This window comes from Paraconexibacter sp. (assembly GCF_059438195.1).
The window spans coordinates 1-44079 of the sequence record NZ_JBLKKY010000040.1; the positions used below are offsets into that span (position 1 = coordinate 1).

At 73.4% G+C, this 44079-nt stretch carries 41 protein-coding genes and 1 pseudogene; 23 read left to right on the top strand and 19 right to left on the bottom strand.

Going from position 1 to position 44079, the window contains the following annotated elements:
* The 4 genes and pseudogenes from ACME2J_RS14000 to ACME2J_RS14015 form a co-directional block, all read left to right on the top strand.
* Positions 1–251, top strand: a 251-nt coding sequence (locus ACME2J_RS14000; protein WP_495545544.1) for a hypothetical protein, incomplete at its 5' end; no start/stop codon positions are given.
* A gap of 151 nt (positions 252–402) precedes the next feature.
* Positions 403–600, top strand: a pseudogene (locus tag ACME2J_RS14005) (DUF4389 domain-containing protein); the annotation flags it as partial.
* An 81-nt stretch (positions 601–681) separates the two neighbouring features.
* The gene (locus ACME2J_RS14010; protein WP_495545583.1) at positions 682–1017 is read left to right on the top strand and encodes a DUF4389 domain-containing protein; all 336 of its coding nucleotides are present in this window, start codon (positions 682–684) and stop codon (positions 1015–1017) included.
* A gap of 10 nt (positions 1018–1027) precedes the next feature.
* Positions 1028–2989 carry an acetoacetate--CoA ligase gene (locus ACME2J_RS14015; protein ID WP_495545545.1) on the top strand — a complete coding sequence of 654 codons (1962 nt, stop codon included), beginning with the start codon at positions 1028–1030 and terminating at the stop codon, positions 2987–2989.
* Between the two features lie 77 nt (positions 2990–3066).
* Here the strand turns inward: ACME2J_RS14015 and ACME2J_RS14020 are convergent, their stop codons facing one another.
* Together ACME2J_RS14020 and ACME2J_RS14025 are read right to left on the bottom strand one after the other, a co-directional pair.
* A complete protein-coding gene (locus ACME2J_RS14020; RefSeq protein ID WP_495545546.1) occupies positions 3067–4017 on the bottom strand; it encodes a hypothetical protein in 951 nt (316 codons plus the stop codon).
* A gap of 20 nt (positions 4018–4037) precedes the next feature.
* Positions 4038–4964, bottom strand: coding sequence for a hydroxymethylglutaryl-CoA lyase (locus tag ACME2J_RS14025; RefSeq protein ID WP_495545547.1), 927 nt, complete (start codon positions 4962–4964; stop codon positions 4038–4040).
* 28 nt (positions 4965–4992) lie between these two features.
* Here ACME2J_RS14025 and npdG point away from each other — a divergent pair, with 28 nt between their 5' ends.
* The 4 genes from npdG to cofE are packed head-to-tail and all read left to right on the top strand — an operon-like array spanning position 4993 to position 7986.
* Entirely contained in the window at positions 4993–5664 is a 672-nt protein-coding gene (gene npdG, locus ACME2J_RS14030) for an NADPH-dependent F420 reductase (RefSeq protein WP_495545548.1), read from the top strand.
* The gene (cofD, locus tag ACME2J_RS14035) at positions 5661–6590 is read left to right on the top strand and encodes a 2-phospho-L-lactate transferase (protein WP_495545549.1); all 930 of its coding nucleotides are present in this window, start codon (positions 5661–5663) and stop codon (positions 6588–6590) included. Before npdG ends, cofD begins: the two co-directional genes overlap by 4 nt.
* Positions 6587–7243 (top strand): 2-phospho-L-lactate guanylyltransferase, encoded by a 657-nt coding sequence (gene cofC / locus ACME2J_RS14040; RefSeq protein WP_495545550.1) that lies wholly within the window; start codon positions 6587–6589, stop codon positions 7241–7243. Before cofD ends, cofC begins: the two co-directional genes overlap by 4 nt.
* A complete protein-coding gene (cofE, locus tag ACME2J_RS14045; RefSeq protein WP_495545551.1) occupies positions 7240–7986 on the top strand; it encodes a coenzyme F420-0:L-glutamate ligase in 747 nt (248 codons plus the stop codon). The genes cofC and cofE overlap by 4 nt, the downstream gene beginning before the upstream one ends.
* A 54-nt stretch (positions 7987–8040) precedes the next feature.
* Here cofE and greA read toward each other — a convergent pair whose 3' ends face one another.
* Together greA and cofH are read right to left on the bottom strand one after the other, a co-directional pair.
* Positions 8041–8514: a transcription elongation factor GreA gene (gene greA / locus ACME2J_RS14050; RefSeq protein WP_495545552.1), complete on the bottom strand. Its 474-nt coding sequence runs from the start codon at positions 8512–8514 to the stop codon at positions 8041–8043.
* Positions 8511–10784 (bottom strand): 5-amino-6-(D-ribitylamino)uracil--L-tyrosine 4-hydroxyphenyl transferase CofH, encoded by a 2274-nt coding sequence (gene cofH, locus ACME2J_RS14055; protein ID WP_495545553.1) that lies wholly within the window; start codon positions 10782–10784, stop codon positions 8511–8513. The genes greA and cofH overlap by 4 nt, the downstream gene beginning before the upstream one ends.
* A 25-nt stretch (positions 10785–10809) precedes the next feature.
* On the opposite strand from cofH, the gene ACME2J_RS14060 reads away from it, so the two are divergent.
* On the top strand, positions 10810–11769 hold the full coding sequence (locus tag ACME2J_RS14060) for an ABC transporter substrate-binding protein (RefSeq protein WP_495545554.1): 960 nt from the start codon (positions 10810–10812) through the stop codon (positions 11767–11769).
* Positions 11770–11863: 94 nt separating this feature from the next.
* Here ACME2J_RS14060 and ACME2J_RS14065 read toward each other — a convergent pair whose 3' ends face one another.
* The 4 genes from ACME2J_RS14065 to ACME2J_RS14080 all read right to left on the bottom strand — a co-directional run bounded on the left by ACME2J_RS14065 (position 11864) and on the right by ACME2J_RS14080 (position 15639).
* Positions 11864–12904 carry a hypothetical protein gene (locus tag ACME2J_RS14065; RefSeq protein WP_495545555.1) on the bottom strand — a complete coding sequence of 347 codons (1041 nt, stop codon included), beginning with the start codon at positions 12902–12904 and terminating at the stop codon, positions 11864–11866.
* A 200-nt stretch (positions 12905–13104) separates the two neighbouring features.
* Positions 13105–14055, bottom strand: a complete 951-nt coding sequence (locus ACME2J_RS14070) for a hypothetical protein (protein ID WP_495545556.1) — start codon at positions 14053–14055, stop codon at positions 13105–13107.
* Between the two features lie 188 nt (positions 14056–14243).
* A complete protein-coding gene (locus tag ACME2J_RS14075; protein WP_495545557.1) occupies positions 14244–15188 on the bottom strand; it encodes a hypothetical protein in 945 nt (314 codons plus the stop codon).
* Between the two features lie 88 nt (positions 15189–15276).
* A complete protein-coding gene (locus ACME2J_RS14080; RefSeq protein WP_495545558.1) occupies positions 15277–15639 on the bottom strand; it encodes a hypothetical protein in 363 nt (120 codons plus the stop codon).
* Positions 15640–15684: 45 nt separating this feature from the next.
* On the opposite strand from ACME2J_RS14080, the gene ygfZ reads away from it, so the two are divergent.
* On the top strand, positions 15685–16677 hold the full coding sequence (gene ygfZ / locus ACME2J_RS14085; protein ID WP_495545559.1) for a CAF17-like 4Fe-4S cluster assembly/insertion protein YgfZ: 993 nt from the start codon (positions 15685–15687) through the stop codon (positions 16675–16677).
* Here the strand turns inward: ygfZ and ACME2J_RS14090 are convergent.
* Positions 16661–18289, bottom strand: a complete 1629-nt coding sequence (locus ACME2J_RS14090) for a calcium-binding protein (RefSeq protein WP_495545560.1) — start codon at positions 18287–18289, stop codon at positions 16661–16663. The two genes, ygfZ and ACME2J_RS14090, sit on opposite strands and share 17 nt — an antisense overlap.
* 13 nt (positions 18290–18302) lie before the next feature.
* Positions 18303–20099, bottom strand: a complete 1797-nt coding sequence (locus tag ACME2J_RS14095; RefSeq protein ID WP_495545561.1) for an exonuclease domain-containing protein — start codon at positions 20097–20099, stop codon at positions 18303–18305.
* A 117-nt stretch (positions 20100–20216) separates the two neighbouring features.
* On the opposite strand from ACME2J_RS14095, the gene ACME2J_RS14100 reads away from it, so the two are divergent.
* The 5 genes from ACME2J_RS14100 to ACME2J_RS14120 all read left to right on the top strand — a co-directional run bounded on the left by ACME2J_RS14100 (position 20217) and on the right by ACME2J_RS14120 (position 23280).
* A complete protein-coding gene (locus tag ACME2J_RS14100) occupies positions 20217–20432 on the top strand; it encodes a hypothetical protein (RefSeq protein WP_495545562.1) in 216 nt (71 codons plus the stop codon).
* A gap of 99 nt (positions 20433–20531) precedes the next feature.
* Positions 20532–20960: a hypothetical protein gene (locus ACME2J_RS14105; protein WP_495545563.1), complete on the top strand. Its 429-nt coding sequence runs from the start codon at positions 20532–20534 to the stop codon at positions 20958–20960.
* A gap of 74 nt (positions 20961–21034) precedes the next feature.
* The gene (locus ACME2J_RS14110) at positions 21035–21577 is read left to right on the top strand and encodes a hypothetical protein (protein ID WP_495545564.1); all 543 of its coding nucleotides are present in this window, start codon (positions 21035–21037) and stop codon (positions 21575–21577) included.
* Between the two features lie 81 nt (positions 21578–21658).
* Entirely contained in the window at positions 21659–22915 is a 1257-nt protein-coding gene (gene ccrA / locus ACME2J_RS14115; protein WP_495545565.1) for a crotonyl-CoA carboxylase/reductase, read from the top strand.
* Complete coding sequence (locus ACME2J_RS14120; RefSeq protein WP_495545566.1) at positions 22915–23280, top strand: putative quinol monooxygenase; 366 nt, start codon at positions 22915–22917, stop codon at positions 23278–23280. Before ccrA ends, ACME2J_RS14120 begins: the two co-directional genes overlap by 1 nt.
* Before the next feature lie 73 nt (positions 23281–23353).
* Here the strand turns inward: ACME2J_RS14120 and ACME2J_RS14125 are convergent, their stop codons facing one another.
* From ACME2J_RS14125 to ACME2J_RS14140, 4 genes are all read right to left on the bottom strand, one after another.
* The gene (locus ACME2J_RS14125; protein ID WP_495545567.1) at positions 23354–23671 is read right to left on the bottom strand and encodes a hypothetical protein; all 318 of its coding nucleotides are present in this window, start codon (positions 23669–23671) and stop codon (positions 23354–23356) included.
* A 95-nt stretch (positions 23672–23766) separates the two neighbouring features.
* The gene (locus ACME2J_RS14130) at positions 23767–24054 is read right to left on the bottom strand and encodes an ATP-dependent Clp protease adaptor ClpS (protein WP_495545568.1); all 288 of its coding nucleotides are present in this window, start codon (positions 24052–24054) and stop codon (positions 23767–23769) included.
* A gap of 11 nt (positions 24055–24065) precedes the next feature.
* Entirely contained in the window at positions 24066–24908 is an 843-nt protein-coding gene (locus tag ACME2J_RS14135) for an MBL fold metallo-hydrolase (RefSeq protein ID WP_495545569.1), read from the bottom strand.
* A gap of 167 nt (positions 24909–25075) precedes the next feature.
* Positions 25076–25981, bottom strand: a complete 906-nt coding sequence (locus tag ACME2J_RS14140; protein WP_495545570.1) for a hypothetical protein — start codon at positions 25979–25981, stop codon at positions 25076–25078.
* A gap of 228 nt (positions 25982–26209) precedes the next feature.
* Here ACME2J_RS14140 and ACME2J_RS14145 point away from each other — a divergent pair, with 228 nt between their 5' ends.
* Genes ACME2J_RS14145 through ACME2J_RS14155 form a run of 3 tightly spaced genes read left to right on the top strand, consistent with a single transcriptional unit; the run spans position 26210 to position 29297 of the window.
* On the top strand, positions 26210–28189 hold the full coding sequence (locus ACME2J_RS14145) for a methylmalonyl-CoA mutase family protein (RefSeq protein ID WP_495545571.1): 1980 nt from the start codon (positions 26210–26212) through the stop codon (positions 28187–28189).
* Positions 28186–29148, top strand: a complete 963-nt coding sequence (locus ACME2J_RS14150; protein WP_495545572.1) for an ArgK/MeaB family GTPase — start codon at positions 28186–28188, stop codon at positions 29146–29148. The genes ACME2J_RS14145 and ACME2J_RS14150 overlap by 4 nt, the downstream gene beginning before the upstream one ends.
* On the top strand, positions 29145–29297 hold the full coding sequence (locus ACME2J_RS14155; protein ID WP_495545573.1) for a hypothetical protein: 153 nt from the start codon (positions 29145–29147) through the stop codon (positions 29295–29297). The genes ACME2J_RS14150 and ACME2J_RS14155 overlap by 4 nt, the downstream gene beginning before the upstream one ends.
* Before the next feature lie 148 nt (positions 29298–29445).
* Here ACME2J_RS14155 and ACME2J_RS14160 read toward each other — a convergent pair whose 3' ends face one another.
* A complete protein-coding gene (locus tag ACME2J_RS14160) occupies positions 29446–29937 on the bottom strand; it encodes an Rv0361 family membrane protein (RefSeq protein ID WP_495545574.1) in 492 nt (163 codons plus the stop codon).
* 23 nt (positions 29938–29960) lie between these two features.
* Between ACME2J_RS14160 and moaA the strand changes: the two genes are divergently transcribed.
* Positions 29961–30956 carry a GTP 3',8-cyclase MoaA gene (gene moaA, locus ACME2J_RS14165; RefSeq protein ID WP_495545575.1) on the top strand — a complete coding sequence of 332 codons (996 nt, stop codon included), beginning with the start codon at positions 29961–29963 and terminating at the stop codon, positions 30954–30956.
* A 54-nt stretch (positions 30957–31010) separates the two neighbouring features.
* A complete protein-coding gene (locus tag ACME2J_RS14170; protein ID WP_495545576.1) occupies positions 31011–32813 on the top strand; it encodes a cytochrome c biogenesis protein DipZ in 1803 nt (600 codons plus the stop codon).
* On the opposite strand, the gene mobA is transcribed toward ACME2J_RS14170, so the two are convergent.
* On the bottom strand, positions 32800–33429 hold the full coding sequence (gene mobA / locus ACME2J_RS14175; RefSeq protein ID WP_495545577.1) for a molybdenum cofactor guanylyltransferase: 630 nt from the start codon (positions 33427–33429) through the stop codon (positions 32800–32802). The genes ACME2J_RS14170 and mobA overlap by 14 nt on opposite strands.
* Positions 33430–33499: 70 nt before the next feature.
* Between mobA and ACME2J_RS14180 the strand changes: the two genes are divergently transcribed.
* Positions 33500–34069, top strand: coding sequence for a hypothetical protein (locus ACME2J_RS14180; protein WP_495545578.1), 570 nt, complete (start codon positions 33500–33502; stop codon positions 34067–34069).
* 75 nt (positions 34070–34144) lie between these two features.
* Here the strand turns inward: ACME2J_RS14180 and ACME2J_RS14185 are convergent, their stop codons facing one another.
* Both ACME2J_RS14185 and ACME2J_RS14190 read right to left on the bottom strand, forming a co-directional pair.
* Entirely contained in the window at positions 34145–38824 is a 4680-nt protein-coding gene (locus ACME2J_RS14185; protein ID WP_495545579.1) for an NAD-glutamate dehydrogenase domain-containing protein, read from the bottom strand.
* Positions 38825–38896: 72 nt separating this feature from the next.
* Entirely contained in the window at positions 38897–40690 is a 1794-nt protein-coding gene (locus ACME2J_RS14190; protein WP_495545584.1) for a phosphoenolpyruvate carboxykinase (GTP), read from the bottom strand.
* 174 nt (positions 40691–40864) lie between these two features.
* Here ACME2J_RS14190 and ACME2J_RS14195 point away from each other — a divergent pair, with 174 nt between their 5' ends.
* A complete protein-coding gene (locus ACME2J_RS14195; protein WP_495545580.1) occupies positions 40865–42463 on the top strand; it encodes a spermidine synthase in 1599 nt (532 codons plus the stop codon).
* A gap of 52 nt (positions 42464–42515) precedes the next feature.
* Here ACME2J_RS14195 and ACME2J_RS14200 read toward each other — a convergent pair whose 3' ends face one another.
* Positions 42516–43037: a MaoC family dehydratase gene (locus ACME2J_RS14200; protein WP_495545581.1), complete on the bottom strand. Its 522-nt coding sequence runs from the start codon at positions 43035–43037 to the stop codon at positions 42516–42518.
* Between the two features lie 69 nt (positions 43038–43106).
* On the opposite strand from ACME2J_RS14200, the gene ACME2J_RS14205 reads away from it, so the two are divergent.
* Positions 43107–44079, top strand: a 973-nt coding sequence (locus ACME2J_RS14205; protein WP_495545582.1) for an HpcH/HpaI aldolase/citrate lyase family protein, incomplete at its 3' end; no start/stop codon positions are given.

Here is a 44079-nt window from a genome sequence, read left to right on the forward strand (position 1 = left end):
TCGGGGCACGCGCGGTCGAGACCCGCCGCGGCTCGGCGGCGCGCGCGGCACGGCTGCGTCGCTGGCCGTCGATCACGATCGGCTGCGTCGACGAGCGCGGCGTCGTCCCGCGGCACAGGGGCGAGGACGACGTGGCAGAGGCCGTCGATCCCTCGTCGATGGACGCCGCGCTCGCGCTCGCCCTCGGGCTCGTCACCCGGCTCGACCGCGAGGTGGGCGCGGCGGCCGGCGCGCGCCGCGCCACCGCCTGACCCGCGCGTCGGAGCTGCGGGAAACCCCGGTGGCGCCCCGCCGTGGCGGCCGGTACAACTGCGCCCGACATCGCCCACCCCCGGAGGTTCCATGTCCTATCCGGTGTCGTACTCCGCCGCCTAGGTCGAAGATCGCAGCCGTCTCACGACGTTCTTCCGCCTCCTGCTCGCGATCCCGCACTTCGTCGTGCTCGCGATCCTCGCCATCGGCGCGTTCTTCGCCGTCGTCGCGGCCTGGTTCTCGATCGTGTTCACCGGGCGCTACCCCGAGGGGCTCTACGCCTTCGTCGCCGGCGTCCTGCAGTACAGCGCCCGCGTGAACGGCTACGTCAGCCTCCTCACCGACGCCTACCCGCCGTTCTCGGTCGGGGACGACGACGAGTACCCCGTCCGCCTCGCGATCGCTCCGCCGGCGGCCGAGTACGACCGCATGAAGACGCTCTTCCGGATCATCCTCATGATCCCGGTCTACCTCATCGCCTACGTGCTGCAGCTCGTCGGCCAGGTCGCGTCGTTCATCTCCTGGTTCTGGATCGTCATCACCGGCCGCCAGAACGAGGGACTGCAGGCGGCGATCGTCTTCACCCAGAGCTACATCACGAAGGCGTACACCTACTACTGCCTCCTCACGGAGACCTGGCCGCCGTTCAGCGACGAGGGGTCCGCGATCACCGCGACGCGCACGCACGGAGGCTCGCTCGACCGCCCCGAGTCGGCGGGGATGGCCGCGCCGATGTCCGACCACGTGAGCGACACGACGACATAGGGTGCGGGGCATGAGCGCCCCGCCCGTCCTCCTCTGGTCACCATCGTCCGAGCGCATCGAGCGGGCGGCGATCACGGCCTTCCACCGCTGGGTCGAGGAGACCCACGACGTCGAGCTCCCCGACTACGCCGCGCTGCAGCGCTGGTCCGTCGAGGAGCTCGACGCGTTCTGGGCCGCGATCTGGACGTACTACGACGTGCTCCACGACGGCTCGGCGGAGCCGGTCCTCGGCCGCCGCGAGATGCCGAACGCGGAGTGGTTCCCGAACGCGCGGGTGAGCTTCCCGGAGCACATCTTCCGCGACAAGGACGACGGCGCGGTCGCCTTCCACCACGCTTCCGAGCTGCGCGAGCTGTCGGAGACGACGTGGGGCGAGCTGCGCGAGGAGACCGCGCGCATCGCCGCGGGCCTGCGGCGTCTCGGCGTCGGAGAGGGCGACCGCGTCGTCGCCTACATGCCGAACATCGGCGAGACGATCGCCGCCTTCCTCGCCGTCTCCTCGCTCGGGGCGGTCTGGTCGTCGTGCTCGCCGGACTTCGGGGCGAAGACGGTCGTCGACCGCTTCGCGCAGATCGAGCCGAAGGTGCTCCTCGCCGTCGACGGCTACCGCTACGGGGGCCGCGACTTCGACCGCCGCGAGGTCGTCGAGGGCCTGCGGGAGTCGATGCCGAGCGTCGAGCACACGGTCCTCCTCCCCTACCTCGACTGCGGGCCGATCGAGGGGACGACGCCCTGGGAGGACCTGCGGGCCGAGCACGAGCCGCTGAGCTTCACCCGCGTCGCGTTCGACCATCCGCTCTGGGTCCTCTACAGCTCGGGCACGACCGGGCTGCCGAAGCCGATCGTCCAGGGCCACGGCGGGATCCTCATCGAGCAGCTGAAGATCAAGCACCTCCATCTCGACGCCCAGGCCGGGGATCGCTTCCTCTGGTTCACGACGACCGGCTGGATGATGTGGAACTTCCTCGTCGGCATCCTCCTCACGAAGGCCGAGATCGTCCTCTACGACGGCAACCCGGGACACCCGGACCTCGGCACGCTCTGGGGCCTCGCCGAGCGGACCCGCACGACCGTCTTCGGCTCGAGCGCGGCGTTCATCTCCGCGTGCATGAAGGCGGGGATCGAGCCGTCCGAGGGCCGCGACCTCTCGGCGATCACGTCCGTCGGGTCGACGGGCTCGCCCCTCGCTCCCGAGGGCTTCCAGTGGGTCTACGACCACGTCGGCGAGGACACGTGGCTCTTCTCGACGAGCGGCGGGACCGACGTCTGCACCGCGTTCGTCGGCGGGGTGCCGACGCTCCCCGTCTACCGCGGCGAGCTGCAGGCCCGCGCCCTCGGCTGCGCGGTCGAGAGCTGGGACGAGGAGGGCCGGCCGCTCACCGGCGAGGTCGGCGAGCTCGTCATCACGAAGCCGATGCCGTCGATGCCGATCGGGTTCTGGGGCGACGAGGACGGATCGCGCTACTTCGAGAGCTACTTCGACCACTACGACGTCGAGCCGCCGGTCTGGCGCCACGGCGACTGGATCGAGATCACCGAGCGCGGCACCGCGATCATCTCCGGCCGCTCGGACTCGACGATCAACCGCGGCGGCATCCGCATGGGGACGAGCGAGATCTACCGCGCGGTCCTCGCCCTCGACGAGATCGTCGACGCGCTCGTCGTCGACGTCCCGCGGCCGGGGACGGACGGCTGGATGCCCCTCTTCGTCGTCCTCCGCGAGGACGCGACGCTCGACGACGACCTCGTGAAGCGGATCGCGACGCGCATCCGGCAGGACTGCTCGCCGCGCCACGTCCCCGACGAGGTCCACGCGGTCTCCGAGGTCCCGCGCACGCTCAGCGGCAAGGTCCTCGAGGTCCCGGTGAAGAAGATCCTCACGGGCGTCGCGCCCGAGAAGGCCGCGAGCCGCGAGAGCCTCGCGAACCCCGCGACGCTCGACTGGTTCGTGGAGTTCGCCCAGCGCGTCTGAGCCCCCACAGCCGCCGAACCGGATTCCTCCGTTGGCGGGGCCACGGAGGAATCCGGTTCGGCGCTGGCGGCGGACGGCTACAGCTCGGGCTCGGTGGGGAGTCGGCTCACCGGTGCGGGTGGCGCGGTCTCCTCCGGCGGCGGCGGGAGCGGCGTCGTCGGGCGCAGGCCGACGACGAGGAGGAATCCCGCGCCGATCGCGAGGGCGAGCGGCCAGCCCACGAGGCCGCCGTCCGTCCCGACGACCGCGACCCACAGGACGAGGACGAGCACGCCGACGAGGACCGGCCCACGGTGCTTGTCCACCGCGCCGTAGCCGACGAGGCCGAACCCCACGGCGACGCCCACGAGCTCCCACCCCGCCCCGAGCTCGGCGCCGACGTCCGCCCCCGCCCCCGGCACGATCAGGGCGATCGCGCCGAGCGCCGCGTCGAGCAGCGCCGTCGCGAGGATCGCCGCCGTCGCGAGGCCGCCGGCGTTGGCGAGCTGCGCGGCGTGCGCCGGGCGGTGATCGCGCCGCGCGAGCGCCGCGAACCCGAGCACGGCGGCGCTCACAGCGAGGAGCCAGCGGTCCCCCTGGAGCTCGGGGTCGAACGTCCACTCGCCGAGCGCGACGGCCGCGACGACGCCCGAGAGGGCCGCGAGGAGCGTCATCGTGGAGGAGTCCCGCCCGCGCGCCCACCACGTCGCGTCGGCGCAGAGCGCGAGCGAGATCCACAGGACCGTCCGCGCCTTCCCGAGGTCGGCGTCGCCGAGGTCCGCGAGGGTGAGGAGCGAGAGCAGCGAGAGCACCCACGCGCAGACGAAGAGCGCGACGTGATAGCCGCGGGGGCCGTGGGGCTCGCGGACGGTGCGCGCCCCGAGCGTCGTGACGAACGCGCACGCGGCGAGCGACAGGGCGAAGCTTCCGCCCTCGCCGAGGTCCTCGCCGGACCGCACGAGGACGAGGGCGACGAGGACGGTGAGCGCGACGACCCCCGAGGCGACCTGATCGCCCCGGAACGGCCGGACGTCGAGGAAGCCGAGCACGATGCGCGCCCGGGTCGTCCTCAGCGGTGCCAGTCGATGGGGCCGGCGACGAGCGTGTGCGAGCCGAGCGGCCGGCCGAGGACCTCGCGGACGGCACGCGAGGCCTCGAGGAGCGCCTCGAGGTCGATGCCGGTCTCGACGCCCATCTCGTGGAGCATCGAGACGAGGTCCTCCGTCGCGATGTTGCCCGTCGCGCCCGCGGGCACGGGGCAGCCGCCGAGCTCGCCGAAGCTCGACTCGAAGTTCTCGCACCCCGCCTCGAGGGCGGCGAGCACGTTCGCGAGCCCCTGGCCGCGGGTGTTGTGGAAGTGCGCGGTCAGCTCGACGTCGTCGCCGAGCGCCTCGCGCGCCGCCTCGAAGAAGCGCCGCACCTGCACGGGGTTCGCCATGCCCGTCGTGTCACCGAAGCCGATCTCGGTCGCGCCCGCCTCCGCGAGGTCGCGGGCGATCGAGAGGACGCGCTCCTGCGGCACCTCCCCCTCGTACGGACACCCGAACGCGGTCGCGACGACCGCGACGCACTTGAACCCCTCGGACGCCGCGCGGGGCAGGACGCGCTGCGTGAGCGCCTCGAGCGACTCGGCGATCGAGCGGTTGACGTTCTTGCGGTTGTGGGTCTCCGAGGCGGAGAGGAAGACGCTCACGTCGTCGACGAGCCCGCGGAAGTCGAGCGCGCCCTCGAGACCGCGCTCGTTCGGGACGAGGACGCCGATCTCGATGCCGTCCGGCTTGTCGATCCCGGCGAGGACCTCGGGCCCGTCCGCGAGCTGCGGGATGACGTCGCGGCGCACGAAGGACGTCACCTCGATCCGCGGGACCCCCGTCCTCATGAGACGGTCGACGAGGGCGATCTTGTCCTCCGTCGAGATGATCTCGGGCTCGTTCTGGAAGCCGTCCCGGGGCCCGACCTCGCGGACCCGGACGCGTTGCGGGAGATCCGGTGTCATGGCCGTCGAAACCTATACTGCGCCGCTCATGAGCGAATCGATCTCCATCATCGGCGGCTCCGGAGCCCTTGGCTACGGGCTCGCGATCCGCCTCGCCCGCGCGGGCGTCCCCATCGTCATCGGCTCGCGCGACGCCGCGCGGGCTGCCGAGGCCGCCGAGAAGGCGTCGGCGGCCTCCGGAGCCGACGTCGAGGGGCTCGACAACGCCTCCGCCGCCGCCAAGAGCGAGATCGTCGTCCTCTCGGTCCCCTTCCGCAACCAGTCCGAGACGCTGACGAACCTCAAGGAGACGCTGCAGCCGGGCCAGCTGCTCGTCGACGCGACGGTCCCGCTCGCCGCCGCCGTGAGCGGCAAGGCGACCCGGATCCTCGGCGTGTGGCAGGGCTCGGCCGCCCAGCAGGCCCAGGAGATGGTGCCCGAGGGCGTCACGGTCGTGAGCGCTCTGCACACCGTGAGCGCGGCGCACCTCGGCGACCTCGACCACCAGCTCGACGAGGACGTCCTCGTCTGCGGCGACCGCAAGGCCGACAAGGCGCGCGTCATCGAGCTCATCGCCAAGATCGACGGCCTGCGCGGCGTCGACGCCGGCAAGCTCGAGATGAGCCGCATCGTCGAGTCGCTCACCCCCCTGCTCATCGGGATCAACGTCCGCCACAAGACCCACGCGGGGATCAAGATCACGGGGCTGCCGAGCGCGTGAGCGCCCCTGTCGTCGTCCTCGCCGGCGGGACCGGCGGCGCGAAGCTCGCGCGCGGCATGCTCGAGGTCGCAGGTGACGCCCTCGTCGTGGTCGCGAACACGGGCGACGACATCGAGATCCACGGCGGTCACGTCTCGCCGGACCCCGACCTCTGCACCTTCTGGCTCGCGGACCGCATCGACGCGCGCGGCTGGGGGATCGACGGCGACACGTTCGCGGTCATGGACGAGCTGCGTGAGCTCGGGGACGACGTGTGGTTCTCGCTCGGGGACCGTGACCTCGCGGTCTGCCTGCACCGCGCCCGGCGCCTCGCCGAGGGCGCTCGGCTCACCGAGGTGACGGAGGGGCTCGCTCGCGCCCTCGGCGTGACGGCGCGGGTGCTGCCGATGTGCGACGAGCCGGTCCGCACGCGCGTGCGCTCGAGCGGCGTGTGGCACGCGTTCCAGGACTACATGATCCGCGAGGGCGGATCCCGGCCGAGCGACGACCTGCCGCCGGTCGAGGGCGTCGCCTACGAGGGCGCCGACGCCGCCGCGCTGACGCGCGAGGTCGCCGAGGCGGTCCGCGACGCGGGGGCCGTCATCATCGGTCCCTCGAACCCCGCGATCTCGATCCTCCCGATCCTCGCGGTCCCCGGGATGCGCGACCTCGTCGCCTCGTCGGCGGCCCCGGTCGTCGCCGTGAGCCCCCTCGTCGGGGGGGCCGCCGTGAAGGGCCCGACGGAGCGCTTCCTCGCGTGGGCGGGCCTCTCGCGGGACGCAGCGGGCGTCGCCGAGTGCTATGACGGTCTCATCGACGGCATCGTCACCGACGAGGACATCCCGCTCGACCTCCCCGTCCTGCGGACGGACACCATGATGGGCGACGCCGGAGCGCGCGAGCGCCTCGCGCGCGAGACGCTCGGGTTCGCGAAAGGGCTCGCATGACGACGATCGCAGTGGTCCCCGTGAAGAGCTTCGCGAACGCGAAGCAGCGTCTCGCCGACCACGTCGGCGAGTCGACGCGACGCGCCCTCTGCGAGGCGATGGTGACGGACGTCCTCATCGCGCTGCGACGGGCGACGTGCATCGACCGCGTCCTCGTCGTCACCGCCGAGCCCGGCGCCGAGGCGATCGCGACCGGCTACGACGCCGAGCCGATCCTCGACACGGAGGAGATCTCGCACTCGGACGCCGCGCTCATCGGCGTGCGCTCGGCGCGCGAGCGAGCGGCCTCACGCGTCCTCCTCGTCCCCGGCGACTGCCCGGCGCTGGACCCCAAGGAGGTCGACGCGCTCGTCCGCGGAGCGGGCGACGCGCCGGAGGTCCTCGTGGTCCCGGACCGCCACGGGACCGGCACGAACGCGCTCCTCCTGAGCCCGCCCGACGTCATGGCCCCGTCGTTCGGGCCCGGCTCCTGCGAGCGCCATCTCGGTCTCGCGCAGGAGATCGGCGCACGCGCCGAGGTGCGCGAGGTGCCGTCCCTCGCCCTCGACGTCGACACCTACGACGACCTCGAGGCCCTGCGCGACGCTCTCAGCGGCGTCATCGGCGGCGCCGCGCACACGCGCGGGATGCTCAGCCGCCTCTCGCGGCGATGAGCGAGGTCTCGGCGCGCGCGGTCGCCGGCCTGCCGCCGCTGAGGGAGGGAGACGACCTCGCTGCGCTCGTCTGCGAGCGGACGGATCTCCGGGACGGGGACATCGTCGTCGTCGCGCACAAGGCGATCTCGAAGTGCGAGGGCCGCACGGTCGACCTCGCGACGATCGAGCCGTCGGAGCGCGCGCGAGAGATCGCCGCGGCGCACGACAAGGACCCCCGCGCGGTCGAGGTCGTCCTCTCGGAGAGCGCCGAGATCCTCCGCGCGCAGCGCGGCGTCCTCATCTGCCGCACGCGGCACGGCTTCGTGTGCGCGAACGCCGGGGTCGACGCCTCGAACGCCGGCGCCGCCGACCGCCTCGTCCTCCTCCCCGTCGACCCCGACGGCTCGGCCCGCGCCCTGCGCGCCCAGCTCGCCGAGGCCACCGGGGCGCGTGTCGGCGTCGTCGTCACGGACTCGTTCGGGCGCGCGTGGCGCCACGGCCAGTGCGACGTCGCGATCGGGCTCGCCGGCGTGACGCCGCTCGACGACCATCGCGGCGCGGTCGACGCCGACGGGCGCGAGATGCAGGCGACGTGGATCGCGCTCGCCGACGAGATCGCGGCCGCGGCCGACCTCGCCCGCGGCAAGACCGGCGGTCAGCCCGTCGTCGTCGTCCGCGGCCTCGGCCGCGCGGTCACCGCGCAGGACGGCCCTGGCGCCGCGGCGCTCGTCCGCCCCCTCGACGAGGACATGTTCACCTGACCCTCCTGACGAAACTCACGCTGGGAGTGGGTTTCGTCAGCGCGGTGGGGTCGTTCAGCCGATCTCGATGATCGTCATCGGCCGGGCGCCACGGGGCGTCTCGACCTCGACGGTCTCGTCCGGCTTCGCGCCGACGAGCGCGACGGCGACGGGTGACTCCGCCGAGATGAGGCCCTTCGTCGGATCGGCCTCGGTCGGGCCGACGATCGTGTAGGTGCTCTCGCGGCCGCTCTGCTCGTCGCGGACCTTCACCGTCGAGCCGAACCCGACGGCGCTCCCGTCGGTCTTCGCCTCCACGACCTGCGCGTTGCGGAGGCGGTCCTGGAGGCGCCGGATCTTCGTCTCGAGGTGCCCCTGGTCCTCCTTCGCGATGTGGTACTCGGCGTTCTCCTTGAGGTCGCCGAGCTCGCGGGCCGCCTGGATGCGCTGCGCGATCTCGTGGCGCGCGTTCGTCTCGAGCTCGTGGAGCTCGGCCTTGAGGGCCTCGAGACCCTCGGCCGTGATCGCCTCGCCGCCGGGACTGCTCATGCCGACGCTCCGATCACCTCGAGGACGGGGGCGTCCGCCGGATCCACGCCGACCGGCACCTCGCGGCGGATCCCGTAGAGGGTGGTGCGCTCGGCGGCGGGTCGCCCCGCCGCGTGCGCGGCGCCGGCGAGCTGGGCGGGCGTGAGGCGGACGCCGTGCGAGCTCCCGGCCATGCGGCTGATCGATTCCTCCATGAGAGTTCCTCCCAGGTCGTTCACCCCCCACCGTAGGGATTCCGTCGCGGCGTCGAGGCCCATCTTCACCCAGGATGCCTGGAGATTGCGAATCGATCGGCCGAGCGCGAGGCGGAAGACCGCTGTGTGCTTGAGGTTCTCCTCACGGCTGATCTCCTCGACGCCGTGCGTGCGGCCGAGCATCGTGAGATGCGGGATGAACGAGAGCGGGACGAACTCGGTGATGCCGCCGGTGCGCTCCTGCACGCCGCGGATGACGCGCATGTGCTCCGCGAGCTCCCACGGCTCCTCGATGTGGCCGAACATCACCGTCGAGGTCGATCGCAGGCCCGCGCGGTGGCTCGCCTCGATGACCTCGACCCAGCGGCTCGCGGGCAGCTTGTTCGGGCTGATGCGCTGGCGGACGCCGTCGTCGAGGACCTCCGCCGCGGTCCCCGGGGTCGAGCCGAGCCCGGCCTCGCGGAGGCGGGCGAAGACGTCGTCGAGCCCGCGTCCGCTCGTGCGCGCCATGTGGTCGATCTCCATCGGCGAGTACGCGTGGAGATGGAGGTCGGCGCCGGCCGACGCGGCCTCGGCCTTGCAGAAGCGCAGCCAGCCGAGGTACTCCTCGAGCTCCCAGTCGGGATGGATGCCGGACTGGATGCACAGCTCGGTCGCGCCGAACGCGAGCGCGTCGGTGATGCGCTCGGCCACCTCCTCGCGGGTGTGGGTGTAGGCGTCCGGCGAGCGGCGGGACTGGCCGAAGCCGCAGAACGCGCACCCGACCGTGCAGATGTTCGAGACGTTGACGTTGCGGTTGACGACGTACGTGACGGTCTCCCCCGCGACCTCCGCCCGCAGCTCGTCCGCCGCCTGGCGGAGGTCCTCGATCGCCTCGGGACGCGTCTCGGCGAAGAGGGCCGTGAGCTCGTCCGGGTCGAGGAGGACGCCGTCGCGCCCCTTCGCGATCGCCGCGGGCACGAGGTCGCGCCGGATCGGTCGCGGCGGCTCCGTGCGCCCGGAGCCGCGCCGCGGGATGAACGACCAGAAGCGCTGGCGGATCGTGTCGAGGACCGCGGGGGCGACCCACTGCTCGTCGATGAACGACCCGTAGACGCAGAGGCGCTCGGTGAGCGCGAAGCCGCGCTCGGCGAGCTCCGCGCGGACCTGCTTCGGGGACGGGAACGGCAGCTCGGGGCTGATGTGGTCGCCGTTGGCCGAGAGGCCGCCGAGGTCGGTCGCGCCCGCCGCGACGAGCCGGGGCCACCAGTTCGCGAGGTTCGGCGGGATCTGGATGCCGACCCCCGGCAGCACCTTCGCCGCGTGGGCGATGAGCTGCTCCATGTCCTCGATCGTCACGCCGGTCGCCCAGCGCGGGAGGTCCTTCGCGGGCCGCTCGGCGTCGCCGTCCCACAGCCCCGTGGCCCACGCCTTGCGCGCGGCGGCATCCGCGATCTCGGCGACCTCGCGGCCGTAGTAGGCGTCGTGCGGGACGAAGTTCTGGAGGATGACCTCCTGGAGGTGCCCGTGCTCACGGTGCACCTCGGCGAGGGCATCCAGGGCGGCGTAGCGGTCCGCGGGATCCTCGCCGATGCCGACGAGGATGCCGCTCGTGAAGGGGATGCGCAGCTCGCCGGCCGCGCGGATCGTCTCGAGCCGGCGCGCCGGGTCCTTCGTCGGCGAGCCCTGATGGGCGACGAGGTCGTCGCGGACCGACTCGAGCATCAGCCCCTGCGAGGCGGTCACCTCGCGCAGCCGCGCGAGATCCTCCTTCGAGAGCACGCCGAGGTTCGTGTGCGGCAGCAGGCCGCGCTCGAGCGCCCGCTCGCACACCCACACGACGTACGACGTGAAGTCCTCGTGGCCCCAGGAGCGCAGCCGCTCGGCGACCTCCGGGTTCACCTCCGGTCGCTCGCCCGTGAGGACGAGCAGCTCCTTGACGTTGCGCCGGGCGGCGCGGTCGAGCTGCTCGATCACCTCCTCGGGCGAATACAGGTGCGCTTTGTGCGTCTTGAACGCGCAGTACTTGCAGAAGCACTGGCACGTCCGCGACAGCGAGAGCGTCACATTCCGCGAGAACGAGATCCGACGACGCATCGAGGCGCAGCGTACTCTCCCGCGCGTGCATCGCCTCGCCCCCGTCCTCTTCCTCCTCCTCGTCTGGGCCCTCGCCGGCTGCGGAGGAGGCGATTCCGGCCGCCCCGACACCGAGGCGGATCTCCTCCTCGACTTCACGCCGAACGCGGTGCACAGCGGCATCTACCTCGCACGCTCGCGGGCGTTCGACGAGGCGGAGGGCGTCCGCCTCGAGATCACGCCACCCTCGGACTCCACCGACGCGGTGAAGCTCCTGAGCGCCAACCGGGTCGACTTCGCCGTCCTCGACATCCACGACGTCGCGATCGCGAACGCGCGCGGGGCGGAGCTCGTCGCGGTCATGCCCCTCGTGCGCCGTCCGCTGGCGAGCGTCGTCGCCGCGCCCGGGGTCGAGCGCCCACGGGACCTCGAGGGCGGGACCGTCGGGGTCACCGGTCTCCCCTCCGACGTCGCCGTGCTGCGCTCGATCGTCGAGGGCGACGGGGGCGACCCCGGGCGGATCGAGACGACGACGATCGGCTTCACGGCCGTCCAGGCGGTGGCGGGGGGTCGGGTGGAAGCCGCGACCGCGTTCTGGAACGTCGAGGGCCTGGCGCTCCAGCGCAGGCAGCCGGAGGCGTCGATCTTCAAGCTCGACGAGTACGGCGCGCCGCCGTACCCCGAGCTCGTGCTCTGCGTCAGCCGACGGACGTGGCAGGAGCGGCGGGACGTCGTCCGCGCGGCCGTCCGCGGACTGCGGCGCGGCTACGAGGAGACGCTCATCGACCCCGAGTCGGCCGTCGCGGCGATCGTCGAGGCCGAGGACGGCGTCGACCGCGTCGACCTCGAGGAGCAGCTCGACGTCCTCGTCCCCGCGATCTCCGCCGGGAACGAGCCGATCGGCGTGTTCGGCCGCGATCGCCTGCGCGAGTGGGCGGAGTGGGAGGCGGAAGTCGGCATCACCGAGGAGCCCCCGAACGTCGCCGTCGACTTCGTCGACCCCTGAGCGGGCGGGCGGACCGCCCGCCCGCGACCGCCGAACCGGATTCCTTCGTGGCAGGAGCAACGGAGGAATCCTGTTCGGCCGGCGGGCGCGGCCGTCAGGGGCCGACGACCGCCTCGACCCTGATCGCCGTCAGCTTGACGTCCTCCACGGTGAGGCCCTCCCCCGCCTGCTCCGTGCAGGCGAGCGTCACCTGCGTCCCGTCGGCTGCGCCCGCGACGACGGCCGACAGCGAGAGGACCTCCGTCTGGCCGGGATCCGCGTTCGCGGCGAGCGCGTGACGCGCCTCGTCGAGGCCGGCGCCGCCCTCGGAGAGGCCGCACTCGTTCTCGGGATCGGTGGCCGTCGCGGTGTTGTTGTCGACGACGAGCTTCGCCTGCACGAGCCAGTTCCCGGCGCTCAGCGTCCTCGTGGCGATCGCGGGACACGTCTCGTGGCTCGTGCCCGCGCACGTCGCGACGGCGACGGCGCCGACCTGCGCGACCCGGAGCTCGCTCGGGCCGACCGGACCCTGCGGGCCCTCGGGCCCGGTCGCACCGGCGGGTCCCGCGGGGCCCGCCGCACCTTGCGGGCCTGCGGGCCCCGTCGCGCCGGCGGGGCCGGTCGGACCCTGCGGTCCGGCCGGTCCCGTGGCACCGACGAGGTCGGCGGCGTCCTTGCCGTCCACCTTGTCCGCGTTGAGCCCCGGGGCGACGCCGGTCGCGTTCGTCACGAACGGCGCGCCGGGGTTCGGCGTCGCGGGGTCGCCGATGCTGATGACGCCCGCGAAGGGACCGCTGGTCGTCGCGAACTCGAACGCGTGCCCACCCGCCAGGTTCGTGGCGCGCAAGCACGGAGCCGACCCCTCCGCCGTCCCGCCCGCCGGCGCGCGGCAGCCGTAGATCGCGCCTCCGCCCGCGTCGGCGCCCTCGCTGATGTTCGACTGGCGCGTCACGTAGCCGCCCTTCACGGGCTGGGCGTCGACGTCGCCGATGATCTCCGTCTCGCCGGGGATCGTCCCGTTGCGCACGCCTTGGCGAAGCGCATCGCCCGTCGCCGCCGCCGCGAACGGCGCGCCGACGATGGCGCCGGCCAGCAGTGCCCCGGCGGCCGCGTGGCGCACCCCGCGGCCGCGGTCGGACGTCCCTCTGCGGAACATGTTCGTGCTTCCTCTCGGTCGGTTCGCGACGCGCGAGGCCGGGCTGGACTCGCGACAGGGCTGGGCGAACCGTAGAGCGCCCACGATGCCCGGTGAAGACCTCGCTGGACGCGACGCGGCCGGGCGCCCGCGGGCGCCCGGCCGCTGGTGACCTTCCGCCGATGGGCTCGAGGAGGGTCAGTGGAGGTGGTCGCGACCGCTCACGGGCCGACGACCGTCTCGACCCTCATCGCGGTGAGCTTCACGTCCTCGACGCTCAGCCCCTCGCCCGCCTGCTCCGTGCACGCGAGCTTCACGACCGTCCCGTTGGGAACACCGGTGAGGACCGCGCTGAGCGGGATCGTCTCCGTCTGGCCCGGGTCGCCGTTGGCAGCCAGGCCATGGCGCGACTCGTCGTGGCCCGTCGCTCCGGTGGAGAGGCCGCACTCGTTTGCCGTGTTCGCCGCCGCGCCCTGGTCGTTGTCGACCACGAGCTTCGCCTGGACGACCCAGCTGCCGGCAGCGAGCGTCCGCGTGCGGACGGCCGGGCAGATGACGTGGTTCGTCCCCACGCAGGGCTCCAGCGCCAGCGCGTCGATCTGCTCGGTGCGGACCTCCGTCGGTCCGGCGGGACCCTGCGGCCCAGCGGGTCCTGCGGGCCCGGTCGCGCCCACGAGCTCCGCCGCGTCCTTGCCGTCGACCTTGTCGGCGTTGAGGCCCACCGCGACACCGATCGCGTTCGTCACGAACGGCGCGCCCGGGTTCGGCGTGGCCGGGTTCCCGATGCTGATGACCCCCGCGAACGGCCCGCTGCTCGTCGCGAACTCGAAGGCGTTGCCACCCGCGAGGTTCGACGCCCGCAGACAGGGTGCAGAGCCGGCCGTCGTCCCGCCCGCCGGCGCGCGGCACCCGTAGATCGCGGCGCCGCCCGCGTCCGAGCCCGTTCGGACGTTCGACTGGCGGGTGACGTAGCCGCCCTTCCCCGTCTGCGCCTCGAGGTCCCCGATGATCTCGGTCTCGCTCGTCGTCGTCCCGTTGCGGACGCCCTCACGCAGCGGGTCCCCCGTCGCCGCGACGGCGAAGGGGGCTCCCACGATCGCTGCTGCGACGAGCGCGCCCGCCGCGGCGTGGCGCACCCCTCGGGAGCGCTCGGTCGAGCCTGTGCGGAACATGCTGCCTCCTTTGGTCGTGCGTATCGATACGAGGACGAGCATGCACCTCCGCAGGACGTTGCGGGAGTTTTCTCTCAGCCTCCGAGACCGGCAGGCAGCGGCCCGACCGCGAACGGGCCGGGCGACCCCGACGAGGGACGCCCGGCCGCGCGGGTTCAGGAGCCGTCAGCGGGGACGGATCGGACCGATCACGGACCGACGACCGTCTCGACCTTCATCGCGGTGAGCTTCACGTCCTCGGCGACGAGGCTCTCGCCGCCCTGCTCGGTGCAACGCAGCTCGACCGTGGAGCCGGCGACCGCGCCGGTGACGACACCGGCGAGCGCGAGCGACTCCGACTGACCGGGCTGGGTGTTCGTGTCGAGCGCGTGCCGCGACTCGTCCAGCGACGTCCCGCCGCTCGTGAGACCACACTCGTTGCTCACGTTCGTGGGGGCCGCAGTGTTGTTGTCGACGACGAGCTTCGCCTGGACGAACCAGTTCCCCTCGCCCAGCGAACGCGTGCGCACCGGGGGGCAGACCTCGTGGTTCGTCCCCGCGCACGTCGGGAGGCTGAAGGCGCCGATCTGCTCGAAGCGCAGCTCCGTCGGACCCGCCGGCCCCTGCGGCCCGGCCGGACCGGGCGCGCCGACGAGCTCCGAGGCGTCCTTCCCGTCGATCTTGTCGGCGTTGAGCCCTGTGGCGACGCCGGTCGCGTTCGTCACGAACGGCGCGGCGCCCGGGTTCGGCGTCGACGGGTCGCCCACGCTGATGACGCCCGCGAACGGGCCGCCGCTCGTCGCGAACTCGAACGCGTTGCCGCCGCCGAGGTTCGACGCGCGCAGGCACGGCGCGGAGCCTCCGGTGGTCCCGCCTGCCGGGGCGCGGCATCCGTAGATCGCGGCGCCGCCGGCGCCCGCGCCCGTGCGGACGTTCGACTGCCGGGTGACGAACCCGCCCTTGCCCGTCTGCGCGGCGAGGTCGCCGATGATCTCCGTCTCGCTCGTCGTCGTCCCGTTGCGGACCCCCTCGCGGAGGCTGTCGCCGGTCGCCGCGACGGCGAAGGGCGAGCCGACGAGGACGCCGGCGATGAGGGCGCCGGCCGCGGCGTTGCGCACGGCACGGGCCCGGTCGGTGGTCGGTGTGCGGAACATGCTGCTCCTCCTTCGATCGTGGTCACCCGTGCAACCACGACGGAGCAGCGCGCTTACGCGACCGCCGGATCTTTTTTCGAGGCCGGCCCTACTGGGCGCGGATGCGGCGGAACTCGTCGCGGACCGACTGCGGCCGGCCCCACATGTTCGTCACCTCGACGCGGCCGCTGCGGACCTGGCGGACGGCGATCTCGCCGGCGATCCCCGCGTCGTCGAGCAGCCCGAGGGCCATGTGGACCGCGCTCGGCGCGGCGGCGTGGCCGAAGCGATGGGCGACGAGGATGCGCCAGTGCCAGTCGTGCTTCGAGTACGGCTGGGCGTTGCACGTGACGAGGTAGACCGCGGCGTCGATGTAGCGGTCCTCGTCGTGGATGCGGAGATCGAGCTCGAGGTCGGTCCAGTCGTCGGGGAGCGAGTCGACCACGCGCTGGAAGGTGTCGGCGAGCGCCATGACGCGATCGTATCGCCCGGGGCGCGTGTGGCATCCTCGGGAGGCGTGAGCACCGTCACGTCACCGGGCCCCGAGGCGATCGACGCGGTCCTCCGCCGCTGCGGCCTCGTCGACCGCTCCGAGCGCGGCAAGCTCGCGCTCACCGGCGCCGATCGCGCCGAGTTCCTCAACGGGCAGGTCTCGAACGACATCACCGCGCTCGAGCCCGGCGCGGGCTGCTCGGCCGCCCTCCTGACGAACAAGGGGAAGATGCTCGGCGAGGTCCGTGTCCTGGCGACGGCCGACGAGCTGCTCCTCGACACCGAGCGCGTGTCGCTGCAGGCGCTCTTCGACGTCATCCGCCGCTTCAGCATCGGCTGGGACGTGACCCTCCACAAGCGGACCGTCGAGCGCGGTCTCCTCGCCCTCGTCGGCCCCGAGGCCGACGCGGTCGCGCTCGCGACCGGCGCGACGCTTCCCGGCGCCGACGAGCACGCCCACGTCGCCACGGGGGTCGGCCCGCACGACGTCCACCTCGTCCGCACCCCTCTCGGCCTCGACGTCCTCTGCGAGGCCGAGACGGTCTCGGCGGTGCGCGACGCCCTCGCCGCGGCGGGCGCGGTCCTCGTGGACGAGACGGCGGCCGATGTCGCGCGCGTGCGCCTCGGCCGGCCCCGCTACGGCGATGACCTCGACGACACCGTCATCCCTCAGGAGGCCGGTCTCAACGGGCGCCTCGTGAGCTTCACCAAGGGCTGCTACGTCGGTCAGGAGACGGTCGCCCGCCTCCACTGGCGAGGGAAGCCGAACCGGCACCTCCGCGTCCTCCGCCTCCCCGGCTCCGCGGAGAGCGGCGCGCCCGTGCGCCTGCCTGCCGGCGACGACGGCGAGCCGGGCCGCGAGGTCGGCCGGCTCGGCACCGTCGTCCACGACCCCGACGCGGGGTGGACGGCCCTCGCGATCCTCCGCCGCGAGGCGACGCCGGGCGACGCGGTGGAGGTCGGCGACGACGGCGCCGCGGCCGTCGTCGCCGAGGCTCCCGCTACTTCTTCCTCTTGACGGACACCTTCGTCGAGTAGGTCTTCTTCACGGTCTTCTTCCCCGCCTCGCGCACGGTCAGGGTCACCCTGGTCGTCACCGAGCGACGCGAGCGCAGCGCGCTGCGGGCCGACTTCGAGAGCGACAGCGAGAGCGCTCGCGGCTGACCGGGCTTCGTCGCGAGCGTCGCGCGACCCAGGGTGAGCCGCTTGCGGCCCTTGCGGGCCATCGTCGCGACCGCGCTCACCTGCGCCGCGCGACTCGCGACGAGGCTCCCGAGCACGAGCCGCGGCTTCTTCGCCGCGAGATCCACGCGCTGAGCGAGAGCCTGCCCGGCCTTCCCGGTGCCGACGAGGAGCCGGACGGGCCCGAGGGTCACGCGGGTCTTCCCCGCGAGCGCACCCGTGCCGGAAGCGGGCCCGGTGGTCGTGCCCGTGCTCGTCCCGGTGCCCGTGCCCGTGCCCGCGCCGCTCGGCGGGGGCGTCGAGCCGGCCCCGGCCGTGGACGCGACCTCGAGCACGCGGCACGCACCCGGGCCGCTCGTCGACGCGTTGTCGATCGCGTCGACGACGGCGCGATCGCCGATGCCGCCGGCGGCGGAGCAGAACACGAGGTCGGCCTCGCCGTCACGCGCGAGGAGCAGGTCGTTCGCGCCGCGATCGAACAGCTCGCTGCAGCCGTGGTCGGCGAGGAGCTCGTCGGGTCCGGGGCCGGCGTCGATGATGTCGTCGTGGCACCCGCCCTCGAGACGGTCGGCGCCCGTGCCCCCCTCGAGGCGGTCCATGCCCGAGTTGCCGTCGAGGCGATCGTCGCCGCCGCCGCCGACGACGTGGTCGCTGCCGTTCGATCCGTAGAGGTAGTTCGGGAGGTCGTTGCCGACGAGGACGTCGTCGCCCCATCCGCCGCCGATCGTCTCGACGTCGCCGCCGACGTCGTCGCCCTCGCCGGCCGCCCCGTCGTTCGCGACGCCGTCGAGGGAGACGGCGACCGGCTCGAAGCGCATGAAGTACGTGAGGTCGTCGGCCCCCGGCCCCCCGATGTACCTGTCCGCCCCCGCCTGGATGTCCTGGCCGATGAGGAGGTCCTCGAGACCGTCGTCGCCCGCACCGCCGTCGAGGACGTCGTCGCCCTGGTAGCCGTTGAGGGCGTCGTTGCCGTCGCCGCCCGCGAGGGTGTCGTGCCCCTGCCAGCCGGAGAGCGTGTCGTCTCCGGCTCCGCCGACGAGGAGGTCGTTCGCGATGCCGCCGCCGACGTTGTCGGCGCCGGCCCCCCCGTCGATCTCGACCGGGACGGCGAGGACGTCGTCGAGGTCGACGACGCTGAAGGAGTCGTCGAGGTCGCCGAGCGACGCGACGAACTTCGCGGGCCGGGGGCAGACGATCGTCGTGTCCCAGTCGTGGGGGGCGCAGGCGCCGGCCGCGCCGGCGCCGAGCACGACCGGGACGTCGTCCCCGAACTGCACCTTCCCCGGGTCGTCGTCGGCGTAGAGGCTCGGATAGTTCACCTCGCCGGGGGCGGCGGTGTAGGCGAGGACGCCGCCGGAGTACGTGAGCGTCCCCGCCGACGCGGCGGCGGGAAGGGCGAGCGTCGCGACTGACGCGGTCGCGAGCAGGAGGAGTCGGTGCGCTGACATCGGCGGATCGTGATCACGCCGCGTTGGCAGGACGTTGGACCCCTGTGCCCACGCCGGCGCGGCGGAGGAATCCGGCGATCCGCGCATCCGCGGGCGCCGGGTCGAGCGCGAGCTCGGGGAGCACGCGCCCGTCGAGCCACGTCCCGGCGACGCGCTGGGCGGCGACCTCCTCCGGCCGCAGGTGGACGACGTGCGGGTGACGGGTCCCGGCCTCACCGACGTGGCGGTCGACGACCCGTCGCGTCCTGGCGACGCCCTCGTCGACGTCGTCGAGCGGGCCGTGGTCGACCGGGCGCCCGCCGACGAGCCAGAAGGCGTCCCACGGGGGCCCGCCCGCCTCGGGCCCCCCCGCCAGGACGAGTCGCGCACGGGCGTGCGCCGGCGCGACCGCGTCGCCGAGCTGGGCGAGGAGCTCTCGCAGGCGCCCGTGCCGGCGGCGGAGCCACGCCGCCCGCTCGTAGCGCCGCGAGGCCGAGGCCGCGGCCATCTCGGCCTCGAGGTGCAGCAGGAGCGGGTGACCGCTCCCGGCGCCGCTGCGCGTCCTCCGCGCCCCGCCTGGCTCGCGGAAGAGCCCGAGCGCCTCGTCGAGCCGCGCGCGGTAGGCGTTCGGATCGAGATCGCCGAGGCACGGGGAGACGCACCGCCCCATCTGGCCGTAGGCGGACGGATGCGTGCGCCGCTTGAGGCCGCGGCCGCAGTGCCGCAGGCCGAAGAGGGAGTTGAGCTGCTCGAGCAGCTCGACGGCCGCGGCCCTCGACGTGAGCGGCCCCACGTTGACGGCGTGGCCGGCGGCCGGCTCCGGCGCGATCTCGAGCACCGGGAACGGGATGTCGAGGCGGCACCGGAGGTACACCCAGCGGTCGCGGTGCTTCGCCCGCGCGTTCCCGGGCGGTCGCAGCTCCGCGATGAGCCGCTGCTCGAGCAGCAGCGCCGAGAGCTCCGACCGCGTCTCGGCGACGTCGACGACCTCGACCTGCGAGGACCACGACGTGTCCGGCGAGGACGGGGCGAAGTGCGCCCGCACCCGCGTGCGGAGGGCGACGGACTTCCCGACGTAGAGCGGCTGGCCGGCGTCGTTGCGGAACGTGTAGACGCCGGGCGCGTCCGGCACGTGCGACAGGTCGGGCCGCCGGCGCCGCGCGCCGGCGAGCGAGCCGCCGCCGTCGGTCCGCCCCGCGCGACGGCGGCGGGGCCGGGCAGGGCCGATGAGGGCGAGGGCGTCGCCGAGCGTCGGCGCGCTCGCGGCGAGCCGCGGCAGGAGGGCGCAGAAGACCCGCGCGCACGTCTCGGCGTCGGCGAGCGCGCGATGCGCCGTCTCGACCGGGATCCCGAGCGACTCGGCGAGCGGAGCGAGCTTGCGCTGGCGGGCGAGCGGGTGAAGGCGCCGCGCGAGCGCGACCGTGCACAGCGCCGGCGGATCGGGCCACGGCAGGCCGGCGCGCCCGAAGGCCTGCGAGAGCACCCGGCGGTCGAACGCGGCGCTGTGGGCGACGAGGACCCGGCCCTCGAGCAGCTCGGCGAGCTCCGGCAGGGTCGTCTCCGCAGCCGGCGCGGCGTCGACCATGTCCTGGGTGATGCCGGTGAGCCGCTGGACGCCGCGGGTGAGGGGGGTGCGCACCGCGCAGAGCGTCTCCCACCGGTCGTGGAGCTCGCCCCCGCCGACGAGCACCGCGCCGACCTCGGTCAGCTCGCACGTCTCTCCCGACCGGCCGTTCGTCTCCGTGTCGACCGCGAGGAACTCGAGATCCCGGAGCGGGCGGTCGAGGAGGTTCCCCGCGGGGGCGGTCGGCGACGGCGACGAGCTCGGCATGCGAACATGTGTACGCATGCCCGCGGACGGAGCGCAAGGGCGGTTGCGCCGCCGTGTCCGCCCGCACGACTACGCTCGTCCCGTCCGTCGAGCACACGACAGGAAGGCAGCGCCAGGATGACCTTCGCCACGCAAGACGACACCCAACGCCGGCTCTCCGAGCTCGTCGACCTCGAGCGGGACGCGTGGGAGCGCTACCGCGAGGAGACCGTCCCCCTCGACTCCGCCGCCTACGCGCATGCGGAGCCCGCCGCGTGGGACGCCCTCCAGGCGACGCTCACCGAGGTGAGCGCCGAGCGCGCCGCCCTCGTCGGGGACGCCCCGCCCTCCTGACCCCGCCGCCGTCCGCCCGCGGGCGCCGCGGCGTCGGTTAGGGTGTCCGCGCGGAGGCCACGGGGCCTCCGGGGACCTGGGGATGGAGAGGGAAGACGCGTGAAGAGGACGTTCAGGCTCGCGAGCCTCGCCGCCGTCGCCGGCGGCCTCGCCATCGGCGCCGCCGGATGCGGTGACGACGACGACTACACGAACGAGCTGCGCCCCCCGGCCCCCATCGTCGTGACCGCCGCGATCACGGACTCGGACGTCGCCGCCTCTCCGACCGAGTTCGGCGCCGGCCCGATCTCGCTCATCGTCACGAACCAGACGGGCTCCTCGCAGGTCGCGACGCTCGAGAGCCGCGGGGCGGGGGCCGACGGGGTCTCCCAGTCGACCGGCCCGATCAACCCGGGTGACACGGCGACCGTGAAGGTCGACGTCGCTGAGGGCGACTACGTGCTCCGGACCGAGGGCGCGATCGACCCCGCCCGGCTCGAGGTCGGCGAGTCGCGCGAGAGCGCGCAGGACGACCTGCTCCTGCCGTAGCCGTCGCGCCGGGCGCGCCGAGCGGCGCAACCCCGCCTGCGGCGCGGCTCCGCGTGCCCTGGCATCATCGCGGGATGCCGCGACGCCGGATCGCCGCCTTCCTCGCCGCCGGACTGCTCCTGCCGGCGGCCGCCGTCGCGCAGACGGAGTCCGGGTCGGGCACCGAGGAGGATCCGCAGGCCTTCTTCAAGGAGGCCCTCCTCGCCCACGACCGCACGACGACCACGGTCAAGGGCCTGCTCCAGACCCGCAAGGGCTTCGTCGATCCGCGGACCGGCTTCGTCGACATCACCGGCGACGGGAAGGCGGACGCGATCGTGCTCGTCACGCTGCCGGGCCAGGCCGGGACGGTCGCGCTCTACGTCATGACCACGGACGGCGGGACCGCACGCGAGGACTCCGAGTCCCTGCAGGTCGTCTTCTCCAGCCAGCGGCTCTACCGCGGGACGATCGCGCTCCGCGACGGGACGCTCGTCGTGCGCACCCCCGTCTACGGCACCGACGACGAGCCGTGGGCCCCCTCGCAGATCGAGGAGCGCGACTACGTGTGGAACCCGGCGGCCGCCGCGATGCGGCGGGTCGACCGCCGGGTCGTCGACGGGCCCGGGGGCCGCTGAGCCGGTCGTCCGCGGCTGCGCGCCACGAGGCGGGCGACGGCGGGACCTCCCGACGGACGTCCGGGTAGTCTTCGGCCCCTCATGGCAGTCGATCTCAGTCAGATCTCCACCGTCTCCACCGAACCTGGGGAGCTTCCCGCGACGATGGCCGCGTGGGTCATCCGCGAGGACCGCTTCGGCGAGCCGCGCGACGCCTTCCAGGTCGAGGAGATCGAGGTTCCCGAGCCGGGCGCCTTCGAGGTCGTCGTCCGCGTCATGGCGGCCGGCGTCAACTTCAACAACGTGTGGGCGGCGCTCGCAGAGCCGATCTCGGTCTTCCGGTACGGCGACCACCCCGAGTACGGCCACCACATCGGCGGCTCCGACGCGTCGGGCGTCGTGTGGAAGGTGGGCGACGGCGTCACGCGCTGGAAGCCCGGCGACGAAGTCGTCATCCACTGCAACATGGCCTCCTACGAGGACCCCGAGGTCCACGGCCTCGACCCGATGGCGGCCCCGTCCCAGATGATCTGGGGCTACGAGACGACCTGGGGCTCGTTCGCGCAGTTCACGAAGGTGCAGGCGCAGCAGCTCCTCCCCAAGCCGAAGCACCTCAGCTGGGAGGAGGCCGCGAGCTACGGCCTCACGTACTTCACCGCGTACCGCATGCTCATGAAGCGCGCGGAGCTCCAGGCGGGCCACAAGGTCCTCATCTGGGGCGCCGCGGGCGGTCTCGGCGTCTTCGCCGTCCAGCTCTGCCGCGCTGCGGGCGCCGAGTGCGTCGGCGTGGTCAGCTCCGCCGAGAAGGGCGAGCTCGTCAAGCAGCTCGGCGCGACCGGCTACATCGACCGCAACGAGTTCAAGGGCATGATGCGCCGCGGCGGCGAGACGCCCGAGGAGGAGAAGGCGCGCTTCAAGGAGTCGCGGCGCTTCGCGCAGGCCGTCGAGGAGATCCTCGGCGGGCCGCCCGACACCGTCTTCGAGCACGTCGGCCAGGCCACGTTCCCGACGTCCGTCCTCGCCGTGAAGCCCTTCGGCAAGGTCGTCATCTGCGGCGCGACGTCCGGGTACACGCTCGACTTCGACGTCCGCTACCTCTGGATGCGGCAGAAGGAGATCCTCGGCTCGCACTTCGCGAACGCGTGGGAGTGCAACCTCGCCAACCAGCTCATCGACGAGTCGAAGATCCGGCCCGTGCTCTGGAAGACGATGCCCTTCGAGGACGTCGGCAACGCGCATCAGCTCATGCGCGACAACGAGCATCTCGGCAAGATCGCGATCCTCGTCGGGGCAAACGAGCCGGGCCAGGGCCGCACCGCCGATGGCCCCGGCGCGATCATCGCGGAGGTGGGTGCCTGATGGCCGCAGGAGCCGTGCACGTCCCGTGGTACGCCACGGGCTTCAGGGGTGACCAGCTCGAGGAGGCCCTCGCCGAGCTCACCCCCCTCTCGACGCGCTACGGGGCGACCCAGTACGCCGTGTACCGGTCGAGGGACGACAAGTACCGCATCCTCCAGGTGATGCACTTCGAGTCGAAGGGCGACTGGGAGCGGTTCTGGAACTCGCCCGAGTTCACGCGCTTCCGGACGCTCACGTCCGGCTGGTGGCAGGTCCCGGTCCTCTACGTCTGGCAGGACATCACGATCGCCGGCGAGGGCCCGAAGGCCGGAGCCGAGGTCGAGCAGCCGACCGCCGAGCCGGCGGCTTCGCCCGCGGAGGCCTGAGACCCGAGCGGGCCCGCGGGGCCCCGTCCGCGAACGCTGCGTGAAGGGCGCCCCGAGGGGCGCCCTTCGCCGTTCAGGGCGCCGCCGCCTCCGGGGCCCGCGTCCACGTCTCGACGACGTCGAAGAAGCCGTCGGTCGCGACGGACTCGACGTACGGCGCGATCGCCGCCTGCTGTCGGTCGTAGGCCGAGCGGTCGTTGGACCGCAGGTCGTCGAGCGTCCCGTCGAAGAGGCCGAAGCAGATGACCTCGTCGGGATCCTCGGTGCTGCGAACCATGTGGAAGCGGACGAAGCCGTCGGGGATCCCGTCCTGGACCGTCTTCATGAACGCCGTCCGGAAGTCCTCGAACGTCCCTGTCCGCAGCCTCCGCACGGTGAGAGCGCAGAGCATGTCGCTCCTCCTCGTCGTGGTGTGCTGACGAAGGGGACGGTACGCCCGCCGGCCCGGCGGGTGGGAAACATCCGATGAACGCCGCGTCGCGCGGCTCAGCCGCGCTCGAGCGGGGCCATCGTGAGGCCCGCGTCGTTGAGCTGCGCCCAGTAGTGCTCGGCGAGCTCCTGGTGCCCCGACCAGACGATCGCCTGTCCGGTGTTGTGGATCTTGTCGGCGATCGAGTACCCCTGCTCCAGGGTCGTGCCGGGGATCGTCCGGGAGAGCGTGCGCGCGACGTGGTCGAAGGTGTTGTGGTCGTCGTTGCGGACGATGACGCGCCAGGCGCCTCCGAGACCGCTGTCGGGCCCGCTCGTCCGCGGGAGTTCGATCGTCTGGCTCACGTCACCGCAGGCTAACGCTTCGACCAGTAGCGCGCGAGGCCCGCATGGTTCGTCTCCGGCCGGATCGCCTCCTCGTAGGCGGCGATGACCTCCTCGTCGCCCCCGGCCTTCTCGCGGATGAGCTCACGGAGCCGCTCCGCGAACCCGGCGACGTCGGTGTCGCGCGCGGCCTCGGCGAGTCGCGGCAGGGTGTCGCGGAGGTCGGCGATGTGCTCCTTGACGTCCTCGTGGAGCCCGAAGTGCGTGATCGCGAGCCGATCGGGGCTCCAGCCGTCGACGACGTCCAGCGACTGGAGCCACAGCTCCACGTCGATGTCCGGCGGCGGGGTCGGCGGGAGCGTCGGGCCCTTCCCGATCCGCACGCCCGTGACGTCGCCGGTGAAGGCCGTCCCCGTCTCCTCGTGGAGGTAGGCGACGTGGTGCTTGGCGTGCCCGGGCGTGTACTCGACGCGCCAGCCGTCGATGCGCTCACCGCCGGTGAGGACGCGCACGTTGCTCTCGGGGACCGGGATCACCTCGCCCCACAGCCGGTCGAAGTCGTCCTCGTAGATGCGACGGGCGCTGCTGACGAGCCGCTCGGGATCGATGAGGTGCGGCGCGCCCTTCTCGTGCACCCAGACCTCGACGTCGGGCCACTTCTGGACGAGCCGGCCGGTCGCGCCGGCGTGGTCGAAGTGGATGTGCGTGAGGAGGATCCGCGACGGGGCCGGCACCTCGGCGCCGCGGGCCTCGAGCATCGTCGCGTGCGCGATCTCCGGCCCCGGGTCGACGAGCGCGTCCTCGCCGACGGCGAAGCAGCAGACGGACTTGGGCACGCCCATGTGGACGACGTCGAGCTCGCGGATCTCGGTCATGGGCCGCGAGGCTATCGAGGGCCGCCGGCGCGGCGCGGTGTGGGGGCGGGGGGCGCGCCTCGAACGTCGATCTGCACCCCCAGCGGTTCGAACGTCGATCTGCACCCCGTCTGGAGGGTGCAGATCGACGTTGGACCGCCGCGACGCGCCGGCCGGCCCCGCGGCGCTCACCGGCGCATGTGATCGAGGATGTGCGCTCGCAGCACCTCGGGGCGGTCGAAGACGTCGTCGGTGTGCATGTGCCGGACCCGGAGGCCCGCGCGCCGCCATGCCAGCTCCTTGCGGGCGTCGCCGTCCCGGAGCCGGTGCCACTGGGGGCCGTGCAGCTCGATCACGAGCTCGAGCTCGTCGAAGTACAGGTCCCCCTCGGCCCGCGCCACCGTGTGGTTGAGGCGCGGCAGCGGCAGCTTCCACTCGTCGATCAGCTCCATCGCGAGCGATTCGGCCGGGCTGTTCGCCCGCTCGATCCCGAGGCGGGCGTAGCGCTCCGCGAGCTTCCTGACACGCGACGTCCCGCGACGGCGCGGGTGCTTGTCGCATGCGCGCAGCAGTGAGGCGCAGGTGACGAGCTTCAGCCGGATCGCTTCCCGCGTCGACTTGCGCAGATCCGTCTCACCGAAGTGCCTCGAGCCGGCGAGGTCGAGCAGCGTCCTCTCCGGGGTCGTCGTCGGCAGGCCGTCGCGCAGCTCGATGACGTCGGGCCGCAGGACGGTCGAGCGCGTGACGAGGAGATCGTCGAACTCCTCGGGGCCGCCGTCCCCGGGCCGGGCGATGATCGTCAGGCGCATGTCCCTCGGGGCCGGCCGGAAGTCGGCATGATCGGCGGCGGAGGCGTGACTGAGGACGCTGTCGGGCGTGGTGAGCGTCGCGGCCCGCAGGCGCTGGCGCTTCGTCGGGGCGCTGCTGGTGAGGAGGACGACGCCGTCGAAGATGCGCCGGTACCCCGCGGTCCGGCACTCGATCTGCTTCGTGGACCAGCCGAGGCGCGCGAGCTGCCACACCGCGACGGCGTCGTCCTGGGCGGCGGCGAGCCGCCGGAGGTCGCTGTGCACCATGCCCTCCCTGAGCGCCACCGCCGTCGATCTCTCCCCCTCGAACCGTCGAACGTCGATGTGCACCCCGTGGGAGGGGTGACGATCGACGTTCGACCCCGCGGGGGTGACGATCGACGTTCGAGGCGCGCCGCGAGGTGCGCCCGGGGTGCGCCCCGCGGTGCGCCCCGGGCACCCCCGCAGCGCGCTCGCGCCGCGCCTGCCCCACCCGCCCGTCCGGGGGGACCGGCGCGCCCTAGAATCCGCCCCATGTCCCATCGCCTGCCGCAGCCGGACCGTCCGTGGATGATGCGCACCTACGCGGGCCACTCCACCGCCGAGAAGTCGAACGCGCTGTACCGCTCGAACCTCGCGAAGGGGCAGACCGGCCTCTCCGTCGCGTTCGACCTCCCGACGCAGACGGGCTACGACCCCGACCACGAGCTCGCGAAGGGCGAGGTCGGCAAGGTCGGCGTCCCGGTGGCGCACCGCGGCGACATGGAGGCCCTCATGTCGGGCATCCCGCTCGACGAGATGAACACGTCGATGACGATCAACGCGACGGCCGCGTGGCTGCTCGGCCTCTACATCGTCACCGCGGAGGAGAAGGGCATCGCCCAGGACAAGCTCCAGGGGACGACCCAGAACGACATCATCAAGGAGTTCCTCGCGCGCGGGACCTACGCCTTCCCGCCCGGCCCCTCGATGCGGCTCATCGCCGACATGGTCGCCTACACGGTGACCGAGGTCCCGAAGTGGAACCCGATCAACATCTGCAGCTACCACCTGCAGGAGGCGGGCGCGACGCCCGTCCAGGAGATCGCCTACGCGATGAGCAACGCGATCGCCGTCCTCGACGCCGTCCGCGAGCGCGTCGACGAGGAGCTCATGGGGAAGGTCTTCGGGCGCATCTCGTTCTTCGTCAACGCCGGCGTGCGCTTCGTCGAGGAGCACGCGAAGCTGCGCGCGATGGGCGTCCTCTGGGAGGAGCTGGGCCGCGAGCGCTACGGAGTCACCGACGAGAAGCAGCTGCGCTTCCGCTACGGCGTCCAGGTCAACTCGCTCGGGCTCACCGAGTCTCAGCCCGAGAACAACGTCCAGCGCATCGTCCTCGAGGCGCTCGCCGTCACCATGGGCCGCAACGCCCGCGCCCGCGCCGTCCAGCTCCCGGCCTGGAACGAGGCCCTCGGCCTCCCCCGCCCGTGGGATCAGCAGTGGGCCCTGCGGATCCAGCAGGTCCTCGCCTACGAGACCGACCTCCTCGAGTACCCCGACATCTTCGAGGGCTCGAAGGTGATGGACGAGCTCGTCGCCGAGCTCCTCGAGGGGGCCCGCAAGGAGATGGCGGTCGTCGCCGAGCACGGCGGCGCGGTCGCGGCCGTCGACTACATGAAGAGCGCGCTCGTCGACAGCCACCGCGAGCGCATCCGCCGCATCGAGGCCGGCGATCAGATCGTCGTCGGCATGAACAAGTACGAGGAGACCGAGCCGTCGCCGCTCACCTCCGACGCGGAGGGCGGCATCCTCGTCGTCGACCCGGAGACCGAGGCCCAGCAGCGCGAGGCCGTCGCGCAGTGGCGCGCCCAGCGCGACCAGGGGGCGGTCGACGAGGCCCTCGCCGAGCTCGCCCGCGTCGCCCAGTCCGACGAGAACATCATGCCCGCGACGATCGCCGCCGCCCGCGCCGGCGCGACGACCGGCGAGTGGGCGCACACGCTGCGCGACGCGTTCGGCGAGTTCCGCGCCCCGACCGGCGTCGGCGAGGCGGCCGGCGCGCCCGCGGAGGACCTCGCCCCGCTCCGCGACGAGGTCGACCGCGTCAGCGAGGCGATCGGCCGCCGCATCAAGATCCTCGTCGGCAAGCCCGGTCTCGACGGGCACTCCAACGGCGCCGAGCAGATCGCCGTCCGCGCCCGCGACGTCGGCATGGACGTCGTCTACGAGGGCATCCGCCTCACGCCGTCGCAGATCGCCCAGAGCGCCCTGCAGGAGGGCGTCCACGTCGTCGGCCTCTCCATCCTCTCCGGATCGCACCGGGAGCTCATCCCGGACGTCATCGCCGCCCTGCGCGAGAAGGGCGTCGAGGCGCCGGTCGTCGTCGGCGGGATCATCCCCGAGGCCGACGTCGCGCCGCTCAAAGAGGCGGGCGTCGCCGCGGTGTACACGCCCAAGGACTTCGCGCTCACGGCGATCATGCGCGACATCGTCGGGGTCGTCGCCGACGCGAACGGCGTCGCGGCTCCCGCGTGACGCCCTCGGGCACCGAGCTCGGCGAGCGGCTCCGCGACGGGGACCTCACGGCGGCGCCCGCTGTGCTCAACCTCGTCGAGAACCGCTCGCCCGCCGCGAAGGACGAGATCGACGCGCTCCTGCGCGCCGTCGCCCCCGCGGCGCTCGGCGGCGAGGCCCGCGCGCACGTCGTCGGCGTGACCGGGCCACCGGGCGCCGGCAAGTCCTCGCTCCTCTCCGAGCTCGTCCGCGAGTGGCGCTCGCGCGGCCGGTCCGTCGCGGTCCTCGCCGTCGACCCCTCCTCCAAGCGCTCGGGGGGCTCGCTCCTCGGCGACCGCGCCCGCATCGCCTTCGACCCGTCCGACGAGCAGGTCTTCATCCGCTCGACGGCGGCGGGCGAGCGCCTCGGCGGGCTCGCCCCCGCGACGCGCGCCGCCGCCCACGCCCTTGCCGCCGCCTTCGACGTCGTCGTCATCGAGACCGTCGGGGTCGGGCAGTCCGAGACCGAGGTCGCCGAGGTCGCCGACACCGTCGCCGTCGTCGTCCAGCCAGGCTCCGGCGACGCGCTCCAGTTCCTCAAGGCCGGCATCATGGAGGTCCCCGACGTGCTCGTCGTCACCAAGCTCGACCTCGGCGACGTCGCGACCCGCGCGATGCGGGACCTGCGCTCCGCGCTGCGCGCCATCGGCTCGCGCGACACGGCGGTCGTCGCCGTCTCGTCGGTGAGCCCCGTCCAGGGCATGGACGACCTCGTCGACGCGCTCGACGCCCATCGCGCGAGCCTCGACGTCCCGGAGCGCCGCATCGCCGCGCGCCGCGCGAGCGCGCTCGCGGACTTCGTCGTCGAGCATGGGGAGCGCGGACTGCGCGCCGCCGGCGGCCGGCGCGAGGCGGAGCGCTTCCTCGCCGCCCAGGAGCCCGGGGCCGACGTGCCCGCCCTCATCACGCTCCTCGAGGACCGCGCGGGGGCCGACGCATGAGGCTCGAGGCGCTGCTCCTCCTCCTCGCCGTCGTCGTCGCGACGCTCGTCGCCGAGCTTGCGGGCGCCGTCGACCTCGGCACGGCTCTCACGTTCGGGCAGATCGCGTTCGCCGCGACGCTCGTGGCGATCCTGCTCAAGCGGCCCTGAGCCGCGCGGCGCGATGGCGCCCCGCGGCCTGTCTACGGTCGCGGGGCGCTCGCGCGGACCTGCGGTCGACGTTCCGCGTCGCGGCGTCGAGGACCCATCGGCACCCCTCCCCCCGCTCGGGAGCGCCGTGGACGGATGTCCGCGGCCGTCAGCCGCCGTCGGAGGAGCCGCTCTCGGCCTCCTCCCCCTCACGCTCGCGCGGCGTCGGCGCCGGGGGCTGGGCCTCGGCGAGCGAGCTGATCTTCCACTCGCCCCCCTCGAGGACGAGCTGGAGGCTGTCGCGCGACTCCGGCTGCCCCTTCGCGCCCGTCGTGACGCGGACGAGCGCCTGGCGCTTGTTGATCGTGATGTCCTCGATCTCGAGCGTCGGCTCCTCGACCTCCTCGAGCCCCTGCCGGAAAGCGGCCTCGCACGGCAGGCCGACGGACTCGACGCTCTCGCTCAGCTCCTCGGCGATGAGGTCGTCGCAGATCGCCTGGTAGTCCTTGTCCTCGGTCGCCTGCGCGAAGCTGCGCACGGTCTCGCGAATCGCGTCCTCGTCCGAATCGTCGGCGCACGCAGCGAGCGTCGCGGCGGCGCCGAGAGCGACGATGACGGCAGCACGACGGAGGATCGGGGGGAGACGGCGTGTGTCCAGCACGTGCGGCAGGGTACAGTCGGCGCATGGAGCGAGAGCCGCTGGTCGACGGGCACGGCCGCCGCATCGGCGACGTGCGCGTCTCCGTCACCGACCGCTGCAACTTCCGCTGCCAGTACTGCATGCCCGCCGAGGGCCTGCCCTGGCTCGAGCGCGACGACGTCCTCACCTTCGAGGAGATCACGCGACTCGTGCGGGTCCTCGGGGAGATGGGCGTCCGTGACGTGCGGCTCACCGGCGGCGAGCCTCTCGTGCGGCGGGACTTCCCGCGGCTCGCCGCGATGCTCTCCGCGCTCGAGACCGTCGACGACCTCGCCGTGACGACGAACGGCTTCCTCCTCGAGCGCGACGCCGCCGCGCTCGTCGAGGCCGGCGTGGACCGCTTCAACGTCTCGATCGACTCCCTCCAGCGCGACCGCTTCTTCCAGCTCACGCGCCGCGACGCGCTTCCTCGCGTCCTCGCCGGGCTCGAGGCGCTCGCCGCCTTCCCCGAGGCGCACCCCATCAAGGTGAACGCCGTCGCGCTGCGGGACTTCACCGAGGAGGAGGTCCTCCCCTTCGCGCGCTTCGCCCGCGAGCACGACTACGAGGTGCGGTTCATCGAGTGGATGCCGCTCGACGCCGACCGCACGTGGACGCCGGAGCAGGTCCTCACCGGGGACGAGCTGCGCCAGATGATCGACGCCGTCCATCCGCTCGTCGAGGAGCCGCGCGAGCCGAGCGCGACCGCCCGCGTCTACCGCTTCGCCGACGGCGTCGGGAAGATCGGCTTCATCAACCCGGTGAGCGAGCCCTTCTGCAGCGACTGCAACCGCATCCGCCTCACCGCCGACGGCAAGCTGCGCACCTGCCTCTTCTCGCTGCGCGAGACGGACCTCCGCGCCCCGCTGCGCGACGGCGTCGACGACGACTCCCTCGCGACGCTCATCCGCGAGGCCGTCTGGCGCAAGGAGCTGAAGCACCGCGTGAACGAGCCCGGCTTCGTCCAGCCGGCCCGCTCGATGAGCGCGATCGGCGGCTGAGCCGCCGGCGCTCGTTCATCCTCTCGCAAGGCCCCAGGACGGACACTGGGGCCGATGCTCCTCCTCACCCTCGTCGCGGTCGTCGCGGGCGCCGGCACGGCGCTGAGCCCGTGCGTGCTCCCGGTCCTCCCCGCGCTCCTCGCCGCGGGCGCCACGGGCGGCCGCCGCCGGCCCCTCGGGATCGTCCTCGGGCTCGCCGCGACGTTCACGGTGACGATCGTCGGGCTCGCCGAGCTCGTCGACGGGGTCGGGCTCGGCGACGGTGCGACGAGGACGCTCGCGATCGTCGCCCTGCTCGCCTTCGGGCTCGTCGTGATCGTGCCGCGGGCCACCGACGCGGTCGAGGCGCGGCTCTCCCGGCTCACCCGGCTCGCCCCCCAGGCCCCGACGGGGCGCGAGGGCTTCGGCTCCGGCCTGCTCGTCGGCGGAGCGCTCGGCTTCCTCTACGCCCCGTGCGCCGGGCCGGTGCTCGCCGCGGTCATCGCCGTGAGCGCCGCGAGCGCCTCGACCGTCGCCGTCGCCCTGGGCTACGCCGCGGGATCCGCGGGCGTGCTCCTCGCCGTCATGCTCGGAGGCCGGCGCCTCGCCGGGGCCGCGCACGCGCGCCTGCGCGGCCCCGTCGTGCAGAGGGCGCTCGGCGCGGTGCTCGTCCTCACCGCGGTCTCGATGACCTTCGACCTCGACCTCCGCTTCCAGACCGCGATCGCGGACGGCCTGCCGCAGAGCATCGTGACGCCGACCGCCGGGCTCGAGGAGTCCGGGGCCGTCGAGGCGCGTCTGCAGGACCTGCGCGGCGCGCCGCGCTTCGACTCCGCGGGCGCCCGCGCCTCGGCGGCGACGCGGCCGCTCACGACCCTCCCCGCCGGCCGGGGCCGAGCCGTCGCCGCCGGCCCGCCGTCCGGTCTCCCGCGCCTCGGCCGCGCCCCCGAGCTCGTCGGGACGCAGCGGTGGTTCAACACCCCCGGGGACCGTCCGCTCACGCTCGCCGAGCTGCGCGCGCAGCGACGTGTCGTCCTCATCGACTTCTGGACGTACACCTGCATCAACTGCATCCGGACGTTCCCCGGCCTGCGCGCCCTGCACGCCGCCTACCGCGACGACGGCCTCACGATCATCGGCGTGCACACCCCGGAGTTCGCGTTCGAGAAGGACGCCGGGAACGTCGCCGCCGCGATCGAGCGGTCCGACCTGCGCCATCCGATCGTCCAGGACAACGACTACGCGACGTGGAACGCCTGGGGCAACCGCTTCTGGCCGGCGAAGTACCTCATCGACGCCGATGGACAGGTCCGCTACACGCACTTCGGCGAGGGCGGCGAGCAGGAGACCGAGGCCGCGGTGCGGGCGCTGCTCGCCGAGTCCGGGACGACCGGCATCGACGGCCGCGCCGGCGTCGGCGGCGGCGCGGACCCGTCGCGGCGCGCGACGCCGGAGACCTACCTCGGCGCGGACCGCGCCGAGCGGTTCGTCGGCACGCCGCCGACCGCCGGCACGCGCCGCTACGACCCGGTCGCACCGGGCGACCTGCCCCCGAGCGGATTCACGCTCGGCGGGACGTGGCGGGTCGACGGCGAGCGCAGCACGGCGGTGCGGGAGGCGACCGTCCGCGGACGCGTCTTCGGCAAGGACGTGTACCTCGTCATGAGCACGCCCGACTCCGCGGCCGCCGACGTCCGCGTCCGGCTCGACGGCCGCCCGATCCGGGCCGCACGGGCGGGTGATGACGTCCGCGGCGGCCGGGTCCGCGTCGGCGCGCAGACGATCTACCACCTCGTCTCGGCGCCGCGCCCCGAGGAGCACGACCTCACGCTCTCGCTCGACGAGGGGGTCAGCGCCTACGCGTTCACGTTCGGTTGAGGCCGTCCTCGACGCCCCCGCGGCCGTCGAGGAGCGCCGCCGCGGTGAGGAGCTCGTCGGGCGTGTTCACGTTGAACAGGGGCGTCGGATCGAGGATCGGCACGGTGCGCACCCCGACGCGCTGCACCGCCGCCGTGGCGGGCTCCTCGGGATCGAACGTCGCGAGGCCGGCGAGAGCCTCCGGCCGGTAGAGGGCGCAGAGCGGCTGCAGCCGGCCTTCCGCCTGGGCGGCGACGATCGGCCTCCCCCCGTCGTCGGCGGCGAGGATCGCGCGGATCGTCCCCGCGTCGAGGAGCGGGAGGTCGGTCGCGCACACGAAGACGGCGCGGCCCTGCGCGCAGCGCAGCGCATGGACGACGCCGCTCAGCGGGTGGCGCGGGAGCCGCGGCTCGATCCACAGCGCGGGCTCGACGTCGAGCACCGGCAGCGTCGTGTCCGGCTTCGCGACGACCGCGACATCGGAGAACACCTCTCGCAGGACGTCCACGACGTGCGCGAGGAGCGGACGGCCGCCGAGGGCGACGGCGGCCTTGTCGCCGCCGATCCGGCGGGCGAGGCCCCCGGCGAGCACGACGCCGACGGCGTCCTGTCGGTCGGTCGGGGTCCCACGGGGCACCAGGCGACCCTATCGACGCGCGCGGGCCCCGTGGCCCGGCTCGCGGGGCGGCGCGCCTAGAATCGTGAGGATGGAGTCCGATCCCCGCCCCTGGCTGCGCTGCTACCGCTGCTGGTCGACCGAGCTCGAGGTGCAGATGCACTACGACGGCGTCCACCGCATCGACCCCGAGACGGGTGAGCGCGCGGAGGCCGTCGAGGAGCTGCAGGAGGCCGTCGTGCAGTGCGTCGACTGCATGCACGACCAGCCGCACCTCGCGTTCGCCGCCGGCCGCGTCGAGGCGATCGAGGACCGCTGGGAGCGCATGGTCGCCGGCACCCCGTGGGTCGCCTCGTGCACCGTCACCGTCGAGACCGACGACGTCGAGACGTGCACCGGCCCCGACGCCGCCGATTCGCTCTCCTACGCCGCGTTCGGCGACTACGGGACCCGCGAGTTCTTCACGCACGTCCGCTTCCACAAGCACGAGGACGACAACCGCCTCATCGTCGTCCATCTCCTCGTCGAGCTCTACGCGCGCTCGGCGGAGGAGGCGGGCGACGTCCTCGAGTCGGCGGCACGTGGCCCGCTCGCGATCACCTCGCTCGCCGAGGAGTCCCGTCCTCCGGCCGCGACGGCCGGCGGCAACGACCCCCACTGACGGTCGGCCGGGGCGCCGGCAGCCACCGGCCCCGACGCCCGGCGGACGGGCCCTGCGCCGGCCCCGGGCTCCGGCTCAACCGCCGGCGATGTCGCGCAGCCGGCGGACGACGAGCGAGAGGCCCGGCAGGTCCGTCCCCTCGGAGGCGACGAGCCGCGTCAGCGACGCGAAGCGGCCGACGGCGACGGACCGAGCGGCGAGCAGCTCCTCGACCGCCTCGGCGGGCGGGGAGCCGGGGTGCTCGTCGAGCGCGGCGGCCGCGAGGCCGATCGCGAGGTCCTCGAGCTCGTCGTCGACCGCCTTCGCCGCCCAGCGCTGGGCGCGCCCCGCGAACGCGACGCCGGCGACCGCGCCGTGGAGGGCACCGAGCCAGAGCTTGTCCTGGACCGCGACGAGGGCCTGCGTCGCCGCGGCGACGTCGCGTCCGGTCGCCGTCGCGAGCTCGACGAGGGCGGGGACGTGGACGAGCTCGCGCAGCAGCGCCACGTCGCTGGCGAGCGCCGAGTCGAGGCCGCGATCGTCGAGCGCGGTCGCCCGCTCCTCGTGGCCGCGCGCCCGCTCCTCCCCGAGCACTCCGGCGACGTCGTCGCGGATGACGGAGGAGGCCTCGATCGCGGCCGTCACGGCCGGGCCGATCTCGGCGGAGGGCGCGTGCCGCAGGACCCAGCGGCTCGCCGCCCGCACCGCCCAGTCGACGAGGTCCATCGCCTCCCAGCGCAGGTCGGCGGGGAGGTCCTGCTCCTCGAGCGCCGCCTGGAGATGGTCGGCGGCGAGCCCGTCGCGGGCGATGCGCTCTCCGCGGACGACCGCGGCGGGCGCGACGCCGAGCTCGGCCATGCGGCGCGCGACGAAGGTGGGGCCGCGGTGGTCGACGACGTCGCTCGCCACGCGCGTCGCGATGAGCTCCCGGCGCAGCGGGTGCGCGTCGACCTTCTCGATGCCGACGCGCGCGAGGACGGCGGCGGGGAACGACTCGCGGAGATCCGCGCCGAACGCGGGATCGTCGATGACCGGGTCGTCGAGGAGGGCGTCCGTGACGTGCTGCTTGCTCAGCGCGAGCAGGACGGCGAGCTCGGGACGCACGAGCCCCTGTCCGGCGGCGCGTCGCTCGGCGAGCTCGTCGGAGGACGGGAGACGCTCGAGCCGGCGGTCGAGGAGGCCGGTGCGCTCGAGCTCGAGCATGAGGTCCTCGTAGGCGAGGAGCTCGCGCGCGGACGAGCGCGCCTCCCGCGTGATGATCTGCGCCTGCCGGTAGGAGTTCCCGAGGACGTCCGCCGTCACGTCCTCGGTGACCTCGCGCAGGAGCGCGTTGCGCTCGTCGCGGTCCATCGCGTCGTCGGGGTCCTTCTCCGCGAGCCCGAGGAGGATCTTGAGGTTCACCTCGTGATCGGAGCAGTCGACGCCGGCGGAGTTGTCGATGAAGTCGGCGTTGATGAGGATGCCGTGCTGGGCGGCCTCGACCCGCCCGCGCTGCGTGAATCCGAGGTTGCCGCCCTCGCCGACGACGCGACAGCGCAGGTCGGCGGCATCGACGCGGATCCCGTCCGACGAGCGGTCCTGCGCGTCGGCGTCGGACTCCTCGCGCGCCTTCACGACCGTGCCGATCCCGCCGTTGAACAGGAGATCGACCGGAGCGCGGAGAACGGCGCGGATGAGCTCGTGCGGCGTCACCTCGCGCAGGTCGATGGCGAGCGCCTCCCGGATCTCGTCGGTGAGCTCGATGCGCTTCGCCGTGCGCGGGAAGACGCCTCCGCCCTCGCTGATGAGCGAGCGGTCGTAGTCGTCCCACGAGGTCGGCGAGCCGGCGAGCCCGAGCTCGAAGAGCCGGCGGCGCTCCTCGAAGCTCGCCTCGGGGTCGCTCGGGTCGGGGTCGATGAAGATGTGCCGGTGGTCGTAGGCGGCGACGAGCCGCAGCGTCCGCGACCGGAGCATCCCGTTGCCGAAGACGTCTCCGCCCATGTCGCCGATCCCGACCGCCGTGACCGGCTCCGCCTCCGGGTCGATCCCGAGCTCGGAGAAGTGGCGCCGCACCGACTCCCACGTCCCGCGGGCGGTGATCCCGAGCGCCTTGTGGTCGTAGCCGGCGGACCCGCCGCTGGCGAACGCGTCGCCGAGCCAGAAGCCGCGCTCCTCCGCGATCGAGTTGGCGAGGTCCGAGAACGTCGCCGTCCCCTTGTCCGCCGCCACGACGAGATACGGATCGTCGTCGTCGTAGCGACGCACGCCCGAGGGCGGCACGACCGCGTCGCCGTCGCGGTCGTCGGTGAGGTCGAGGAGAGCGCGGATGAACGCCTCGTAGCCGGCGCGCACCGCGGCGCGGAGCGCGTCGCGCTCGCCCGGCGGGTGGCGGAGGTAGAACCCGCCCTTCGCCCCGGTCGGGACGATGACCGCGTTCTTCACCATCTGCGCGCGCATGAGGCCCCACACCTCGGTGCGGTAGTCCTGGCGGTCGGACCAGCGCAGTCCGCCTCGGGCGATGCGCCCGCCGCGGATGTGGATGCCCTCGACGTCCTCCCCGCTCACGTAGATCTCGACGAACGGCGCGGGCTGCGGGAGCGCGGGGACGCGCGCGCTCTGCAGCTTGAACGCGAGAGCGCCGCGGCCGGGACGGTAGGCGTTCGTCCGCAGCGTCGCGTCGATGACCGCGAGCTGGTTGCGCATGACGCGGTCGTCGTCGAGCGACACGACCGCGTCGAGGCGCGCCGCGATGTCCTCGCGCAGCGTCGCCTCCGCCGCCTCGTCGATCGGCCGCGACGGGTCGAACCGCATCTCGAAGAGCTCGACGAGGCGCTCGGTGAGGTCGGCGTTGCGCGCGATGACCTCGTTCTGGTGGTCCTCGGTGTAGCGCGACCCGATCCGCTGCCGGTAGCGGCGGTAGGCCCGCAGCGGCTCGAGGCGGTCGTGGGAGAGCTCGGTGAGCACGACGAGCCGGTGGAGCGCGTCGCTCTCGGTCTCTCCGCGGAGCACCGCGGCGACCGTCGTGCCGACGCGGTCGCCGCACCTGTCGAGGTCGAGAGGCCGGTCGTCGGGCCCGAGGACGCCGAAGTCCTGCAGCCACGTCTCGTCCCCGCCGACGAGGAGCGTGGGGCGCTCCTCGACGACGCGCAGGCCGAGGTCCTCGAGGACGGGCATGATCGCGGAGAGCTCGGCCTTCGGGCCGACCCGGACGACCGTGATGCGCGTGAGGGCCTCGCCGTCCGGCCTCTCCTCGGTGCGCAGGTGGACGGCGAGCCGCTGCGACCGGCGCCGCAGCTCCTCGAGCGCGGTGACGTCTGCGACGGCGGCCGCAGGGTCGATGCGGACCGCGTACGAGGAGGGCAGCCGCGCCGTCCAGCGAGCGTGCAGAAGCCGCCCGCGCTCCTCGCCGTGCGCGGCGACGAGCGCATCGCGCATCCGGTCCTCCCAGGTCCGCGCGAGCGCCTCGACCTCCGTCTCGAGCGCCCGCTCGTCGAGCGTCGCGAGACCCTCGTCGGAGTGCACGAAGACGTGGAGACGGACGTGGTCGTTCTCGCCCACCACCTCGTCGATCGAGATGTGCTGCGCGCGCGAGCGGCGCCGCACGAGGTCCCGGATCTCGTCCCGGACGCCCGCGTCGTAGGAGCCGCGGGGCACGGCGATGAGCAGGGAGGCGCGCCGCTCGTCCTCCTCGCGGCGGACGAGGACGCGCACGGTCGACGGCGCGAGCGTGAGCATCGCGACGACGAGCCTCCTGAGGTCCGTCTCGAGCGTCGAGAAGAGGACGTCCTTCGGGAAGGACTCGAAGAGGGCGACGGCGGCCTTCCAGTCGTGCGAGCCGGTGACGAGGTCCTCGTCGGCGAGCATCCGCTCGAGCTTGCGACGCAGGAGGGGGACGCGGGAGGCGGGCTCGCCGTGGGCGCGGCTCGTGAAGAGGCCGACGAGCACGTCCTCGCCTCCGGACGGGCGGGCGACGCGGATCTCCTCGACGCGCGTCCGGCGGTGGACGCGGGAGCGGGCGCCGCTCTTGCGGACGAGGAGCGGCCCCTCGTCCGCGCCGATCGGGGGCCCGATCTCCTCGGCCCCGACGCCGGCGGGGCAGTCGGCGCCGAGGAGGCCGAGCGTCGTCCCGTCCGCGGCGGCGTGGCCGAGGAGGACGAAGTGCTCGTCGGCGATCCAGCGCAGGAACTCGGCCGCCTCGGACTCGTCCTCCCCGCTCGCCGCGAGCTCGTCGGCGGTGCGCAGGACCGCCTCGCGCATCGCGGCGTGGTCGGCGACGACGCGCCGCACCCCGGCGAGGACGTCTCCGACCCCGTCCTCGAGCGCGGCGAGCTGCTCCGGCGTGAGCCGGCGGTCGAGGGCGATGTGGATGACCGACTCGCGCGGGAGGCCGCCGGACGGATCTCCGGTCTCGACGATCCGTCCCCCGCCGTCGCGCCGGACGCCGACGATCGGGTGGCTGAGCGCCTCGACCGCGGCGCCGCTCGCCTCGGCCTCCGCGACGACGGAGTCGACGAGGAACGGCAGGTCCTCGGTGTTCGTCTCGACGACGCTCCCGCCGGTCTCGTAGCCGTCGTCACGGAGCGTCGGCGTGCTCGCCCGCACGGCGCTCGGCGCCGACCCGCGATCGTCCGCGAGGCGGAAGACGTGGATGACCTCGGCCGCGACCGCGTCGGGCTCCTCGTCCGCGGGAGCGGCCCGGCGGCGGAGGTAGCGCTCGGCGAACGGGAGGACGACGTCGCGGTCGACGCCGCTCTTCTCGGCGCTCGCGACGACCGCGGACGTGAGCGACTCGTCCATGCGCGCGAGCCTACCCGGAGTCGGGGAGGCGAATCGCGCGGGCCGGCCGGTGACCGGCCCGCGACGAGCCGATCAGCCGAGGCGCGCCTTGAGCGCGTCGAGCTGCGCGCGCATCTCGGACGGGAGGTGGTCCCCGAACTTCGCGAGGAACTCCTCGACCTGCGGCAGCTCCTCCTTCACCTGCTCGGCGTCCACCGCGAGGATCTCCTCGAGGTCCTCGGCGTTCATGTCGAGGCCGTCGAGGTTGAGGTCGGTCGCCTTCGGGACGAGGCCGAGCGGCGTCTCGACCGCCTCGGCCTCGCCGTCGCAGCGGCGGAAGATCCACTCGAGGACGCGGGCGTTCTCGCCGAAGCCCGGCCAGATGAACTTGCCGTCCTCGTCCTTGCGGAACCAGTTGACGTAGAAGATGCGCGGCAGCTTCTCGGGGTCGGCCTGCTTGCCGAGCTTCAGCCAGTGGGCCATGTAGTCGCCCACGTTGTAGCCCGCGAACGGCAGCTGCGCGAACGGGTCGAAGCGGAGCTGGCCGACGGTGCCGAAGGCCGCCGCCGTCATCTCCGAGCTCATCGTCGCCCCGAGGAACGTGCCGTGCTCCCAGTCGAAGGCCTCGCGGACGAGCGGGACGACGCTCGCGCGGCGGCCGCCGAAGAGGAACGCGTCGATCGGCACGCCGGCGGGGTCCTCCCACTCCGGCGCGATCGAGGGGCACTGCGCCGCGCTGACGGTGAAGCGCGCGTTCGGGTGGGCGGCCGGGCTCTCGGAGTCCGGCGTCCAGTCGTTGCCGTGCCAGTCGACGAGGTGGGCCGGCGGCTCCTTCGTCATGCCCTCCCACCACACGTCGCCGTCGTCGGTGAGCGCGCAGTTCGAGAAGATCGTGTCGCGCTCGACGGTGGCCATCGCGTTCGGGTTCGTCTTCGTGCTCGTGCCCGGCGCGACGCCGAAGAAGCCGGCCTCCGGGTTGATCGCGTGGAGGCGGCCGTCGTCGCCGAACTTCATCCAGGCGATGTCGTCGCCGATCGTCTCGACCTTCCAGCCGGGGAGCGACGGGACGAGCATCGCGAGGTTCGTCTTGCCGCACGCGCTCGGGAAGGCGCCCGTGACGAACTTCACCTTCCCCTCGGGGGAGGTGATCTTGAGGATGAGCATGTGCTCGGCCATCCAGCCCTCGTCGCGCGCCATGACCGAGGCGATGCGGAGGGCGAGGCACTTCTTGCCGAGGAGCGCGTTGCCGCCGTAGCCCGAGCCGTAGGACCAGATCTCGCGGGTCTCGGGGTAGTGGACGATGTACTTCGTGTCGGCGTTCGTCGGCCAGGTGACGTCCTCCTCGCCCGGCTCGAGCGGCGCGCCGATCGAGTGGATGCAGGGCACGAACTCGCCGTCCTCGCCGAGGACGTCGAGGGCCTTCTGGCCCATGCGGGTCATGATCCGCATCGACACGACGACGTAGGGCGAGTCGGTGAGCTGGACGCCGATCTGGGACTTGTCCGAGCCGACGGGGCCCATCGAGAACGGCACGACGTACATCGTGCGGCCGCGCATCGCGCCCTCGAAGATGCGGTTCATCTCCTCGCGCATCTCGGCGGGGTCGCGCCAGTTGTTCGTCGGCCCGGCCTCCTCCTCGGTCGCCGCGCAGATGTACGTGCGGTCCTCGACACGGGCGACGTCGGACGGGTCGGTCCAGGCGAGGTAGCTGTTCGGGCGCTTCGCGTCGGAGAGGCGACGGAACGTGCCGGCGTCGACGAGCTGCTGGCAGAGGCGGTCGTACTCCTCCGCGGATCCGTCGCACCAGTGGACGGCGTCCGGCTGGACGAGGGCGGCTACCTCATCGACCCAGGTCTCGAGCTTCTGGTTCTTCGTCGGCACCGTCATCTCGCTCACGTCTGCGCTCCTGCTTCGCTGATGGCCTCGCGGGCGGATCCGAACCGGCGCCCGGGATTCGGCGAAGGGTAGTGATTCGACCCGGCGAGCGACGGGTGACGCGGCGCCGGGATGTCGTCCAGGATGGCGCCGCTCCGGCTGCGCGCGGCTGTCACCCTTCGCTCGATGTCCGTCGCCGACGGCGAGATCCCGGCGGCGCCTCCGACCCCGCCGGCGGCGCCCCCTCGCACCCAGGCCCCTCCCGGCCGCGGGCTCCCGCTCATCGTGTTCTTCGGGGGCGTCGCGAGCCTCGGCACCGAGATCGCCGCCGCCCGGCTCATGGCCCCGTACTTCGGAGCGTCCACGATCATCTGGGCGAACACGATCGGGATCGTCCTCGTCGCGCTGTCCGTCGGCTACTGGTACGGCGGGAGGCTCGCCGACCGGCATCCCAGCGAGCGCGCTCTGCGCCTCGCCGTCCTGCTCGCCGCGGGCCTCGTCGCGCTCGTGCCGCTCGTCTCCGGGCCCTTCCTCGACCTCGCGGTCGAGGCCTTCGACGAGATCGACGCGGGGGCCTTCGTCGGCTCGTTCGTCGGGATCCTCGTCCTCATCGCCGCGCCGGTCTTCGTCCTCGGCACGATCACGCCGTGGGCCCTGCGCCTCTCGATCACCGACCTCGCGCGCTCCGGGGAAGTCGCCGGGCGGCTCTACGCGCTGTCGACCGTCGGGTCGCTCACGGGGGTCTTCCTCGCCGCCCTCGTCCTCATCCCGCTCGTCGGCACGCAGCGGTCGTTCCTCCTCTTCGCGCTCGCGCTGGGCGCCGTCGCCGGCATCGGCGCGGGGATGCCGCGCTGGGCGCCGGCCGTGCCCGCCGTCCTCGCCGGCCTCCTCCTCCTGCCGCCCGGGGCGACGAAGCCGGCCGATGCCGCGGGCGCGCGGGTGCTCGAGGAGCGCGACTCCTCGTACCAGTACATGAGGGTCGTCGAGATGGGCGACCGCCGCACGCTCGAGCTCAACGAGGGCCAGGCGGTCCACTCGGTCTACGAGCCGGACACGGTGCTCACGGACGGGGTGTGGGACGGCTACCTCACCGTGCCGCTCACGGCCCTCGACGCGCCGCCGCGGCGGATGGCGATGCTCGGCAACGCCGCGGGGACCGTGTCACGCGCGTACGGCCGCTACTTCCCCCGCACGGAGATCGACGGGGTCGAGATCGACGGCGACGTCACCGAGCTGGGGCGGAAGTGGTTCGAGCTCGACGCGAACCCGCGGCTGCGGACGCACACCGAGGACGCCCGGCCGTTCCTGCGCCGCAGCGAGGGCGACTACGACCTCATCGGCGTCGACGCCTACCGCCAGCCCTACATCCCCTTCTACCTCGCGACGGTCGAGTTCTTCGAGCTCGCCCGTGACCGGCTGGCGCCCGGCGGCGCCGTCGTCGTCAACGTCGGGCACCCGCCGGACCAGGACGACCTCGAGCGGACGCTCACCCGCACGATGCGGGAGGTCTTCCCGCACGTGCGACGGGTGCCGGTCGAGGCGGAGAACACGCTCCTCGTCGCGTCGATGACGCGGGCGCCGAGCGCGCGCAGGCTGCTCGAGGCGCGGGTCCACCCCGACCTCGAGGGGCTGCGGCTGCGGACCGCCGACCTCGTCGGGGCGCCGCTGGAGGGCGGCAGCGTCTACACCGACGACCGCGCGCCGGTCGAGTGGCTCATCGACACGTCGATCGTCGAGTACGCGACCGGGGACGACGCGGTCCCGCTCGAGGACGACGGGCGCTGAGGCGCGGGGCGCCGGTGGGCGGACGCCCGCGTGGGGCGTCCGCCGGGGCCGCTCAGGCCGCGGGGGCCTCGCCCGGGGTCTTCCTCGGGACGAGGACGAGGCGCTTGAACTCGGCGACGAGGACGCCGTCCTGGTTGCGGACGCGGGTGTGGACCTTCACGACGCCGCGGTCGGGCTTCGAGCGCGACTCCTTCTTCTCGAGCACCTCGGTCTCGCAGAAGAGCGTGTCGCCGTGGAAGACGGGGTTCGGGTGCGAGAGCTCCTCGGTCGCGAGGTTCGCGATCGCCTTGCCGGAGATGTCGGAGACCGTCATGCCGAGGGCGAGCGAGTACACGTAGGGCCCCACGACGACGTTGCGGCCCTGCTGGGACTGCTTCGCGTAGACGTCGTTGATGTGGAGCGGATGGTGGTTCATCGTGATGAGGCAGAAGAGGTGGTCGTCCGCCTCCGTCACCGTCTTCGCAGGCCAGTGCTGGTAGGTCGCGCCCTCCTCGAACTCCTCGAAGTAGCGGCCGTAGCTGTGCGCCCCGGTCGCCTCGCGCGTCGCCTGGTCGGTGCTGAAGTTCTCGCTCATAGGAACGGGGATGGTGCCGCATCGACCGGGCCGGTGCCGTCCCGGCGCGGGCGATAGCGTTCCGCGCCTATGCGCAGCCCCCGCGACTTCCTCAAGCCTCTCTGCGTCGGCGCCCCGGATCCGGTCACGGAGATCCCGTTCCCGCCGTCGCGGATGATCCACTTCTTCGACGCGAGCAACGAGAAGATGCTCACGAAGCTGCCGGACATCGCCGCGAAGGCGGACATCGTCCTCGGCAACCTCGAGGACGCCGTCCCGGTCGACCGCAAGGAGGCGGCCCGCGCCGGCCTCGTGAAGGCCGGCAAGGAGGTCGACATCGGCAAGGCTCAGCTGTGGACGCGCGTCAACGCGCTCGACAGCCCGTGGTGCCTCGACGACCTCACGACGCTCGTCACCGAGATCGGCGACCGCCTCGACGTCATCATGGTCCCGAAGGTCGAGGGCCCGTGGGACATCCACTACGTCGACCGGCTCCTCGCGCAGCTGGAGGCGAAGGCCGGCCTGCAGAAGCCGCTCCTCGTCCACGCGATCCTGGAGACGGCGCAGAGCGTCGCCCACGTCGACGAGATCGCCGCGGCGTCCCCGCGCATGCAGGGCATGAGCTTCGGGCCCGCCGACCTCGCCGCGTCGCGGCGCATGAAGACGACCCGCGTCGGCGGCGGCCACCCGGGCTACGTGTCGATGTCCGACCCCGAGCTGAACGAGGACGGCTCGATCGTCGAGGGCCAGACCCGCATCACCGCCCAGCAGGACCCGTGGCACTACTCGATCGCCCGCATGGTCGACGCCTGCACGACGAACGGCTGCCTCCCCTTCTACGGCCCGTTCGGCGACATCAAGGACGTCGCCGCCTGCGAGGCGCAGTTCCGCGCCGCCTTCCTGCTCGGCTGCGTCGGCGCCTGGTCGCTGCACCCGGTCCAGATCGACATCGCCAAGAAGGTGTTCAGCCCGCCGGTCGACGAGGTCAAGTTCGCCAAGAAGGTGCTGGAGGCGATCCCCGACGGCCGCGGCGTCCACATGATCGACGGCAAGATGCAGGACG

Bases quoted from the DNA above. Each gene is read 5' to 3' on its own strand.
- ACME2J_RS14145 (WP_495545571.1), top strand. From the start codon at position 26,210: ATGTCCCATCGCCTGCCGCAGCCGGACCGTCCGTGGATGATGCGCACC.
- greA (WP_495545552.1), bottom strand. From the start codon at position 8,514: ATGAGCAGTCCCGGCGGCGAGGCGATCACGGCCGAGGGTCTCGAGGCC.
- ACME2J_RS14015 (WP_495545545.1), top strand. From the start codon at position 1,028: ATGAGCGCCCCGCCCGTCCTCCTCTGGTCACCATCGTCCGAGCGCATC.
- ACME2J_RS14090 (WP_495545560.1), bottom strand. From the start codon at position 18,289: ATGTCAGCGCACCGACTCCTCCTGCTCGCGACCGCGTCAGTCGCGACG.
- moaA (WP_495545575.1), top strand. From the start codon at position 29,961: ATGGAGCGAGAGCCGCTGGTCGACGGGCACGGCCGCCGCATCGGCGAC.
- ACME2J_RS14190 (WP_495545584.1), bottom strand. From the start codon at position 40,690: ATGACGGTGCCGACGAAGAACCAGAAGCTCGAGACCTGGGTCGATGAG.
- cofH (WP_495545553.1), bottom strand. From the start codon at position 10,784: ATGCGTCGTCGGATCTCGTTCTCGCGGAATGTGACGCTCTCGCTGTCG.
- ACME2J_RS14120 (WP_495545566.1), top strand. From the start codon at position 22,915: ATGGCCGCAGGAGCCGTGCACGTCCCGTGGTACGCCACGGGCTTCAGG.
- ACME2J_RS14080 (WP_495545558.1), bottom strand. From the start codon at position 15,639: ATGGCGCTCGCCGACACCTTCCAGCGCGTGGTCGACTCGCTCCCCGAC.
- ACME2J_RS14075 (WP_495545557.1), bottom strand. From the start codon at position 15,188: ATGTTCCGCACACCGACCACCGACCGGGCCCGTGCCGTGCGCAACGCC.
- cofC (WP_495545550.1), top strand. From the start codon at position 6,587: ATGACGACGATCGCAGTGGTCCCCGTGAAGAGCTTCGCGAACGCGAAG.
- ACME2J_RS14200 (WP_495545581.1), bottom strand. From the start codon at position 43,037: ATGAGCGAGAACTTCAGCACCGACCAGGCGACGCGCGAGGCGACCGGG.
- ACME2J_RS14180 (WP_495545578.1), top strand. From the start codon at position 33,500: ATGGAGTCCGATCCCCGCCCCTGGCTGCGCTGCTACCGCTGCTGGTCG.
- ACME2J_RS14195 (WP_495545580.1), top strand. From the start codon at position 40,865: ATGTCCGTCGCCGACGGCGAGATCCCGGCGGCGCCTCCGACCCCGCCG.
- ACME2J_RS14185 (WP_495545579.1), bottom strand. From the start codon at position 38,824: ATGGACGAGTCGCTCACGTCCGCGGTCGTCGCGAGCGCCGAGAAGAGC.
- ccrA (WP_495545565.1), top strand. From the start codon at position 21,659: ATGGCAGTCGATCTCAGTCAGATCTCCACCGTCTCCACCGAACCTGGG.
- ACME2J_RS14025 (WP_495545547.1), bottom strand. From the start codon at position 4,964: ATGACACCGGATCTCCCGCAACGCGTCCGGGTCCGCGAGGTCGGGCCC.
- cofE (WP_495545551.1), top strand. From the start codon at position 7,240: ATGAGCGAGGTCTCGGCGCGCGCGGTCGCCGGCCTGCCGCCGCTGAGG.
- ACME2J_RS14100 (WP_495545562.1), top strand. From the start codon at position 20,217: ATGACCTTCGCCACGCAAGACGACACCCAACGCCGGCTCTCCGAGCTC.
- ACME2J_RS14095 (WP_495545561.1), bottom strand. From the start codon at position 20,099: ATGCCGAGCTCGTCGCCGTCGCCGACCGCCCCCGCGGGGAACCTCCTC.
- ACME2J_RS14010 (WP_495545583.1), top strand. From the start codon at position 682: ATGAAGACGCTCTTCCGGATCATCCTCATGATCCCGGTCTACCTCATC.
- ACME2J_RS14125 (WP_495545567.1), bottom strand. From the start codon at position 23,671: ATGCTCTGCGCTCTCACCGTGCGGAGGCTGCGGACAGGGACGTTCGAG.
- npdG (WP_495545548.1), top strand. From the start codon at position 4,993: ATGAGCGAATCGATCTCCATCATCGGCGGCTCCGGAGCCCTTGGCTAC.
- ACME2J_RS14155 (WP_495545573.1), top strand. From the start codon at position 29,145: ATGAGGCTCGAGGCGCTGCTCCTCCTCCTCGCCGTCGTCGTCGCGACG.
- ACME2J_RS14110 (WP_495545564.1), top strand. From the start codon at position 21,035: ATGCCGCGACGCCGGATCGCCGCCTTCCTCGCCGCCGGACTGCTCCTG.
- ACME2J_RS14070 (WP_495545556.1), bottom strand. From the start codon at position 14,055: ATGTTCCGCACAGGCTCGACCGAGCGCTCCCGAGGGGTGCGCCACGCC.
- ACME2J_RS14065 (WP_495545555.1), bottom strand. From the start codon at position 12,904: ATGTTCCGCAGAGGGACGTCCGACCGCGGCCGCGGGGTGCGCCACGCG.
- ACME2J_RS14170 (WP_495545576.1), top strand. From the start codon at position 31,011: ATGCTCCTCCTCACCCTCGTCGCGGTCGTCGCGGGCGCCGGCACGGCG.
- ACME2J_RS14135 (WP_495545569.1), bottom strand. From the start codon at position 24,908: ATGACCGAGATCCGCGAGCTCGACGTCGTCCACATGGGCGTGCCCAAG.